General features: G+C 71.6%; 51 protein-coding genes and 1 tRNA gene (2 of these 52 running past the window's edge). 31 read left to right on the forward strand and 21 right to left on the reverse strand.

Translation table 11 applies throughout. The features are described from left to right. A protein-coding gene (locus tag FFT10_RS10820) for a class I adenylate-forming enzyme family protein (RefSeq protein WP_137732832.1) crosses the window boundary here: on the reverse strand, positions 1 to 775 show its 5' portion. The gene continues 761 nt to the left of window position 1, outside the view; 775 of the gene's 1536 nt are visible here — the first part of the coding sequence; its start codon is at positions 773 to 775; the stop codon falls past the left edge of the window. Between the two features lie 138 nt (positions 776 to 913). Between FFT10_RS10820 and FFT10_RS10825 the strand changes: the two genes are divergently transcribed. Further along, on the forward strand, positions 914 to 1720 hold the full coding sequence (locus FFT10_RS10825) for an SDR family oxidoreductase (RefSeq protein ID WP_137732910.1): 807 nt from the start codon (positions 914 to 916) through the stop codon (positions 1718 to 1720). A 21-nt stretch (positions 1721 to 1741) separates the two neighbouring features. Here the strand turns inward: FFT10_RS10825 and FFT10_RS10830 are convergent, their stop codons facing one another. Continuing rightward, positions 1742 to 2584 carry a class I SAM-dependent methyltransferase gene (locus FFT10_RS10830; RefSeq protein ID WP_137732833.1) on the reverse strand — a complete coding sequence of 281 codons (843 nt, stop codon included), beginning with the start codon at positions 2582 to 2584 and terminating at the stop codon, positions 1742 to 1744. 60 nt (positions 2585 to 2644) lie between these two features. Further along, positions 2645 to 3694, reverse strand: coding sequence for an ornithine cyclodeaminase (ocd, locus tag FFT10_RS10835; protein WP_137732834.1), 1050 nt, complete (start codon positions 3692 to 3694; stop codon positions 2645 to 2647). Between the two features lie 128 nt (positions 3695 to 3822). Between ocd and FFT10_RS10840 the strand changes: the two genes are divergently transcribed. Continuing rightward, on the forward strand, positions 3823 to 4254 hold the full coding sequence (locus tag FFT10_RS10840; RefSeq protein ID WP_137732835.1) for an Lrp/AsnC family transcriptional regulator: 432 nt from the start codon (positions 3823 to 3825) through the stop codon (positions 4252 to 4254). Positions 4255 to 4267: 13 nt separating this feature from the next. Further along, complete coding sequence (locus FFT10_RS10845) at positions 4268 to 4627, forward strand: translation initiation factor Sui1 (RefSeq protein WP_137732911.1); 360 nt, start codon at positions 4268 to 4270, stop codon at positions 4625 to 4627. 13 nt (positions 4628 to 4640) lie between these two features. Here the strand turns inward: FFT10_RS10845 and FFT10_RS10850 are convergent, their stop codons facing one another. Together FFT10_RS10850 and FFT10_RS10855 are read right to left on the reverse strand one after the other, a co-directional pair. Further along, on the reverse strand, positions 4641 to 5480 hold the full coding sequence (locus tag FFT10_RS10850) for an SAM-dependent methyltransferase (RefSeq protein WP_137732836.1): 840 nt from the start codon (positions 5478 to 5480) through the stop codon (positions 4641 to 4643). Next, positions 5477 to 6556: a malate/lactate/ureidoglycolate dehydrogenase gene (locus FFT10_RS10855; protein ID WP_137732837.1), complete on the reverse strand. Its 1080-nt coding sequence runs from the start codon at positions 6554 to 6556 to the stop codon at positions 5477 to 5479. Before FFT10_RS10855 ends, FFT10_RS10850 begins: the two co-directional genes overlap by 4 nt. A 152-nt stretch (positions 6557 to 6708) precedes the next feature. Between FFT10_RS10855 and FFT10_RS10860 the strand changes: the two genes are divergently transcribed. Continuing rightward, the gene (locus FFT10_RS10860; RefSeq protein ID WP_137732838.1) at positions 6709 to 7104 is read left to right on the forward strand and encodes a GFA family protein; all 396 of its coding nucleotides are present in this window, start codon (positions 6709 to 6711) and stop codon (positions 7102 to 7104) included. An 8-nt stretch (positions 7105 to 7112) separates the two neighbouring features. Beyond that, on the forward strand, positions 7113 to 7331 hold the full coding sequence (locus tag FFT10_RS10865; RefSeq protein ID WP_228027054.1) for a cysteine-rich CWC family protein: 219 nt from the start codon (positions 7113 to 7115) through the stop codon (positions 7329 to 7331). A gap of 10 nt (positions 7332 to 7341) precedes the next feature. Here the strand turns inward: FFT10_RS10865 and FFT10_RS10870 are convergent, their stop codons facing one another. Further along, positions 7342 to 7566 carry a hypothetical protein gene (locus FFT10_RS10870; RefSeq protein WP_137732840.1) on the reverse strand — a complete coding sequence of 75 codons (225 nt, stop codon included), beginning with the start codon at positions 7564 to 7566 and terminating at the stop codon, positions 7342 to 7344. A gap of 229 nt (positions 7567 to 7795) precedes the next feature. Between FFT10_RS10870 and FFT10_RS10875 the strand changes: the two genes are divergently transcribed. Continuing rightward, the gene (locus FFT10_RS10875; RefSeq protein ID WP_137732841.1) at positions 7796 to 8041 is read left to right on the forward strand and encodes a hypothetical protein; all 246 of its coding nucleotides are present in this window, start codon (positions 7796 to 7798) and stop codon (positions 8039 to 8041) included. 13 nt (positions 8042 to 8054) lie between these two features. Here FFT10_RS10875 and FFT10_RS10880 read toward each other — a convergent pair whose 3' ends face one another. Beyond that, entirely contained in the window at positions 8055 to 9074 is a 1020-nt protein-coding gene (locus FFT10_RS10880; RefSeq protein WP_137732842.1) for a methionine synthase, read from the reverse strand. A gap of 92 nt (positions 9075 to 9166) precedes the next feature. Between FFT10_RS10880 and FFT10_RS10885 the strand changes: the two genes are divergently transcribed. Next, a complete protein-coding gene (locus tag FFT10_RS10885; protein ID WP_137732843.1) occupies positions 9167 to 10084 on the forward strand; it encodes a DMT family transporter in 918 nt (305 codons plus the stop codon). On the opposite strand, the gene FFT10_RS10890 is transcribed toward FFT10_RS10885, so the two are convergent. The 3 genes from FFT10_RS10890 to selA all read right to left on the reverse strand — a co-directional run bounded on the left by FFT10_RS10890 (position 10081) and on the right by selA (position 13055). Continuing rightward, complete coding sequence (locus tag FFT10_RS10890) at positions 10081 to 11439, reverse strand: MFS transporter (protein ID WP_137732844.1); 1359 nt, start codon at positions 11437 to 11439, stop codon at positions 10081 to 10083. The genes FFT10_RS10885 and FFT10_RS10890 overlap by 4 nt on opposite strands. A gap of 37 nt (positions 11440 to 11476) precedes the next feature. Continuing rightward, positions 11477 to 11572, reverse strand: a tRNA-Sec gene (locus FFT10_RS10895). 37 nt (positions 11573 to 11609) lie between these two features. Then, positions 11610 to 13055 (reverse strand): L-seryl-tRNA(Sec) selenium transferase, encoded by a 1446-nt coding sequence (gene selA / locus FFT10_RS10900; RefSeq protein ID WP_137732912.1) that lies wholly within the window; start codon positions 13053 to 13055, stop codon positions 11610 to 11612. A gap of 144 nt (positions 13056 to 13199) precedes the next feature. On the opposite strand from selA, the gene FFT10_RS10905 reads away from it, so the two are divergent. From FFT10_RS10905 to FFT10_RS10940, 9 genes are all read left to right on the forward strand, one after another. Then, positions 13200 to 14642, forward strand: a complete 1443-nt coding sequence (locus tag FFT10_RS10905; protein ID WP_137732845.1) for an aldehyde dehydrogenase family protein — start codon at positions 13200 to 13202, stop codon at positions 14640 to 14642. A 146-nt stretch (positions 14643 to 14788) separates the two neighbouring features. Beyond that, on the forward strand, positions 14789 to 19273 hold the full coding sequence (locus FFT10_RS10910) for a DUF4062 domain-containing protein (protein ID WP_137732846.1): 4485 nt from the start codon (positions 14789 to 14791) through the stop codon (positions 19271 to 19273). 112 nt (positions 19274 to 19385) lie between these two features. Continuing rightward, on the forward strand, positions 19386 to 20786 hold the full coding sequence (locus tag FFT10_RS10915) for an aminotransferase (protein WP_137732847.1): 1401 nt from the start codon (positions 19386 to 19388) through the stop codon (positions 20784 to 20786). 7 nt (positions 20787 to 20793) lie between these two features. Continuing rightward, complete coding sequence (locus FFT10_RS10920; protein WP_137732848.1) at positions 20794 to 21435, forward strand: HAD family hydrolase; 642 nt, start codon at positions 20794 to 20796, stop codon at positions 21433 to 21435. A 113-nt stretch (positions 21436 to 21548) separates the two neighbouring features. Next, complete coding sequence (locus FFT10_RS10925) at positions 21549 to 23132, forward strand: caspase family protein (RefSeq protein WP_162520767.1); 1584 nt, start codon at positions 21549 to 21551, stop codon at positions 23130 to 23132. Beyond that, entirely contained in the window at positions 23129 to 23653 is a 525-nt protein-coding gene (locus tag FFT10_RS10930; protein WP_228027055.1) for an OmpA family protein, read from the forward strand. The genes FFT10_RS10925 and FFT10_RS10930 overlap by 4 nt, the downstream gene beginning before the upstream one ends. Next, positions 23650 to 24093: a hypothetical protein gene (locus tag FFT10_RS27780; protein WP_162520768.1), complete on the forward strand. Its 444-nt coding sequence runs from the start codon at positions 23650 to 23652 to the stop codon at positions 24091 to 24093. The genes FFT10_RS10930 and FFT10_RS27780 overlap by 4 nt, the downstream gene beginning before the upstream one ends. Before the next feature lie 47 nt (positions 24094 to 24140). Beyond that, on the forward strand, positions 24141 to 25925 hold the full coding sequence (locus tag FFT10_RS10935; RefSeq protein WP_162520769.1) for a caspase family protein: 1785 nt from the start codon (positions 24141 to 24143) through the stop codon (positions 25923 to 25925). A gap of 96 nt (positions 25926 to 26021) precedes the next feature. Beyond that, positions 26022 to 27017 carry a tripartite tricarboxylate transporter substrate-binding protein gene (locus FFT10_RS10940; protein ID WP_137732851.1) on the forward strand — a complete coding sequence of 332 codons (996 nt, stop codon included), beginning with the start codon at positions 26022 to 26024 and terminating at the stop codon, positions 27015 to 27017. Between the two features lie 21 nt (positions 27018 to 27038). Here FFT10_RS10940 and FFT10_RS10945 read toward each other — a convergent pair whose 3' ends face one another. Beyond that, positions 27039 to 28034 carry a Bug family tripartite tricarboxylate transporter substrate binding protein gene (locus FFT10_RS10945; protein ID WP_137732852.1) on the reverse strand — a complete coding sequence of 332 codons (996 nt, stop codon included), beginning with the start codon at positions 28032 to 28034 and terminating at the stop codon, positions 27039 to 27041. A gap of 200 nt (positions 28035 to 28234) precedes the next feature. Here FFT10_RS10945 and FFT10_RS10950 point away from each other — a divergent pair, with 200 nt between their 5' ends. Then, entirely contained in the window at positions 28235 to 29584 is a 1350-nt protein-coding gene (locus tag FFT10_RS10950) for a serine hydrolase domain-containing protein (RefSeq protein WP_228027057.1), read from the forward strand. An 18-nt stretch (positions 29585 to 29602) separates the two neighbouring features. Here FFT10_RS10950 and FFT10_RS10955 read toward each other — a convergent pair whose 3' ends face one another. Genes FFT10_RS10955 through FFT10_RS10965 form a run of 3 tightly spaced genes read right to left on the reverse strand, consistent with a single transcriptional unit; the run spans position 29603 to position 31865 of the window. Further along, a complete protein-coding gene (locus FFT10_RS10955) occupies positions 29603 to 30238 on the reverse strand; it encodes a glutathione S-transferase family protein (RefSeq protein ID WP_137732854.1) in 636 nt (211 codons plus the stop codon). A gap of 2 nt (positions 30239 to 30240) precedes the next feature. Beyond that, on the reverse strand, positions 30241 to 31038 hold the full coding sequence (locus tag FFT10_RS10960; protein ID WP_137732855.1) for an SDR family oxidoreductase: 798 nt from the start codon (positions 31036 to 31038) through the stop codon (positions 30241 to 30243). A gap of 26 nt (positions 31039 to 31064) precedes the next feature. After that, positions 31065 to 31865, reverse strand: a complete 801-nt coding sequence (locus FFT10_RS10965) for an enoyl-CoA hydratase (protein ID WP_137732856.1) — start codon at positions 31863 to 31865, stop codon at positions 31065 to 31067. Between the two features lie 197 nt (positions 31866 to 32062). On the opposite strand from FFT10_RS10965, the gene FFT10_RS10970 reads away from it, so the two are divergent. Then, positions 32063 to 32791 (forward strand): gamma-glutamylcyclotransferase, encoded by a 729-nt coding sequence (locus FFT10_RS10970; RefSeq protein ID WP_137732857.1) that lies wholly within the window; start codon positions 32063 to 32065, stop codon positions 32789 to 32791. Positions 32792 to 32836: 45 nt separating this feature from the next. Next, positions 32837 to 34270 carry a tetratricopeptide repeat protein gene (locus FFT10_RS10975; protein WP_137732858.1) on the forward strand — a complete coding sequence of 478 codons (1434 nt, stop codon included), beginning with the start codon at positions 32837 to 32839 and terminating at the stop codon, positions 34268 to 34270. A gap of 251 nt (positions 34271 to 34521) precedes the next feature. Here the strand turns inward: FFT10_RS10975 and FFT10_RS10980 are convergent, their stop codons facing one another. The 3 genes from FFT10_RS10980 to FFT10_RS10990 all read right to left on the reverse strand — a co-directional run bounded on the left by FFT10_RS10980 (position 34522) and on the right by FFT10_RS10990 (position 37029). Further along, positions 34522 to 35094 (reverse strand): PEP-CTERM sorting domain-containing protein, encoded by a 573-nt coding sequence (locus tag FFT10_RS10980; RefSeq protein WP_137732859.1) that lies wholly within the window; start codon positions 35092 to 35094, stop codon positions 34522 to 34524. Next, the gene (locus tag FFT10_RS10985; RefSeq protein ID WP_162520770.1) at positions 35091 to 35945 is read right to left on the reverse strand and encodes an alpha/beta fold hydrolase; all 855 of its coding nucleotides are present in this window, start codon (positions 35943 to 35945) and stop codon (positions 35091 to 35093) included. The genes FFT10_RS10980 and FFT10_RS10985 overlap by 4 nt, the downstream gene beginning before the upstream one ends. Positions 35946 to 36081: 136 nt before the next feature. Continuing rightward, positions 36082 to 37029 (reverse strand): alpha/beta fold hydrolase, encoded by a 948-nt coding sequence (locus FFT10_RS10990; RefSeq protein ID WP_162520771.1) that lies wholly within the window; start codon positions 37027 to 37029, stop codon positions 36082 to 36084. A gap of 382 nt (positions 37030 to 37411) precedes the next feature. Here FFT10_RS10990 and FFT10_RS10995 point away from each other — a divergent pair, with 382 nt between their 5' ends. From FFT10_RS10995 to FFT10_RS11010, 4 genes are all read left to right on the forward strand, one after another. Further along, positions 37412 to 39118, forward strand: coding sequence for an AMP-binding protein (locus FFT10_RS10995; RefSeq protein ID WP_137732862.1), 1707 nt, complete (start codon positions 37412 to 37414; stop codon positions 39116 to 39118). Positions 39119 to 39216: 98 nt separating this feature from the next. Next, on the forward strand, positions 39217 to 39900 hold the full coding sequence (locus tag FFT10_RS11000; protein ID WP_137732863.1) for a TetR/AcrR family transcriptional regulator: 684 nt from the start codon (positions 39217 to 39219) through the stop codon (positions 39898 to 39900). A 2-nt stretch (positions 39901 to 39902) separates the two neighbouring features. Continuing rightward, positions 39903 to 40901 carry a Bug family tripartite tricarboxylate transporter substrate binding protein gene (locus FFT10_RS11005; RefSeq protein ID WP_137732864.1) on the forward strand — a complete coding sequence of 333 codons (999 nt, stop codon included), beginning with the start codon at positions 39903 to 39905 and terminating at the stop codon, positions 40899 to 40901. An 83-nt stretch (positions 40902 to 40984) separates the two neighbouring features. Next, positions 40985 to 42508, forward strand: coding sequence for an amidase (locus FFT10_RS11010; protein WP_137732865.1), 1524 nt, complete (start codon positions 40985 to 40987; stop codon positions 42506 to 42508). A 19-nt stretch (positions 42509 to 42527) separates the two neighbouring features. Here FFT10_RS11010 and FFT10_RS11015 read toward each other — a convergent pair whose 3' ends face one another. Both FFT10_RS11015 and FFT10_RS11020 read right to left on the reverse strand, forming a co-directional pair. Then, on the reverse strand, positions 42528 to 43364 hold the full coding sequence (locus tag FFT10_RS11015) for an enoyl-CoA hydratase-related protein (RefSeq protein WP_137732866.1): 837 nt from the start codon (positions 43362 to 43364) through the stop codon (positions 42528 to 42530). Positions 43365 to 43380: 16 nt separating this feature from the next. Beyond that, the gene (locus FFT10_RS11020) at positions 43381 to 45024 is read right to left on the reverse strand and encodes an acyl-CoA synthetase (protein WP_228027058.1); all 1644 of its coding nucleotides are present in this window, start codon (positions 45022 to 45024) and stop codon (positions 43381 to 43383) included. 179 nt (positions 45025 to 45203) lie between these two features. Between FFT10_RS11020 and FFT10_RS11025 the strand changes: the two genes are divergently transcribed. The 8 genes from FFT10_RS11025 to FFT10_RS11060 all read left to right on the forward strand — a co-directional run bounded on the left by FFT10_RS11025 (position 45204) and on the right by FFT10_RS11060 (position 53181). Continuing rightward, positions 45204 to 46163: a hypothetical protein gene (locus FFT10_RS11025; protein WP_137732867.1), complete on the forward strand. Its 960-nt coding sequence runs from the start codon at positions 45204 to 45206 to the stop codon at positions 46161 to 46163. Beyond that, positions 46160 to 47194, forward strand: a complete 1035-nt coding sequence (locus FFT10_RS11030; protein ID WP_137732868.1) for an amidohydrolase family protein — start codon at positions 46160 to 46162, stop codon at positions 47192 to 47194. The genes FFT10_RS11025 and FFT10_RS11030 overlap by 4 nt, the downstream gene beginning before the upstream one ends. 13 nt (positions 47195 to 47207) lie before the next feature. After that, positions 47208 to 48005, forward strand: coding sequence for an enoyl-CoA hydratase/isomerase family protein (locus FFT10_RS11035; protein WP_137732869.1), 798 nt, complete (start codon positions 47208 to 47210; stop codon positions 48003 to 48005). Positions 48006 to 48007: 2 nt separating this feature from the next. Then, entirely contained in the window at positions 48008 to 49891 is a 1884-nt protein-coding gene (locus FFT10_RS11040; RefSeq protein ID WP_228027059.1) for an AMP-binding protein, read from the forward strand. 5 nt (positions 49892 to 49896) lie between these two features. Beyond that, positions 49897 to 50574, forward strand: coding sequence for a nitroreductase (locus FFT10_RS11045; RefSeq protein ID WP_137732871.1), 678 nt, complete (start codon positions 49897 to 49899; stop codon positions 50572 to 50574). 8 nt (positions 50575 to 50582) lie between these two features. After that, on the forward strand, positions 50583 to 50972 hold the full coding sequence (locus FFT10_RS11050; protein ID WP_228027060.1) for a cupin domain-containing protein: 390 nt from the start codon (positions 50583 to 50585) through the stop codon (positions 50970 to 50972). A 95-nt stretch (positions 50973 to 51067) separates the two neighbouring features. After that, positions 51068 to 52222, forward strand: a complete 1155-nt coding sequence (locus FFT10_RS11055; RefSeq protein ID WP_137732872.1) for a serine hydrolase domain-containing protein — start codon at positions 51068 to 51070, stop codon at positions 52220 to 52222. Further along, on the forward strand, positions 52219 to 53181 hold the full coding sequence (locus FFT10_RS11060; protein WP_137732873.1) for a hypothetical protein: 963 nt from the start codon (positions 52219 to 52221) through the stop codon (positions 53179 to 53181). Before FFT10_RS11055 ends, FFT10_RS11060 begins: the two co-directional genes overlap by 4 nt. A gap of 23 nt (positions 53182 to 53204) precedes the next feature. Here FFT10_RS11060 and FFT10_RS11065 read toward each other — a convergent pair whose 3' ends face one another. After that, positions 53205 to 53405, reverse strand: coding sequence for a hypothetical protein (locus FFT10_RS11065; RefSeq protein WP_137732874.1), 201 nt, complete (start codon positions 53403 to 53405; stop codon positions 53205 to 53207). 87 nt (positions 53406 to 53492) lie between these two features. Next, positions 53493 to 55918: the 3' portion of a tetratricopeptide repeat protein gene (locus FFT10_RS11070; RefSeq protein WP_137732875.1), read on the reverse strand. Its footprint extends 1702 nt past the window's final position; the window shows 2426 of its 4128 coding nt (coding positions 1703-4128); its start codon lies off the right edge, out of view; its stop codon occupies positions 53493 to 53495.

The following is a 55918-nucleotide window of genomic DNA, read 5'->3' on the forward strand; positions in this document are numbered from 1 at the left end:
CCGGCACCAGCATGGTGTGGGTGACGCGCTCGCGCTCGGCGGTCTGCAGGTAGGCCAGCGCATCGAACTTCGGCATCAGGATCACGCAGCCGCCCCAGGCCAGCGTGGGGATCACGCTGACCAGGGTGGTGTTGCTGTACAGCGGCGTGGCGATCAGCGTGACGCAGTCGGGCGCATAGCCCGACATCGCCGCCCGCAGGATGTGGCCCCAGCGCATGCCGTGGCTCTGCACGATGCCCTTGGGCGTGCCGGTGGTGCCCGATGAATAGATCAGGTTGAACGGCCAGGCCGGGTCGATGGCCACCGGCGTGGGTTGCGTGCCTTCCGGCGGCAGCCAGGTGTCCAGCGCCTCCAGCCGCGTCACCGGCAGGTCGGCCGGCACCGCCACGCCGGCCGCCGCCAGCGCCTCGGCCACGCCGGCATCCAGGAAGAAGCGGCGTGCATCGGCATCCACCGCCATGCCCACCAGCTGGTCGGCCGTGCTGCTGGGCGCCAGCGGCGCCACCGCGCCACCGGCGCGCAGCGTGCCGAGGAACACCGCCACATAGGCCGGGCTGCTGGTGGCGCAGACGGCCACCCGCTCGCCGGGCTGCAGGCCGTCGCGCTGCAGGCCGGCGGCCACGCGGTCGGCCAGGGCGTCCAGCGCGGCATAGCTCAGCCGCTGCGCACCCACCACCAGGGCGGTGGCCTGCGGGCGCTGGCGGGCATGTTCGGCCACCAGGGACGGCAGGTCGCGGAACGGGGCGGGTGCGGTGGCGGAGGCGGGGAGGGACATGGGCGCGGCTCGGGCTGGCGTCGGGGCGCCAGACCATAGCAGCGCCGCGCACCGGCATCCTGTCGCCCAGGTGCTTGTCCACCGGGCACCGCGGCGCGGCCAATCGACGCTTTCAACCGCAGCAGAAGGCGCATGGCGATGGACTTCCAGGGCAAGGTGGTGGTGGTGACGGGCGGCGCCTCGGGCATCGGCAAGGCGCTGTGCCAGGCCTTTGCCGCGGCCGGGGCGCGCGGCGTGGTGGTGTCCGACCTGGACGGCGCCGGCGCGCAGGCGGTGGCCGCGGAGATCGGCGCCCGGACACCGGCGGTCGGCGTCCTCGCGGTGCGCACCGACGTGGCCCAGGCCGACCAGGTGCAGGCCCTGGTGGACCAGGCCACCGCCCATTACGGCCAGGTCGACATCTTCTGCAGCAACGCCGGCATCCTGAGCCGCACCGACGCCGACGCCCCCGCCGCCACCTGGCAGCGCCACTGGGATGTCAACGTGATGGCCCATGTGCATGCCGCCAACGCGGTGCTGCCGCAGATGCTGGCCCGCGGCCAGGGCTGGCTGCTGCAGACGGCCAGCGCCGCCGGCCTGCTGAGCCAGGTGAACGCGGCGCCCTACTCCGTCACCAAGCATGCGGCGGTGGGCTTTGCCGAGTGGCTGAGCATCGCCCATGGCGATGCGGGCATCCACGTCAGCTGCCTGTGCCCGCAGGGCGTGCGCACGCCGATGATGCTGAGCGCCGACAGCGACAGCGGCCGCCCCAGCTTCCTGGGCGATGGCGCGCTCGATGCCGACGTGGTGGCGCAATGCGCGCTGGACGGCCTGCGCGACGGCCGCTTCCTGATCCTGCCGCACGCGGAGGTGCTGACCTTCTGGCAGCGCAAGACCGCCGATGTCGACCGCTGGCTGCGCGGCATGCGCCGGCTGCGGGCCAAGGTGATGGGCGCCGCCGGCTGAGCGCCCGGGCAAGGGGCCCGTTCAGGGCTTCACATAGCGGTGGGTGAAGCGGTCGGATTCGCCGATGGCGACAAAGCGCGCGCGGTCGGCCTCGCCGCCGCGCAGCGTGGGCGGCAGTGACCACACGCCGTGCGGGTGGTTCTTGGTGTCCAGCGGATTGGCATTGACCTCGCTGCGTGCAGCCAGCCGGAAGCCCGCTGCCTCGGCCCGCTCGACCATCAGCGCCTCGGGCACGTAGCCGTTCTTCACCACCCAGTCGGCGGACACGCCTGGCGGCGCGCGGTGCTCCTCCACGCCCAGCATGCCGCCGGGCTTGAGCACCGCGAACGCCGCCTGCAGCGTGGCATCCAGGTGGCTGGCCTCCATCCAGTTGTGCACATTGCGGAAGGTCAGCACCGCATCGGCGCCGCCGGGCGGGGCGATGTCGGCAAAGCGCGGCGTGCGCGGCATCAGGCCCACCCGCACCTGGTCGTAAAGCGCCGGCTCGCGGGCCAGCTTGGCGTCGAAGTTCTGGCGGCTGCGGCGGCGGTAGTCGCTCGGGTCGGCGGCCGATTCATGGGCGGCATACAGCACACCCTGGCCGCGCAGGTAGGGCGCCAGGATCTCGGTGAACCAGCCGCCACCGGGTGACAGCTCGATGACCTGGTGCGTCGGCGCCAGGCCGAAGAACTGCAGCGTCTCGAACGGATGGCGGGCCCCGTCGCGGGCGCGGTTGGCGGCGCTGCGGTGGCCGCCGGCGACGGCGGCACGCAGGCGGTTGTCGTCCACCGCGGGCGCCGGCGCCAGCACGGCGCAGCCCGGCAGGCTGGCGGCCAGCAACGCGCCGCCGAAGGCGCGGCGTTGCAGATTCAGGGAAAGGGGCATGGACCGTCCTCGGGGTGGAGCCCCGATGCTGCCATGCCGGACGACGCGGCGCGCGGCGGCTCAGGCCACCCGGCGCAGCGCCGTGCGGCCCGTGTCGCCCACGGCGAAGCGGAACAGGTCCTTGGGATCGTCGCCCGACGGCACCAGGTCCACCTCCCGGCCGATGCCATGGGCCAGGGCCAGCCGGTGCACCAGGCGCAGCGCGGCAAAGTCCTCCAGCGCGAAGCCGACCGAGTCGAACACCGTCACCTGGGCCGCGTGTTGCCGGCCGGTGGCGTTGCCGGCCAGCACCCGCCACAGGTCGACCACCGGGAAGTCGGCCTCCAGCTGCTGGATGTCGCCTTCCACCCGGGTCTGCGGCGGGTACTCCACCACCACCCGGGCAGCGCGCAGCACATCGGGGTGCAGCTCGGTCTTGCCCGGGCAGTCACCGCCCACCGCATTGATGTGCATGCCGGGGGCGATCATCTCCGGCGTCAGGATGGTGGCGCGGGTCTTGTCGGCGGTGACGGTGGTGACGATGTCGGCGCCGGCCACCGCCTCGGCGGTGCTGCCGGCGCGCTGCACCCGCAGGCCGGGCCAGGCGGCCAGGTGGCGCACCAGCTTGTCGGTGGCGGCGGGGTCGACGTCGTACACCGCCAGTTCGCTGATGCCCATCAGCGCATGGAAGGCCAGCGCCTGGAACTCGCTCTGCGCGCCGTTGCCGATCAGCGCCATGCGGCGGGCCCCCGGCCGGGCCAATGCCCGCGCGGCCACCACCGAGGTGGCGGCGGTGCGCAGCGCCGTGGTCAGCGTCAGCTCCGACAGCAGCAGCGGGCGGCCGGTCGCCACGTCGGCCAGCACGCCGAAGGCCATCACCGTGGGCAGGCCGCGGGCCGGGTTGCCGGGGTGGCCGTTGACGTACTTGAAGGCATAGCGCTGCGCGTCGGCCACCGGCATCAGCTCGATCACGCCGGTGGGCGAGTGGCTGGCCACGCGGGCGGTCTTGTCGAAATCCTCCCAGCGCAGGAAATCGGCGTGGATGGTGTCGGCCAGCTCGGCCAGGAAGGCGGCAGGGCCCAGCATCTGCACCAGCTGGGACAGCGCGGGAACGTCGATGAAGCGGGTCATGGTCGGGCTTGGTTGCGGGCAGAAGGCGCCGTGGCGGCCAGTCTCGGCCAGGGCAGCGCCAGGCGGAAGCCGCAGCCTTGATCAAAAAGTTGGGTAAGCTGATCATTTCGCCAACGCCATTGATCAACATGACGCCGCTCGACGACACCGACCGCGAACTGATCGCGCTGCTGCGCGACGACGGCCGCGCCACCGTGGCGGCGCTGGCCGCGCGGCTGAAGGTGGCCCGCGGCACGGTGCAGAACCGCATGGCGCGGCTGCAGCGGGAGGGCGTGATCGTCGGCTACACCGTGCGGCTGAAGCCGCAGATCGAGGCCCACCGCATCCGCGCGCTGATGAACATCGCCGTCGACGGCAACGGCGGCGACGCGGTGCTGAAGGCCCTGCGCGGCCATCCGCATGTGACGGCGCTGTACACCACCAACGGCCGCTGGGACATCGTGGCCGAGCTGCAGGCCGAATCGCTGGAGGCCTTCGACCGGGTGCTCAGCGCCATCCGGCTGATCAGCGGCATCGCCAGCAGCGAAACCAGCCTCCTGCTGTCCATCCACAAGCTGTAGCGCCATGCCCTCGATGCGCAAGAACCCCGCCGGCGGCCTGGTCTACAGCACCGAGGGCGGCCGCATGTGCCCGGCCTGCCGCCAGCCGCTGGCCGACTGCCGCTGCGCCAGCGCCGCCGCCGTACCCGCCGGTGACGGCGTGGCCCGGGTGCGGCGCGAGACCAGCGGCCGCGGCGGCAAGGCGGTGACGGTGGTGCGTGGCCTGCCGCTGGATGCGGTGGCGCTGGCCGCGCTGGGCAAGCGCCTGCGCACCGCCTGCGGCACCGGCGGCACCTGCAAGGACGGCGTGATCGAGGTGCAGGGCGATCATGTCGATCGGGTGCTGGCGCTGCTGCAGGCCGAGGGGCACCGAGCCAAGCGCGCAGGAGGCTGACTCGCAACCAGCCTCAGCTGGCGGGGCAGCTTCGGCCTGCCGCGCGTCGCAACCGCTGGCCCGCCTGCGGCCCTGCGCCAGATGGCACCGCCTGCAGCTGCAACGCACCATCGGACCCGGCCAGCGCCTGCCAGGCCTGGTCGCTGCCGGCGGCCAGCCAGTGCAGCCGGGCGCCGTCGATGCGGCCCGTCACCGCCCGCTGCTCATCGCCCAGCTGCAGCGTGCCGCTCACCCGCTGGAACTGCTGGGCCAGTTGCAGCGACACACCGCCCGGCCCGCACCACAGGCCCTGCAGCGGCGCCGGCACCACCCACAGGTGCACGCGGCTGCGCTTCTCGTGGCCGATGGCCTTCTCGGGCACGTCCACCGTCAGCGTGCGGTCGGCAGCCCAGTCGCCCATGTCCCAGTCATGCGACACCACCCGGGTGCCGGGCGGCAGGGCCAGCAGCCGGGGGCGCAGCTTCAGGTTGACCTCGGGCAGCAGGTACATGGTGACGACGCTGAAGCCGGCCAGGTCGGTCTCGAACAGGTCCTGCACGCGGAAGCGGGTTCGGTCGGCCACGCCGGCCTGGCGGGCGCTGGCCTCGCTGCGGGCCACCAGGTCGGGCACCAGGTCCACACCCAGGCCGCGGGCGCCGAAACGCTTCGCCGCGGTGATGACGATGCGGCCATCGCCCGAGCCCAGGTCGATCAGGTTATCGGCCGGGCCGACGCCGGCCAGCTGCAGCATGGCCAGCGTCACCCGGTCGGGCGTGGTGATGAAGGGCACCTCCTCGTCGCCGCCCGGCTGGGCCTGGGCCGCGCCGAAGCACAGCGCCAGCGCCAGCACGGCGGCGCGTTGCAGCGCCCTCACCCGCCCAGCGCGGTGGCCTGCACCGCGGCGGCGTCCACGCCCAGCTTGGTGGCGGCGTCCAGGATCTCCTGCCAGGTGGTGGCATCCACCGGCACGCCCTCGACGGTGCGGCGGGCGCGGTGGGCGCGCTCGGGTTCACCGGCGATCAACACACCGTCGAAGCCTTCGCGCGGCGGCGAGGCCCGCACCCAGTCGATGAAGGCCAGGGCCTCGCCCTCGAAGCCGGCGCGGTCGGCCAGCGCCGCCGGGTCGACCAGCACGCTGAACATGCCGTTGAGCACCCGGCGCTGGCTGGCATCGGCATCGCGCTGCGTCATGCCGGCGGCCAGGGCGCCACCCAGCAGCTCGCACATCATCGCCAGGCCGAAGCCCTTGTGGCCGCCGAAGGTCAGCAGCGCGCCGAACGGCGGCACCACGGTGAAGCGCGGCTCGCGGGTGGGGCGGCCGTGGTCATCGATCAGGCAGCCGTCGTCCACCAGCTCGCCCTTGTTCATCGCCACCCGGGTCTTGCCCTGGGCGATCATGCTGGTGGCGAAGTCCAGGATCACCGGCGGCCGGCCGGTCAGCGGCACGCCGGCGCAGAACGGGTTGGTGCCGAAGCGGGCATCCGCGCCGCCGAAGGGTGCGACGATGCCGCGCGAGATCACGTTGACGAAGTGCATCGACACCAGGCCGGCGGCGGCGGCCTGCTCGGCCCAGGCACCGATGCGGCCCAGGTGGTGGCTGTTGCCCAGCGCCACCACGCAGGTGCCCAGGGCCTTGGCGCGCTCGATGCCCAGCGCCATGGCCTGCGCGCCGATGACCTGGCCGAAGCCGCGGTTGCCGTTCAGCCGCAGCAGGGCGCCGGCATCCAGTTCGGTGCTGACGGCGGCGTTGGGTTGCAGGCCGCCCTGCAGGAACGCGTCGGCATAACGCGGCAGCATGCCGATGCCGTGGGAATCATGGCCGGTGAGGTTGGCCTCGATCAGGTTGCCGGCCACGGCGGCCACTTCGTCGGCGCTGCTGCCGAAGCCGCGCACCACCAGGTGCATGGCCGCCTGCAGGCGCGGCAGGGGAATCAGGTGGGTGTCGTTCATGGGCTGTTGGGGGTGCAAGGCCGGGTGGCCGGTCGCCGATGCTAGACGCTGGACACCCCCCGCCCGCACAGGGGCAGACCCGGGGGCGCCGCGACGAGGGTGGACAGTTGCGGGCGGCGGCCGATATCCTGCGTGGCACCGATCCGACCCGCATGCCCGACACCCCGCCCACACCCGCCCCGGACAGCCCGCTGCAAGGCAGCTGCCATTGCGGCGCAGTGCGCCTCACGCTGCCGGCCTGGCCCGAGAAGGCCACCCGCTGCAACTGCTCGATCTGCCGCCGCCTGGGCGGGCTGTGGGCCTACTTCGCCGTGGGCAGCGTCACCATCGACGGCCACCCCGGGCACACCGACAGCTACATCTGGGGCGACCGCACGCTGCGCACGGTGCGCTGCCGCACCTGCGGCGTGGCCACCCACTGGGAACCGCTGGCGCCCCAGCCCGGCGACAAGCACGGGGTCAACCTGAACAACTTCGACCCCGCCATGGTGCAGGCGGTGACCGTGCGGCACTTCGACGGCGCCGACACCTGGACCTTTCTCGAATGAGGCCCTCGATGGACGCCCCCGCGCAGGACGCACCCCGCCTGGACCACCTCTGCCCGGTCTGCGGCCAGCCCAATGCCTGTGCCATGGCGGCCCAGGGCGGCAGCGCGCCACCCTGCTGGTGCGTGAACGCGTCGTTCTCCAGCGATGTGATCGCGCTGGTGCCGGCGCAGGACCGCGGCCTGCGCTGCGTCTGCGCCGCCTGCGCGGCCCGGCCGCCGCAGCCCTAGCCAGCGGCCTTCAGTGCACCTGCTGCACCGTGGGGCAGGCGTATTCGCGGCCGACCATGGCCCGCGCGCCGAGGTAGGCATTGCGCAGCCGTTCCGACAAGGTGTCCAGGTCGACATGGCCGCTGGCATCACAGGGCACGGCCACGCCGCGGCCGGGGTGGAACAAGGAGTCGAAGCGCAGCACATGCGAGCTGGCGGGTGCGGCAGGATGGGCGGTGGGGTTGTGGGCGGTCATGGGGTCGCCTCGGCAGTTGGGGTGTGGGATCGGGCTGACGCACCGCCTTCAGACAACCCTGGTGCGACCAGCGCATGTTCAGCCGCCGCCCGGCGGCGCGATCGCACGAACAGCGCACGCTGGCGAGCGCATCTTGCCGGCCGGTGGGCGGCCGTTGACCGCACCAGCACGGGGCCCACGCCTGGTCTGCCACACTGCAGGCTGGATTCCTCACTGCCTGCAGACCACCATGCCCCCCCGCACCCCTGACGAGATCGAGCTCAACCGCATCCACCGCCTGATCGGCCTGTTCGCCATCTCGGTCATTTTCCTGGCGATCACCGTGATCGCCAGCCGCCAAGGCGGTCCGGCCGTGTCGGTCTGGCTGACCGGGGCCTTCGCGCTGCTGGGCATGGCCAGCCTGGGCGGCTGGATCTTCCTGGCGGCCCGGCGCGTCGAGCGCATGGAATCGCTGCGCCGCAAGCTGCTGCCCTGACCGGCCTGTCTTCTCAGGCGTAGCGCTGGCGCGCCAGCGCCGCGCCGTCGGCCAGGGCGCGCAACTTGGCCTCGGCCACGCCGCGCTGCATCGGCGCCAGGCCGCAGTTGGTGCAGGCGATCAGCCGGTGCTTGGGCACGAACTGCAGCGCGCGGCCGATGGTGTCGGCCACGTCCTCGGCCGTCTCCACCACATCGCTGGCCACGTCGATCACGCCCACCATCACCTCCTTGCCGGTGAGCAGGGCCATCAGCTCGGGCGGCACCTGGCTGTGGATGCACTCCAGGCTGACCTGGTCGATGCGGCTGGCGGCCAGCGCGGGGAACACCTTCTCGTACTGGCGCCACTCCTCGCCCAGGGTCTTCTTCCAGGCGATGTTGGCCTCGATGCCGTAGCCGTAGCAGATGTGCACTGCGGTCGTGCAGGTCAGGCCCTGGGCCGCCCGCTCCAGCGCCTGCACGCCCCAGGTGGCGGCCTCGTCCAGGTAGACATTGAAGGCCGGCTCATCGAACTGGATGATGTCCACGCCATCGGCCTGCAGCGCCAGCGCCTCCTGGTTCAGCAGCTCGGCGAAGGCCATGGCCATGGCCACGCGGTCGGCATAGTGGCGGTTGGCCACGGTGTCGACGATGGTCATCGGCCCGGGCAGGGTGAACTTGATCTTCTTGCTGGTGTGGGCACGCAGCAGGCGCGCCTCAGTCGCGTGCACACGGCCCTTGAGCCGCAGCGGCGCCACCACCTGCGGCACCATGGCCTTGTAGCGGTCGTTGCGGATGCCGATCTCGACCTTGTTGGCGAAGTCGATGCCCTCCACCTGCTCCAGGAAGCCGTGCACGAAGTGCTGGCGGCTCTGCTCGCCATCGCCGATCACGTCCAGCCCGGCGTCCTCCTGCAGCTTGATCCACAGCAGCGTGGCATCGGCCTTGGCGCGGGCCAGGGCCTCGCCCTGGGCCTGCCACTGGGGCCACAGCTTGCCGGTCTCGGACAGCCAGGCGGGCTTGGGCAGGCTGCCGGCGATGGCGGTGTCGAACATGGGAGGTCTCCTGTCGGTGTCGGGTGGGATCGGGTGGGGCCGCAAGGTAGCACGGCAGTGACAATCCTGCGCTGCGCCTCTCCGGACCCGCCTTGAACACGCCTGCCGACCTCGCCGCCCTGCGCCGCCAGCGCTTCGCCCGCATCCTGCTGTGGCTGGTGCCGCTGGCCTGGTCGAGCAACTACCTGATCGCCCGTGCCGCGTCAGGCGTGATCTCGCCGCATGTGCTGGCCCTGGGCCGCTGGAGCCTGGCCTTCGCGCTGATGCTGCCGCTGGCCTGGGCCGGGCTGCGCCGCGCCGGCCGGCCCTGGCTGGCGGCCGAATGGAAGCAGCTGCTGGTGCTGGGCGGCCTGGGCATGTGGATCTGCGGCGCCTTCGTCTACATCGGCGGGCAGACCACCTCGTCGGCCAACATCGCGCTGATCTACGCGGCCACGCCGGTGGCCATCGCGGTGGTGGGCGCGGTGCTGCTGGGCGAGCGCATGGCGTCCAGCCAGGTGGCGGGCGTGGCACTGGCGCTGGCCGGCGTGCTGTTCGTCATCGCCAAGGGCGATCTGCGCAACCTGCTGGCGGTGCGCTTCACCATCGGCGACGGCTGGGTGCTGGCCGCCGGCGTCAGCTGGGTGGCCTACTCGGTGCTGCTGCGGCTGTGGCCCAGCCGGCTGGGCACGGCCGAGCGGCTGGTGGCCATCACCGCCGGTGGCATCCTGGTGCTGCTGCCCTTCACCGCACTGGAGCTGGCCCTGGTCACGCCGCCGCCGTTCAGCTGGCCCGCACTGGGCCTGGTGGTGGCCGCCGCGGTGCTGCCGGGCATGCTGGCCTACCAGGCCTATTCCTTCATGCTGCGCGAGCTGGGCGCCGGGCCCACCGCGCTGGTGCTGTACCTCGGGCCGGTGTATGCCGCGTTCACTGCCTGGCTGCTGCTGGGCGAGCGGCCGGCCTGGTACCACGCGGCCGGCGCGGCGCTGATCCTGCCCAGCATCTGGCTGGCGACGCGGCGCCAGGCTTAGCGCACCCACAGCCGGGCCGCGCTGGACAGTGCGCCCAGCGCCGCAAAGCCGGCGCCCAGTGCCAAGGCCACCACCGGCCCCTGGCTGCCAGCGATGCCGAAGCACAGCGCCACCAGGGCCGCGCCCAGGGCCTGGCCGTTGAGCCGCGCCATCGCCACCATGCCGCTGGCACCACCGGCGCGCTGCGGCGGCGCCGCCGACATGATGGCCTTGAGGTTGGGCGACTGGAACAGGCCGAAGCCCAGGCCGCACACCGCCATGCCCAGCGTGATGCGCAGCACCGAGGCATCCCCTGGCAGCAGGGCCATGGCGGCCATGCCGGCGCTGAGGATGACCAGGCCGATGCCGCCCATCAGGCCCGGTGCCTGGCTGTCCGACAGACGGCCGGCGATCGGTGCCATCGCCGCCACCATGATGGCCCAGGGCGCCATCATGAAGCCGGTCTGCACCGGATCGCGGTGCAGCACCGTCTCGAAGAAGAACGGCAGGCTGACGAAGGCCAGGCCCTGGGCGCAGAACGACGCCACCGCGGTGCAGATCGACAGCGCGAACATCGGCCGGCGCAGCAGGTCCACCGGCAGCATGGGCGCCGGATGGCCGGCCTGGCGGCGCAGCAGCAGCGCGCCGGCACCCAGGGTCAGCGCCAGCAACGGCGCCACCACCACCAGCGGCTGGCGCTGGGTGGCGGCGCTCAGCGCACCGACCAGGCTGGCAAAGCACAGCGCGGTGAGCAGCGCGGTCAGCGGATCGGGCGGTGCGCCGGCGGTGTGGCTGCGCGGCAGCGCCGGCCAGGCCACCAGCAGCGCCAGCAGGGCCAGCGGCAGGTTGATGCCGAACAGCCACGGCCAGGGCGCCACCGCCAGCACCAGCGAGGCGATGGTGGGCCCGGCGGCGAAGGACACGCCCACCACCAGCGCGTTCAGCCCAACGCCACGGCCCAGCATCTGCGGCGGGTAGATGGCGCGGATCAGCGCGATGTTCACGCTCATCAGCGCCGCCGCGGCAATGCCCTGCAGCGCCCGGGCGATGGCCAGGACGGTCAGGCTGTCGGCCAGGGCGCAGCCCAGCGAGGCCAGCATGTAGGCCACCAGCCCGCCCAGGTGCACCCGGCGCGCGCCCAGGCGGTCGGCCAGCGCGGCGAACGGCAGCAGGCAGCCGGCCACCGCCAGCTGGTAGGCATTGACCACCCAGATGGCCTGGGCCGGCGGCGACTTCAGATCAGCCGCGATGGCGGGCAGCGCGGTGTTGACGATGGTGGAATCGAGCGTGGCCAGGGCCACGGCCAGCAGCACCGCGGCCAGCGCGAGCCGGTCGCGCGGGCCCAGGCCGGCGGCAGACGGGGGCGTGGCGGCCATCAACCGGGCCGGCGGCTGACCGGCCGCGCAGCGCGCCTGGCGGAGGGGAATGGGAGTCGAACCCACCCGGCAGCGCTGAGCGCCACCCACCGGGTTTGAAGCCCGGCCGGCCCACCGGGACCGTTTCCCCTCCTGAATCCTTCGATCATCGCCTGGGTGCCCGGCCGCCCTCAGGCCAGCGCGGCCTGCAGGGCCGGCAGCTGGGCAGTGAAGGCGGCGCTGTCGTCCAGGCAGCGCAGGTCCAGCAGCAGGCGGTCGTCATGGATGCGGCCGATCACCGGCAGCGGCAGGCCGCGCAGGGCGGTGGCCAGGCCGTCGAGCGCGCGGCCGGCGGCCTTCTTCTGCGCCGGCGCGATGGCCAGGCCGGCCGAGGGCAGCCGGTCCACCGGCAGCGAGCCGGAGCCGATCTGGCCCAGCAGATCGACCACCGCCACGCCGAAGCGCGGCGCCAGCGCTGCCGCCAGCAGCGGCTGCAGCGCCTGCGCCTGGGCGCGGATGGCCTCGGCCGGGCGGGTGAGCAGGCGCAGCGTGGGCAGGTCCTGCGCCAGCCGTTCGGGCCGCAGGTAGAGCATCAGCGTGGCCTCCAGCGCCGCCAGCGGGAGCTTGCCCATGCGCAGCGCGCGCTTGAGCGGGCAGCGGCGGATGCGCTCGATGGCCGCGCGGCGGCCCACCAGCAGGCCGGCCTGCGGGCCGCCCAGCAGCTTGTCGCCGCTGAAGGTGACGACATCGCAGCCGGCGGCGATCTTCTCCTGCGGCAGCGGCTCGCGCGGCAGGCCCCACTGCGCCAGATCGACCAGCGAGCCGGCGCCCAGGTCGGTGGCCAGCGGCAGGCCGTGGGCCTGGGCGATGCCGACCAGCTCGGCTTCATCGACGGCGGCGGTGAAGCCCTGCACCATGTAGTTGCTGGTGTGCACCTTCATCAGCAGCGCGGTCTGCGGCGTGATGGCCTGGGCATAGTCGCGCGCATGGGTGCGGTTGGTGGTGCCCACCTCCACCATGCGGGCGCCGGCGCTGGCCATCACGTCGGGCATGCGGAAGGCGCCGCCGATCTCCACCAGTTCGCCGCGCGAGACGATCACCTCACGCCCGCCGCCGGCCAGCGCGGCGATGGTCAGAAGCACCGCCGCGGCATTGTTGTTGACCACGGTGGCGGCCTCGGCGCCGGTCAGCGTGCACAGCAGTTCCTCGACCACGCTGTCGCGGTCGCCGCGGCCACCGCTGTGCAGGTCGTATTCCAGGTTGTTGGGGCCGGTCATCACCGCCAGCAGGTGGGCCAGGGCGCTGTCGGCCAGCAGGGCGCGGCCCAGGTTGGTGTGCACCACCGTGCCGGTGAGGTTGAGCACCGGCCGCAGCCGCGGCGCCAGCCGGGCGGCCACCCGGTCGGCCAGCGCCTGGGCGAGTGAATCAGGCTGCACCGCGGCGGGCGGCAGGCTGCCGTCCAGCGCCTGGCGGCGCAGGCCGTCGAGCAGGCCGCGCGCCTGGTCGGCCACCAGGCTGTGGCCGTGCTGCTGCACCAGGGCCGCCACCGGGGGCTGGCGCAGCAGGCGGTCAACGGCGGGCAGATCCTGCGGACGTGCAGCGGGCAGGGTCGGCGGAGACGGGGGCGGGCAGATCATGGACGGCGTGGCAGACTGGCCGATCATCGTCGATCCTCCGGCCCCCGGCCGTGTGTCGCCCAGGCAACAGACCCGGCCCGCCAAGGCTGGCACCGTGCCGGTCGGCCCGGCGACGCCGCCCCAACCCCTCTCTGGAAGACTGCCATGCGCGACTACCTCAAGTTCTACATCAACGGTGCCTGGATCGACCCCGTCACCCCGAAGACGCTGGACGTGACCAACCCCGCCACCGAAGCCGTGGCCGGCCGCATCAGCATGGGCAGCGCCGCCGACGTGGACGCCGCGGTGAAGGCCGCCCGCGCCGCCTTCGCCAGCTACAGCCAGACCAGCGTGGCCGAGCGCGTGGCCCTGCTGGAAGCCATCATCAACGAGTACAAGAAGCGCTACGCCGACATGGCCGCGGCCATCACCGAGGAAATGGGCGCGCCGGCGGTGCTGAGCCAGAAGGCCCAGGCCGCGATGGGCGTGGGCCACCTGACCACCGCGCTGAACGTGCTGAAGGACTACCGCTTTTCCGAGCAGCGCGGCACCACCCTGCTGGCCAAGGAGCCGATCGGCGTCTGCGGCCTGATCACGCCCTGGAACTGGCCGGTCAACCAGATCGCCTGCAAGGTGGCGCCGGCGCTGGCCGTGGGCTGCACCATGGTGCTCAAGCCCAGCGAGCTGAGCCCGTTCTCGGCCCAGATCTGGACCGAGATCCTGCATGCCGCCGGTGTGCCGGCCGGCGTGTTCAACCTGGTCAACGGCGACGGCCCGACCGTGGGCGCGGCGCTGTCCAGCCACCCCGAGGTGGACCTGGTCAGCTTCACCGGCAGCACGCGCGCCGGCATCGAGGTGGCGCGCAATGCGGCGCCCACCGTCAAGCGGGTGCACCAGGAGCTGGGCGGCAAGAGCCCCAACCTGATCCTGCCCGACCTGGATGCCGCCGGCTTCCAGAAGGCCGTGACCGCCGGCGTGCGCGGCGTGATGAACAACAGCGGCCAGAGCTGCAATGCCCCCACCCGCATGCTGGTGCCCAACAGCCGCATGGACGAGGCCCTGGCCGCCGCCAAGGCCGCCGCCGAGGCCACCACCGTGGGCGCGCCCGACAGCGGCGCCGCCCTGGGCCCGGTGATCAGCCGCAACCAGTGGGACAAGATCGAGGGCCTGATTGCCAAGGGCATCGAGGAAGGCGCCACCGTGGTGGCCGGCGGCGTCGGCAAGCCCGCGGGCCTGGACACCGGCTACTACGTGAAGCCCACGGTGCTGGCCGGCGTCAACAACCAGATGACGGTGGCCCGCGAGGAGATCTTCGGCCCGGTGCTGACCATCCTGGGCTACGACACGGTGGACGAGGCGGTGGCGATCGCCAACGACACGCCCTACGGCCTGGCCGCGTACGTGTCGGGCGCCGACGCCGAGGCCACCCGCAAGGTGGCCAGCCGCCTGCGCGCCGGCCAGGTCAACATCAACAGCGCCGCCCCCGACCTGATGGCGCCGTTCGGCGGCTTCAAGCAATCGGGCAACGGCCGCGAGTGGGGCGAGCACGCCTTCGGCGAGTTCCTGGAAGTCAAGGCGGTGCTGGGCTACGCGGCCAAGCAGGCGTGATGGCGCATCGGTCCGCGGGCCGGGCTTGCGGCCAGCGGACGTGACCGCGCAGGTGACGCCGGGGCGCCAACCTTGAAGACCGCGCCAGGGCAGCAGCGAACCAACGCACCGAACACCGGTCAGGTGCGTCACCACTCCACTCCCGCATGCAGCCCCTGCGCGTCTACCTGTCCTCGACGCTGGAAGACCTCAAGGAACACCGTGAGGCGGTGTTCCGCGCGCTGGAGAGGGCAGGTCTTCTCACCGTGCGCATGGAGGCCTACACCGCTTCGGACGAGCGCCCACTGGACCTGTGCCGGCGCGACGTGGCTGGATGCGACCTGCTCGTCGGTCTGTACGCGTGGCGCTATGGCTATGAGCCTCCGGCAGAGCACGGCAACCCGGACGGCCTCTCGATCACCCACCTCGAGTACCTGCAGGCCGAGGCATCGGGATTGCGCAAGTTGTTGTTCTTCGCGCATCCGGACACCTGCACAACCTGGCCTGCAGCCTTTCAGGATCACCTGACGGGCCGGGGGGACGGTGGCGCCAAGCTCAACCGCTTTCGCCAGCACCTCGGCACCGAGAAGACCGCGAGCTTCTTCCACACGCAAGACGAGCTGTGCACCTTGGTGCTGGCTGCCGTCCTGCGCAGCGGACTGAGCGGTCGCCTCTACAACGTCCCGCCCCTGCCGGCGGGTCTGGTGCCGCGCACGCATCTCGTCGAAGCCATCCGGGCCGGCCTGCTCGGCCAGGCAGGCAGCGCCGCCCTGCACACATGCGTGCAGGGCGCGGGCGGGTTCGGCAAGACCACGCTCGCGCTGCTGGCCTGCCACGACGCGCGTTCGGTCGACGCCTTCCCAGACGGCATGCTCTGGACCTCACTCGGCGAAGCGCCAGACCTGCTGCGGATCCTGGGCGACCTGCACGTGCAGGTGACCGGCGAACCGGCAGCTGTCTCCGGCGTGGCGTCGCTCGGCTCGGCGCTTGCCAAGGCGCTGAAGGGACGGCGGTGCCTGGTCGTCGTCGACGATGTGTGGCGCGCCGATGACCTCGAGCCCTTCCTCGCGTGGCAGGGCCCGCGGTTCCTGGTCACCACCCGCCACCGCGCATTGGTGCAGTCGCTGTCCACCGATGCATGGTGCGAGGTGGAGGTCGACGAGCTGTCCGTGCCGGAGGCCGCCGAGTTGCTCGGGCGCGGATTCGAGGTCGACACGCCGGCCCGCGACGCGCTGCGTGCGCTGGCGCAGGCGCTCGGGTGCTGGCCGCTGTTGCTGGAGCTCGCCGCGGCGCGGCTGCGGGAGGAACACCGTCGCGGACGCGGCACGCTGCGCCAGTGCATCGACTTCGCGTCCACACTGCTCGATCGCAAAGGCGTGCTGGGTTTCGACCGGCGCGACTCGCAGGCCCGCAATGCTGCAGTGGCGCGTTCCGTGGACGTGGGTCTGGACCTGGCCGAACGCATGCAGCCCGGCGGCGGGCTGTCGCGCCAGGCGGCGGAGCTGTCGATCTTCCCCGAGAACACCCCGATCGCCATGCGCCTGCTGGCGGACCTCTGGGGGCTGGACGACTTCGACCTCGAGGAGGACGTGCTCCGGCCGCTGGACACGCTCAGCCTCGTGCGCTGGGATCGACAGTCGGGCAGCGTGCAGCTGCACATGATGGTCCACCGCGCCCTGGGCGCACGGCTCGAGCGCGCGCCGGGAACGTCAACGGCGGTGCATCGACGCCTGCTGCAGGCCTGGGGCGACCCGCTCGCGTTGCCGCACCCGCTGGCCTGGAAGTGGTTCGGCTGGCACTGCGTGCAAGCCGGGGATGCGGCGCGCCTGCGCGCCCTGCTGGTGGACTTCGACTGGCTGCGTGCGCGCGTTGCCGCCACGGTCAGCCCGGCGGGCGATCACACCGCCACGCGCCTGGCCGATGTGCTGTCGGACTGCGCGCTGGTGGCCGACGACCCTGCGGTCGCGGAGTTGCGGCTGGCACTGATCCTGTCGATGTACGCACTGCAATTCCGGCCGGATGACCTGGCGGCGCAGCTGTACGGCCGGCTGGGCGGCCATGCACACCCGGCATTGGCCGGGCTGGCCGCGTCGGCTCACGTGGCGCTGCAGCGCACCGGCCGGCTTGTGCCGGCCATCGCCGCGCTGACGGCACCGGGCGCCGTGGTCGGCACACAGCGCCATGCACACGGCCATCCCCATGACGGCCCGCTGCTGGTGGCCGGTGAGCGACGCCTCGTGGTCTGGGCGGACACGGCCGTCGAACTGCTGGGTGTTCCGGAGAACCTGGCCAGGCTCGCCCGCGTCGATGTCGAGGCCGTGATCCAACAGGTCATCCCGCTGGCGGCGGATCGCGGAATCCTCGTGCGCACCGAGCATGCGGTCTGGCACCTGGCGGCCGGCGACGAGTTGCGGGTGCGCGGGCGGGTCGATGTGGCGGGCATGACCGAGCGCCTGACGCTCCTGCCGGGTGAGCAGGAGATCGTGTGCTGGTGCCGCGGCGACGATGCGTCGCTGCAGGCCTGGCAGGGCACGGTGGAGCCGCTCGGGGCCCTGGCGTGCGTGGGCTCGTGGACCGAGGGGCCGCCTGAACTGCACGATGTGCCGGGACATCGCAGGGCACTGGTTGCGGCGGAGGGATCGGCCCCAGTCCTGCTCGACCTGACGCGCCGTTGCCTTGCGCTGCCAGTCTCGGTGGCGGCCGCGCCGGGACCGCATCAACTTGTCGTCAGCCCCTCGGGCCGCGCCGCGGTGTGGCATGCCAACGACCTCACCGAGCCGATGACCTGGCTCGATCTCGAGAATGGGGCGCACCGACCGATGCTCGTGGCCGGTGAAAGCGGATTCGATGCCGACGACCCGTGCCAGGTCCTGGCGATCGACCCACAGGACGAACGCGTGCTCATCCGTGTGGGGCCCTACTCGGACCACCTGTACGCCTGTCTGCCCGGCGCAGGCCAGGTCGCCCGCATCGGACGCGTGCCGCGCGACCACACGCCGTGGGTCTTGTGGCTGCCGACGGGACTGCGCGCCCTGGCCTGGCAACACGGTGCGCCGATGGACCGCGCGACGGAGACTGTCGACGATGGCGGCCTGCGTCTGCTGTCCGAAGATCATCAGGAACGCCTGCTGCTGGCCATGCCGGAGAGCCGCCTCTTCCATGCCGACGAGGGCCAGTCCGTCACGTCGCCAGATGGCAACCGGTTCCTGTTGCTGACCCGTTCGCGCTTGGTGATGGTGACGCTGGCCGGGGATGCCGATCCGTTCTGCCAGGCGTTCCCCAATGCGGGCGCCATGGAGGCGACCTGGCTGCCAGATGGCCGGCACGCCCTCCTGTGGCACCCGGCGGAGCGGGGGCTGACACTCTGGAATGTGCAGTCCGCCTGTGTGGAAGCCACGCTGGACGGGCAAGCGCCAGCCATCATCCGGGTGCGACCACTCGCCGACGGCACCCGTGCCATCAGCTGTTCACTGGACGGAACGGTGCAGCTCTGGAACCTTGCACGCCGCGCGCCAGTCGCCCGGCAGAGCCGGCACGATGGCGACGTGGTCGGCGCGGTGGTGTCGCGTGACGGCCGCCGAGCGCTGACTGCGTCGCGTGACGGCACCTGTCGGATCTGGTCGCTGCCGGATGGCTGTTGCCTGCACGTCGTCCGCGTCGCGCACAGGCCTGCAGAGATCGAGCGCCTGCATCTGCTGGAAGATGGCCGGCGTGTCCTGGTGACGGGCAACAGCGGGGCGGGTGCCTGCCTGGTCGACCTCGTCACCGGCGACAGGTGCGTGCTGGCGCCGGTCAGCGGCTGGGACGGCGTGCATGTTGACTGGCTGGATGACAGCGCCGAAGGCGTGCTCTGGCAGCCCGACGGCGATGCCTGGATGCCGACGCCGGTTGTCGCGCTTCCGGCATGGCCGTGGATGAGGCCGGCCGATTGCAGCGACGCCTGGAATCGCGGTCTGTTGAGGATCGGCGATGACGGCGACCTGCACTGGCTCCAGGACAGCGCGGACGTGTGCGCCCACCTCGTGGTGCGCGGTGATGCGGTGCCGGTCGTGTTGCTGGAGTCCTGCGCCGGGCAGCATGGCGAAACCGTCGACATCGTGTACGAGCTGGATCAGCTTGACAGTGCCGACGGGAACGGCGCGCTCAGCGTCTTCCATGGACGCTTCGGCGGACCCTTGAACACCTACCTGGACTGTGGCGTGGCGGTGGCCGGCGGACCCTACGTGCTGGCGTGGACCCAGGGCGAGGCGCCGATCTGCTGGTCAACCGAGCCAGGCAGTGCGCCGCGCCGGCTTGACGGCCCGGGGGGCACCATCCTGGCCATCTGCGCGTTGCCTGGCGGGCAGGCCGTGCTGATCGGATACCACGACGGGTTCCTGCGGCGTTGGGACCTGGGCCTGGGGCACATGACGGCGCAATGGGCCTGCGGGGCATCCGTCACCCAGCTCGTGCTGCTGGCCGATGGGCTCCATGTCCTGGCTGCAGTGCATGATGAGGTGCAGCTGCATGACATCACCGCACAAGCGGCCATCGCCCGCCATGCCTGCGACGCGGCCGTCACGGCAGTGGCCGTTTCAGCGGATGGACGATGCGCTGTCGTCGGTGACCAGGCGGGCTTCGTGCAGGTGCTGAACTTGATCGAACCGCACTGAAGCGCGCCAGGCTGGCGCGACAACCAGGCCAGGCAACAGCCGCTTCGGACCCGAACCGGAAGCAGAAACCGCGGCATATCATCGACGGCATGCCGATCAACATCTCCGTGCAATGACCACCACTGCCGCACCTGACGTCACCGCCGCCGGCCGCAGCGACATCGCCCACCACCTGCACCCGTACACCCAGCTGCGCCAGCTGGAGCAGGACGGACCGCTGGTGATCGTGCAGGGCGATGGCGTGCATGTGGTCGACGAACACGGCAAGCGCTACCTGGAAGGCATGGCCGGGTTGTGGTGCGCCTCGCTGGGCTTCAGCGAGCGGCGCCTGGCCGACGCCGCCCACCGGCAGATGCTGCAGCTGCCGTACTACCACGCATTCAGCGGCAAGGTGCCCGGGCCGGTCACCGAGCTGGTGAAGACGCTGATGGCCTGGGCGCCCACGCCCGAGCTGCAGCGCGGCCGGGTGCTGTTCGCCAACTCCGGCTCGGAGAGCAACGACACCGCCTTCAAGCTGGTCCGCTACTACAACAACGCGCGCGGCCGGCCGGCCAAGAAGAAGATCATCGCGCGGCAGAAGGGTTACCACGGCGTCACCGCCGCCGCCGCGTCGCTGTCGGGCCTGCCGACGATGCACCAGCACTTCGACCTGCCGCTGCCCGGCGTGCTGCGCGTGAGCGCACCGCACTTCTACGGCAACGGCAAGCCGGGCGAGACCGAGGCCCAGTTCGTTGACCGCCTGGTGCAGGAACTGCAGGACCTGATCGCCGCCGAGGGCGCCGACACCATCGCCGCCTTCATCGCCGAGCCGGTGCAGGGCGCCGGCGGCGTGGTCATCCCGCCGGACGGCTACTTCCCGCGCATCCAGGCGGTGCTGAAGCAGCACGACATCCTGCTGATCGCCGATGAGGTCATCACCGGCTTCGGCCGCCTGGGCCAGCCCTTCGGCACCAATGTGTTCGGCCTGCAGCCCGACATGGTGACGGTGGCCAAGATGCTGACCTCGGCCTACGTGCCGATGTCGGCGCTGATGGTGAGCGATGCGGTCTACCAGGTGGTGGCCGATGCCAGCGCCAGCGTCGGCACCTTCGGCCATGGCTACACCTACAGCGGCCATCCGCTGGCCTGCGCGGTGGCGCTGGAAACCCTGCGCATCTACACCGACGACGACATCATCGGCCATGTGCAGCGGGTGGCGCCGCGGCTGCAGGCCGGGCTGCGGCAGTTTGCCGAACACCCGCTGGTGGGCGAGGCCCGCGGCCTGGGCCTGATCGGCGCGCTGGAGCTGGCCGCCGACCCGGCCAGCCGCAAACCCTTCGATCCCAAGCGCGGCGTCGGCGCCTACCTGGTCAAGCGCGCCCAGGCCCATGGCCTGATCCTGCGGGTGCTGGCCGGCGACATCATCGCCTTCTCGCCGCCGCTGGTCATCACCGAGGCGCAGATCGACGAGCTGCTGGCCAAGACGGCGCTGGCCCTGGACGACACGCTGGCCTGGGTGCGCGGCACGGCCTGACGCGCCGGTGGTCATCTTCGACTGCGATGGGGTGCTGGTCGACAGCGAGCGCCTCACCCACCAGGTGGTGGTCGACATGCTGGCCGAGCACGGCGTGGCGCTGCCGTTCGAGGAGGCGGTCGACCGCTTCATCGGCATGTCGATGGCCAACGGCCTGGTGCAGCTGAAAGCCCTGCTGGGCGGCGAACTGCCCGCCGACTTCCTGCCCGAGATGGGCCGCCGCACCCGCGCCGCCTTCCGTGCCGGGCTGACCAGCGTGCCCGGCGTCGAGGCCGTGCTCGACGGGCTGCATCGGCCGTACTGCGTCGCGTCCAACGGCAACCATGCCAAGGTGAACTTCACGCTTGGCCACACCGGGCTGCTGCCGCGGTTCGCCGGCCGCATCTTCACCGCCGACGATGTGCAGCACCCCAAGCCCGCGCCCGACCTGTTCCTGCTGGCCGCCCGCAGCCTGGGCGCTGCACCGGAGCGCACCACCGTCGTGGAAGACACACCCACCGGCGTGACCGCCGCCAAGGCCGCCGGCATGCGCGCCATCGGCTTTGCGGCGATGACGCCGGCCGGCCGGCTGCAGGCCGCCGGGGCCGACGCGATTGCGCACGACATGGCCAGCGTCGCCCGCCTGCTGGCTGCAGAGCGGACCGCCTGATCCGCCGCTGAACGGCGCCCAGGCGGCGCACGCGTCCGATGCGCTGCCGCCCAGGCGCGGCTCAAGTTCCGTGGCTGCATGCCGATCACCTCCGAATGCCGAAGAGGGACGACATGCGACGATCGCTGCTGGGGTGGTGGGCCGTGTGCTGGGCGCTGGCGCTCTGCACGGCGGTGCAGGCCATGCCCACGCGCAGCGCGCTGATCGTCGGCGTGTCGACCTATGCATCCCCCGACGTGCCGCCGCTGGCCGGTGTGGCGGCCGACCTGGTCAGCGCGCAGCGCATCGCCCAGGCCATGGGCATCCCGGCGGCCCAGACCACGGTGCTGCGGGACGAGCAGGCGACCAAGGCCAACATCCTGCGCGCGCTGGAGACGCTGGCCACCCAGGCCGCCGAAGGCAGCCGCGTCCTCATCTACTTCTCCGGCCACGGCACCCGGTGGTTCGAGCCACAGCGCCAGGGCTGCATGGAAGGCCTGCTGGCCCACGACCGCGGCACCATCACCAACGAAGAGATCGCCAGACACACCCGCCGCATCAGCGAGGTGGCCGACAAGGTGGTGGTGCTCTTCGATGCCTGCCACTCCGACGGGGTGTCGGGATCCCGGGCGGCCACCCGGTCCATCGCCAGCGGTGCGCTGACCGCGAAGTTCTTCCTCAAGGGCGGCGCCGACGCTGAAGCTTGCAGCCAGCCGCGCAACCTGAAGACGCGCAGCCTGCTGGCCGAAGCCACCCGCCTGGGTGCGCTGAGCGAGAACTTCGTGCAGATCACCTCGTCGCGCGCCGACGAAGTCAGCTTCGACGACGCCGTGCACGGCGGTCTGGCCACCCAGAGCGTGCGCGATTGCCTGCTGGGCCGGGCGGGCGACCTGGACGGCTCGGGCGCGGTGTCGATCCGCGAAGTCGAGCAGTGCGCACAGCGCCTGCTGGAGCAGAAGCTCCAGCCGTTCCGCGACCTGCTGCCACACCACATCACCGTGACCGGCAACCGCAACCTCGTGCCAGTGGCGGTGAGCCGCCCACCCACCCAAGCCGCGCCACCCGTGGCCACCGTCCCGGCACCATCCACGACGCCGACCCCGATCCCGGCACCCATCACCATGGCGGACACCCCCGCCACCCAGGCCGCCGCGGGCCCGGCCGCGCAGCCACACGCCGCACCCGCAGGCCCTGCCGCGGTGCCCGCCCCGTCCCCGGCGCTGGCGTCGCTGGCCACGCTGCAGGAGCTGTCCGCCCAGCGCAACCCCCGGCGCAAGGTGGAGGTGGCGCTGAGCCAGCCGTCGCTGCGCATCGGCCAGGACGCCCTGGAGATGACGGTGCGCGCCAGCCACGCCGGGCATGTCTACCTGGTGATGCTGGGCAGCGACCGCCGCAGCTTCTACCTGCTGTTTCCGAATGCGCTGGACACCGACAACCGCATCCGCGCCAACGCACCGCTCACACTGCCGCGGCCCGACTGGCGCCTGCTGGCCCAGGGCCCGGCGGGCACCGACCACCTGCTGGTGCTGGTGACCGACACACCGCGTGACCTGGCCGCACTGCGCACCGCGCCGGCCACCGCCGCCGCGCCCTTCACGTTCGCGCTGAATGATCTGGCCGGTCGCGGCGCCCTGATCGACTTCTTCACCGGCAGCGGCGTGCGCGGCCAATCCGAGGCGTTCGGCGCGCGACTGCTGTCCCTGGAGGAGCTGCCATGAGCCTGTTGCACACGCTGGCCCGGGCCGCCATGGCCCTGGCACTGGCCACACCGGCGGCCATGGCCGCGGACGGCACGGCGCCCCCTGCCGAGCGCACCGTGGACGAGATGGTCGAACAGCTGGCCACCCGCCCAGCCACCACCACCCGCGGGCTGCGCAACCTGGTCCCGGTGGTGCGGCAGATCGATCTGGTGGTCCCGTTCGACTTCGACTCGGCGCGGCTGCAGGCAGCGAGCCGGCCGCAGCTGCAACGCCTGGCCGAGGCGATGAACAGCCCACGGCTGGTGGCCACGCGCTTCAAGGTGCAGGGCCACACCGATGCCAAGGGCGCCGCAGCCTACAACGACGACCTGTCGGCCCGGCGTGCGCGTGCAGTGGCCGACTTCCTGCAAACCCAGGGGGTGACGGTCGACCGGCTGCAGGCCGAAGGCAAGGGGGCCAGCGAACTGCTCGACCCAGCCCGCCCCGAATCACCCGACAACCGTCGTGTGCGCATCGTCGCCATGGAGCCGACACCATGAAACGTCTGCCTTGGGTCGTCTGGGCGGGATGGGCCCTGAGTCCGGCCGTGCAGGCCCACTGGCTGGTCAGCGAGGCCGAGGCTGCGGCCGCGCAGGCGGCGCCGACAGCACCCGCCACGCGCGCGGTGCCGGCTGCGGATGCCCCGCGCATCAACCTGCTGGCGCCCAGCCTGACCAGCGCGGTGGCTTCGCCGACGCGCATCCACCTGCGCTTCGAGGCCGTGGCCCCGGCGGCCATCCGCCCCGACAGCCTGCGGGTGCGCTACGGCAGCTTCCGGCTGGACATCACCGGCCGCATCACCGCCGCATCGCGCGTGACGGCCGACGGCATCGATGTGGCCGAGGCCCAGCTGCCCAAGGGTGCGCACCGGCTGTTCGTCGAGATCCAGGACACGCTGGGCCGCACGGCCGAGCGGCAGCTGCAGTTCGTGGTGGAGTGATGCGCAGCGTTCTCCGGATCCTTGGGGCGCTGGTGTCGGCATGCTGCATGGCGGCCGCTGGACCGGCGGCGGCGCAACCCGTGGTGGGCCAGGTGCTGGAACAGGCCATGCCCACCGGGCGCGGCTACGACATTCCGCTGCCCGAGGCGCGCTGGCGGGTGACGGCAGTCGCCGACATGAACCACGGCGGGAACGACTTCCGCGTGGTCACCCTGCGCGACGTGGAGCCGCAGGCCCGCATGCCCTACCTGTTCATCCGCCATGCCATGCTGCCGGCGGAATGGACATCGCCCTGCGAGAAGCTGCATCCCGGTGCGTTCAATGTGAACCGGTACTTCACGCGGTCCAACGAGCTGTTCACCCGCTGCTCGCGCCTGTTCCCCAGCGAGCTGCCCAAGCCGGACGCCAGCGACTGGTGGGCCGGCATGCACCGGGGCATCGAGAGTGCCGATGCCTCCCGCATGTCGGGTCCGATGCTGTTGGCCGAAGTGACGGTGACGCAGCACCGCGGGGCCTTCGTGCGGGCGGAAGTCTTCATCCGCACCGATGGTGCCGACCTGTCGCCCTCCAAGATGCGCGATGCCTGGCGTGCAGGGCAGACACACCCCTGGATCGGCCGGCTGCAACAGTTCCTCGGCCCGTATGTGTATGCGCTGGAGGAAGGCGCGCTCAAGAAGAACAAGCCGGACCGCGTCGCCGCATTCGAGCCACCGCCCAAGGATGTGGAGGAGCAGATCCGCCGCATGGCGGGGTCGCAGCCGCGGGAAGCGCCCGCTGCCGCGCCGAACAGGCCGGCGGCGGCGCCTGCCCAAGTCAGCGACGCCGAAATCGCAGAGCGGATTCGCCAGATGGCCCAGGCGAGCGAGCGCAGCCGTGTGCCGGCTCCCACGCCTGCGCCTGCGCCTGCGCCCCCACCACAGGCTGCCGTGTCGGCAGGCGCCATGGCCACCCCACCACAGGCCGTGCAGGTCGCGGCCCAGCCCAGTGTCTCGGCTGCGGACCTGGCCCGGCTGTCCGCCGAAATCGCACGGCTGCGCGACGAGTTGAAATCGCGCCCTGCGGTGGCAGCCGCGGCGCCCGCTTCCGCACCGCCACCCAAGCCCACCGCGGCGGCAGCCCCGACCACGCAGGCCAGGCGGCTGGCGCTGGTGATCGGCAACGACGTCTACCAATCGGTGGCCAAGCTGCAGAACGCACGCACCGATGCACGCGCCATGGCCGATGCCTTGGGCCGTGCCGGCTACAAGGTGCGCCTGCGCACCGACCTGGGCGAGCGCGCCATGAAGGACGAGCTGCGCGCCTTCAAGGCCGAGATCCAGGGCGGGGATGAGGTGCTGTTCTACTTTGCCGGCCATGGCGTGCAGCTGTCCGGGGCCAACTACCTGCTGCCCACCGACATCCGCGGTGAGGCCGAAGACCAGGTGCGCGACGATGCGCTCCTGCTGCAGAAGGTGCTCGATGACCTGCAGGAACGCAAGGCCCGCTTTGCGCTGGCCATCGTCGACGCCTGCCGCGACAACCCGTTCCGCAGCGCCGGGCGCACGCTCGGCGGCCGGGGGCTGGCCCCCACCACCGCCGCCACCGGACAGATGGTCATGTTCTCCGCCGGTGCCGGCCAGCAGGCGCTGGACCGTCTGGGCGAGCGCGACAGCAACCCCAACGGCCTGTTCACGCGGGTGCTGCTCAAGGAGATGGACAAGCCCGATGTCAGCGTCGACCGGATGCTGCGGACCGTGCGCAACCAGGTCGTGGAGCTGGCCAAGTCGGTCGGCCATGAGCAGGTGCCCGCGCTGTACGACCAGACGGTCGGCGAGTTCTACCTGCGCCGCTGAGCAGCGGCCGTCCGGGCCGCCGGACCTGGGGATTGTTGGCATGCCGCGGACGCCCGAGCGCCGGCACACTGGCGGCCCCCAACGACCGAGTGAATGATGTCCACATCCGTGCGCTTCGCCCGCCGCCTCGCGCTGGTCGCCCTGACCAGCCTGGCCACCTTCACCGCGCCGCTGGCGCTGGCCCAGGGCTACCCCACCAAGGCCATCACCCTGGTCGTGCCGTTCGCTGCTGGCGGGCCCACCGACATCGTGGCCCGCACCCTGGCCGGCGTGATGACCAAGAGCCTGGGCCAGACCGTGGTGGTGGAAAACCGTGCCGGTGCCGGCGGCACGCTGGCCGCCGGCCATGTGATGCGGGCCGCGCCCGACGGCTACACCTACCTGATCCACCACAACGGCATGGCCACCGCGCCGGCGCTCTACCGCAAGCTGCCCTACAACCCGCAGACCGACTTCGAGCATGTCAGCCAGGTGATCGACGTGCCGATGACGCTGCTGGGCCGCAAGGACCTGCCGGCCAACAACTTCCCAGAGCTGCTGGCCTACATGAAGGCCCAGGGCGACAAGATCAACCTGGCCCATGCCGGCCTGGGCGCGGTGAGCCACCTGTGCGGCATGGTGCTGCGCCAGGCCGTGGGCGTGGACATGACCACCGTGCCCTACCAGGGCACCGGCCCGGCCTTCCAAGCGCTGCTGGGCGGACAGGTCGACATCCTGTGCGACCAGACCACCCAGACCACGCCACACATCAAGGCCGGCACGGTGAAGTTCTTCGGCGTCACCACCGCCAGCCGCATCAAGGTGCTGCCCGACGCGCCCACGCTGGCCGAGCAGGGCCTCAAGGGCTTCGAGGTGGTGGTGTGGCACGGCATCTACGCGCCGAAGAACACACCGAAGGACGCCACCGAGAAGTTCGCCGCCGCACTGCGTGCGGCGCTGAAGGACCCGACGGTGGTGCAGCGCATGACCGAGCTGGGCGCCGAGTTCGTGCCCGACGCCAAGCTCACGCCCGAGGGCCTGCGCAGCTGGCTGAAGCAGGAGACCGAGCGCTGGGGCCCGGTGATCAAGTCGGCCGGGGTGTACGCCGACTGACCCGAACGCTGGCTGACGCCGTCACTGCGGCTTGATGCCCGCCGCGGTGACGATGTTCTGCCACAGCTGCTTGTCGCGCTTGAGGGTGCGGGCGAACGAGGCGGCGTTGTCGCCCACCGGCATCAGCGTCTGCTCGTACAGGCGGGCGCGCACCTCGGGCAGCTTGACGATGCGCACGATCTCGTTCGAGTACTTGTCGACGATGGGCTTGGGCGTGCCCGCCGGCAGCAGGATGCCCACCCAGCCCAGCGGCTCGAAGCCCGGGAAGCCCAGTTCCAGCAGCGTGGGCACCTGGGCCAGCAGCGGCGCGCGGCGCTCGCCAGTCACGGCCAGCGGCTTGAGTTTGCCCGCGGCGATGTGCTGGGTGGCGGTGCTCACATCGGCCCAGGCGCAGGGGATCTGGCCGCCCAGCAGGTCGGTCAGCATCAGGGCCGAGCCCTTGTAGGGCACATGGGCCAGGTCCAGCCCGGCCTTGCGGGCGAAGGTCTCGCCGACGATGTGCGACGACGAGCCGGTGCCGAAGGAGCCGAAGCTGACCTTGCCCGGGTTGGCCTTCACATGGGCGATGAACTCCTTCAGGTTGTTGGCCGGGAAGTCGGGCTTGACCACCAGCACCAGGTACGACAGGCAGATCTGCGAGACCGGCTCGAAGTCCTTCAGCGGGTCGTACGGCACCTTGGCGAAGATGGCCGAGTTCTGGATGTGGGTGGTGATGGTGACCAGCGCGGTGTAGCCGTCGGGCGGCGCGCGCATCACCTGTTCGCTGCCGATCATGCCGCTGGCGCCGGCCTTGTTCTCGACCACCACGTTCTGGCCCCAGCTCTCCTGCAGCTTGCTGGCGATCAGCCGGCCGACCAGATCGGTGGCGCCGCCGGGTGGAAAGGCGACGACGAACTTGATCGGCTTGGACGGGAAGCCGGCCTGGGCCAGGGCGGCCGGCGCCGCGGCGGTGAGCGCGGCGGGCGCCGTGCCGGCCAGGGCGGCTTGCAGCAGGTGGCGGCGGTTCAGGCGGGGCATGGGCGGCTCCAGAGGTGGGTCGGGCGGCGCAGTGTGCCAGTGGCCGCCGTGCCGCGGGCTCCGCAGCATCCCGCAGCGGGCTCTGTCTTCGTGGAAGCGGGCCTGCAAGCGGCCGTGCAGCCAGCCGGTCGCCCAGGCGACTGCGGCCCTGCGGCTGACGCCAGACCATGGCCCGACAACAACCAAAGTCGGAGACTGCCTTGCCTGCCCTGCCCTTCACCGCGCCATTCCACGCCGCCGCCTCAACCGATTTCCAGCCCGGCCGCCGCCTCGCCCTGGCCGGCGGCGCCGCCCTGCTGGCCGGCAGCACGCTGGGCTGGAGCCCGGCTGCCCGCGCCCAGGGCATCCCCAGCGCCGCGCCGGCCGAACTGGGCCTGTCGCCGCAGCGGCTGTCGCGCATCGGCGACTGGCTGCGTGGCGAGGTGGCGGCCAAGAAGATCCCTGGCGCGGTGGTGATGCTGCTGCGCCGCGGCAAGGTGGCCTATGTGGAGAGCGTGGGCCAGCGCCGTGCGGACATGCCCGGCGCGATGCAGCACGACGACATCTTCCGCATCTACTCGATGACCAAGCCCATCGTCAGCGTGGCTGCGCTGATGCTGGCCGAGGAAGGCAAGCTGCTGCTGGATGCGCCGGTGGCCACCTACATCCCTGCCTTCGCCCAAGTGAAGGTGGGCGTGGAGAAGACCGATGCCGCCGGCGCCAAGACGCTGGAGCTGGTGGCGCCGCTGCGGCCGATGACGGTGCAGGACCTGCTGCGCCACACCTCGGGCCTGACCTACGGCTTCTTCGGCGCCGGGCTGGTCAAGAAGCTGTATGTGGACAACCGTGTCAGCACCCGCGGCGAACTCAGCAACGCCGAGTTCGCCGACCTGATCGCGACGATGCCGCTGGCCTTCCAGCCCGGCAGCACCTGGGACTACAGCAACTCCACCGACGTGCTGGGCCGGGTGGTCGAGGTGGCGAGCGGCCAGACCCTGGGCGCGCACCTGAAGCAGCGGTTGACCGATCCGCTGGGCATGCCCGACACCAGCTTCTACGTGCCCGAAGCGGCGCGCCAGGCCCGCATCGCGGAGCCGTTTGCCGACGACCGCACCATCGGCGTGGGCGCGGTGGTGGGTGACCCGCGGATGGTGCAGCGCATGGAGAGCGGCGGCGGTGGCATGGTCAGCACCGCGCCCGACTACGCCCGCTTTCTGTTGATGCTGCGCAACGGCGGCCAGCTCGATGGCAAGCGCTACCTCAGCCCGCGCACCGTCGACTACATGACCAGCAACCACCTGGGGCCGCAGGTGCAGCGCACGGCGCTGTACCTGCCCGGCGCGGGCTACGGCTTCGGCCTGGGGTTTGCCGTGCGCACCAGCGCCGGCGAGGCCGGCAGCATCGGCGCGGCAGGTGAGTACAACTGGGGCGGCGCCGGCGGCACCGCGATGTGGGTGGACCCGGCCAGCGATCTCGTCACCGTGTTCATGATGCAGAGCCCGAAGCAGCGGGTGCTGTACCGGCCGATCCTGCGCAACCTGGTCTACGGGGCGTTGACCGAGCCGAAGTGAGTGGCCGCGGCGCCGGGCCTACAGCTGGAAGGCCGGCCGCTGCGCCAGCGCCGCCCGCCATCGAAGCAGGTGCGGGTGCTGCTCGCCCGGCTTGACCTTGACGATGCGGGCGAAGTCCACCGCCACCGCGGCGGTGATGTCGACGATGCTCAGCGCGTCACCGACGAGGAAGTCGCGGCCGGCCAGGCGGGCGTCGAGCATGTCGATGAAGTGCTGCACCCGCAGCAGCCCGCGCTCGGCCAGCGCCGGGATCTGGGCGTAATCCTGCGGGCCGGGCAGCGCGCGGTTGACCATCGCCGGCGTGCTGTTGCGGAAGGCCTCGGCGATGGCGGTGTAGCCCTCGAACTCCACCCGCCAGTTCCAGCTGGCGATCTCGGCCTTCTCCACCGGCGTGCGGCCCAGCAGCGGCGGCTCGGGCCAGCGCGCTTCCACATAGGCGGTGATGGCGGCGTTGTCGGTCAGAACCGCACCGTCATCGGTGCGCAGGGCCGGCACGGTGCACTGCGGGTTGATGGCGCGGTAGGCGTCGCCCAGCTGCTCGCCGCTGCGCAGGTCGATCTGCACCGTGGCATGGGCCACGCCCTTCTCGGCCAGCAGGATGCGGGCGCGCCGCGGGCTGGGCGCGGTGCTGCAGTCGTACAGGGTGATGGCCATGGTCAGGCCTTGCCTTCGCCCAGCACGGCCTTGGCGTAGAGCTTCTGCATGCCGCCCAGCCACTTGTCGTAGTGCGCCGTCTTGCCGCGCAGGTAGTCCAGCACCTCGGGGTGGGGCAGGATCAGGAAGGTCTCGTCGCGCAGGGCCTGCACCACGCTCTCGGCCACCTGGGCCGGCTGCAGCATGCCGTCCACCTCGGCCGAGCCGGCGCCGCCGGCGGTCATGGCCGTGGCCACACCCTGCGGGCAGAGGCACGCCACCCGCACGCCACGCCGGCCGTAGCCGATGCGCAGCCACTCGGCGAACGCCACCGACGCATGCTTGGTGACGCCGTAGGGCGCGGTCTCGACGATGTTCAGCAGGCCGGCGGCCGACGCGGTGACGACGAAGCCGCCCTCGCCGCGTTCCACCATCTCGGGCACCACCGCGCGCGCGGCCCACACATGGGCCATGCCGTGGATCTTCCACATGCGCTCCCACACCTCGTCGGCCACCTCGAAGCCGCCGGTGCCGCCGCCGATGCCGGCGTTGGAGATGTAGAGGTCGACCTGGCCGAAGCGCGCCCGGGTGGCGGCCACCAGGGCCTGGATGTCGGCCTCCTGGCTGACGTCGCAGCGCACGGCCAGCGCGCGGTTGCTGCCGTCGGCGTTGATCTTCGCGGCCACCTGCTCGGCCAGCGCCAGCTGCAGGTCGGCGACGACGATGCCGCGTGCGCCGTCGGCGGCGAAGCGTTCAGCCAGCCCGGCGCCGATGCCGCTGGCGCCGCCGGTGATGATGGCGACCTTGCCTTGGATGTCCATGGTGTGCTTTCGGTGGGGAAGGTGGATCAGCGGCCGTTGAACTTGGGCGCGCGCTTGTCGACGAAGGCCGCGGCGGCGCCCTTGTGGTCGTCGGTCTCGAAGGTGCGGATCATGTGCACCGCCTCGGCATCCAGCACATCGCTGAGGCTGCCGCGCAGGCCGGTGTTGAGGTTGCGCTTCATGTAGCCCACGGCCACCGTGGGCAGCGCGGCCAGCTCGGCCGCCCAGGCCGCCGCAGCGGCGGGCAGCTCGGCCGCCGGCACCGCGCGGTTGACCAGGCCGATGCGCGCGGCCTCGGCGCCCAGCACCACCTGGCCGGTGAAGTACATCTCGCGCGCCTTGGCGGCGCCCACCAGGTGGTTGAGGAAGAAGCTGCCGCCAAAGTCGCCCGACAGGCCGATCTTCGAGAAGGCGGTGGTCAGCTTGGCATCGTCGGCGCAGATGCGCAGGTCGCAGGCCAGGGCCAGCGACAGGCCGGCGCCGGCCGCCGGGCCGGGGATGACGGCCAGCGTGGGCTTGGGCATCTCGTGCAGCCAGCGCACCGCCTCCATGCGCATGCGCAGGTCGGTCACCTTGGTGTCGAACGACACGGTGACTGGTGCGCCGGCCGCGTTGCGGGCGAAGCCCTTGACGTCGCCGCCCGAGCAGAAGGCCGCGCCGGTGCCGGTCAGCACCACCAGACGCACCGCCGGGTCGTTGGCCAGGCGCGGCAGCGCCTCGGCCAGGGCCAGCATCATGTCGCGGCTGAGGGCATTGCGCGCCTCGGGGCGGTTCATCGTCAGGGTGGCGATGCCGCCGTCGATGGTTTCCAGCAGGTCAGTGGTCATGGTGGTGGTGGCAGTGGGTGGCGGGACGGCTGCACGCCCGGCACCCGCCGCGCGCGTGCCTGCATGGTGGCAAGGGTCGCCCTGGCTGGTCTGTCACCCTGGTATCTGAAAGAACCGCGATAGACGGCGTGTGGCCGGCCCCGGCGATTTGGCACACTGCGTTGCGGGCGGTGTGTGCCGCCCGCGCATGGAGCGTCGTGACCCCCCAGGCTTTCATCCACCTGCCGGCCCTGCTGGGCCGGTTGACCCCGCCCGATGACTCGGCGCTGCGGGTCACGCCCGCCGTGCTGGCCGAATGGGATACGCGTGCCCACCAGCAGGGTCGCGGCCCCGATTGGCGCCTGGCCTGCGAGGTGCGCGAAGCCGCCCGCCAGGCGGTGCTGGCACCGCACCCGCCCGGGCAGGACCTGTGGGTCTATGCCTACGGCTCGCTGATGTGGGACCCGGGCATCCGCTTTGCCGAGGTGCGCCAGGCCGATCTGCACGGCTGGCAGCGCCGCTTCAGCTACCGCATCACCGGCGGGCGCGGCTCGCCGGAGTGCCCGGCGCTGATGCTGACCCTGGAGCAGCAGCCCGGCTGCTGCACCGGCCTGGTGTTCCGCATCCCGGCCGCCGATGTCGACGCCGAGACCACCCTGCTGTGGCGCCGCGAGATGCTGCGCGACGGCTATTGCCCGGCGCTGCTGCCGCTTTCCACACCGCAGGGTGATGTGACGGCGCTGGTGTTCACCGCCAACACCGCCCATCCCGAGTACGTGGGTGAATTGCCGCTGCACGAGACCGCCGCCACCGTGGCCACCGCCTGCGGCCCGCTGGGCAGCAACCGCCACTACCTGGAACAGTTGGCCAGCCAGCTGCAGGCGCTGCAGATCGACGATCCGTATGTGCAGACGCTGTGGCAGCGGGTGCAGGCGCTGGCGGGCTGACGCCACCGGGGGTGTCGACGGGCGCTGCCGGACCGCGCCACGGTCATGGGCAGCACGGGCCTGCGACGACACAGCTTGCGCGCCAAGGGGCCGAGTTTCGATAATCGCCGCTTCCGCACGGCACAGCCGGGCGAGGGGGAGCGCAGCATGCACAAGGATCGATACGGCCTGGCCTGCACCGGCAGCGCGGCGGCAGTGCAACGCCTCGCGCGAGCGCAGGAACACCTGCTGCGCTTCCGTCCCGAGGTGGTCGACGAGCTCGACAACGCGATCGCTGAGGACGCGGGCTGCGTGATGGCGCGCGCCGCGCGCGCTTGGATCGGACTCATGTCCAGTGAGTGGCCGGACACGCGCGCTGCTGCCGAGCTCGTCGCTGGCACACGCAGCAGCGATGCGCGCGAGCAGGCTCACCTGGAGGCGATCCGCGCCTGGTCTTCGGGCGACATGCACGCCTGCAGCCGGCTCCTCGACGCACTGCTGGACGCTCACCCGCGGGACGCGCTTGCACTGTACGTGGGGCATCAGATCGATTTCTTTTGCGGCGATGCGGTGAACCTGCGCGACCGGGTCGTGCGATCGCGCCGCGGCTGGGACACCCAGCACCCTGACTTTTCGGCGGTCGACGGCATGCTGGCCTTCGGACTCGAGGAGTGCGGCGACTACGCGCGTGCCGAGGACATCGGCCGCCGCGCCGTCGAGCGCCATGCCGACGACGTCTGGGCGATCCACGCGGTGGTGCACGTGCTCGAGATGCAGGCGCGCTTCGACGAGGGCATCGCCTTCCTCGAGGCCCGCCGCTGCCATTGGGCCGAAGGAAACTTCCTCAACGCCCACAATGGCTGGCACCTGGCGGTGTTCTTGCTCGAACGCGAAGACCACCCTGGTGCACTCGCCATCTACGACAGCTTGCTGCACCATGCCGCCTCGCCTGGCGTCGCGCTGGAAATGCTCGACGCGAGTGGGCTGCTGTGGCGCTTGTCACTCGACGGCGTCGACACCGGCGGTCGCTGGGCGGCGCTGGCCGACGCCTGGGCGGCGAAGGACCCGACGCCGTGGTACGTGTTCAACGACCTGCACGCGATCATGGCCTTCGTCGGTGCGGGTCGTCAGGCACTGGCCGAACAGCGCGTGGCACAGCTCGAGCGCTACTTGCGCGAAGGCGACCTGGGCCAGTCCAACCACCGCATGGTCGCTGGCGCCGGGCTGGCGGCGGCCCGTGCGCTGACCGCGTGGGGTCGCGGCGACGATGACGCCGCGGTTTCCGCGCTGGCGCCCGTGCGGCACCAGCTGTCGGTGTTCGGCGGCAGCCACGCACAACGCGACGCCTGCCAGCGCACGTTGCTCTGCGCAGCCATGCGCGGCGGGCATGGCACGCTCGCGCGCCAGTTGCTCGACGAGCGGCTCGCGGCCAAGCCGGGCAGCCTTTGGAACCGGATGCGCGACCGACAATCACGCGGGCTCGACGCGCCCGCGGCCTGAACATCGCGCACTTGCCGTGGACTGGCGGCGCTGGTGCTGTGACCATGTCCCGCTCCGGCATCGGGTTGATCTGGGCACTGAATGGGCGCTGTGGGCCACCGCGCCACGCGAACGGTCGGCCAAGTCGATGGCGAAAACCGCAGACCGCATCGCCGACGGATGCTTTCAGCCGGTCAGCGCAGCGGCCATGCGCCAGCCTCGAACGATCACCTTCGGCCGACGGCCTTCCGCCGTGTGAACGAGGTTCGACTTCAGCATGCTGGGGTTCTGCCGGCACGGCGGAAGAGGAGCGCGGCCATGCCGGCTGACAACAGCAGCCAACTGCCGGGTTCAGGCACCAGGGCGATCTCGCCGGCGTACGTGAGGTCTGCCATGGCCGATGTGGCACTGGTGAAGACGCCCGTGCCGCTGAACGATGCGCTGCCACTGGCGCCGCTGAAGGCGCCGGTGCCGCCAGCGAATGTCGCCTGGCCGACCAGCGCCACGACATTGGCCACGGCCGTGGGAATCACCTGCACGCTGAAGGTGCCGTGGAGTTCGTCGCCGTTGCCCGCGGTGAAGATGTTGGATCCGGATCCAGCGCCAGTGGACATGTCGATCACATCCGTGGAGCGGTAGCTTCCCAGGTCGAATGCGCCCATGCCACTGGCGAAGGTCTCGAAGCGCAGGACAGGGGTGGTGCTGTCGATGATCTCGACGACATTGGCGATGCCGCTGTAGCTGGCGGTGAAGGACAGCGTCGCAGCGGATGCGGGGACACCGACGGCAGCCGCCAGCGACATGGCGATCCGGGGAAGCAGGGCCTGACGCAGCGTGGTCTTCATGGTGTGGTCCTTTCGGGGTTGGAGGGAAGTGGGGGCGATGCCGATGACAGGGACGTCCGGACGCTTGCTGTTTCGCGGTCGACGGGGGCGCCACCAGCGAAACGCTGGCGGATCAGGCCGGCCAGTCGGGCCGCTGCAGTGAAGACGGGCACGTGACCGACGCCCGGCAGCAGATGCAGTTCGGCATCGGGCAGGGAAGCGGCCAGCAGCCGCGATGACGCAGGCGGCACGATGCAGTCGAGTTCACCGTGCACCACCAGCGCGGGCTGCTTGATGTCGCGCAGGCGGTCCTGGGCGGTGAGCTGGTCGCGGGAGCGAAGCAGCTCCACCGCGTGCTGCAACGGGGCGCGGCGCAGCATGTGCAGGCCCCAGCGGCGGTGGTCGTCGCTGTCCGGCTCGGGCAGGCAGTGGTCGACGAAGCTGCGCAACGCCGCCTCGTGGTCCGCTTCGAGCCGACCGATGAAGCTGTCTGTCGCGCCAGGCGCTGGGCGACTCCAACTGGCGCCGACCAGGACCAGCCCGTCGAAGCGATGCGGTGCACGCAGCACCGCTTCGAGCGCAATCCCCGCGCCAGACGACTCGGCACCCAGGATGCAGCGCTGGACCCGCTGCGCGTCCATCACGGCGATCAGGTCGTCCACCTGCGCGGCCACCGTGATCGGCGAGCCGCTGTGCGTGCTGGCCCCCGAGCCGCGGTGGTCGTAGGCCACACAACGCCAGTCAGGCAGATGGCCGAAGAGTTCGAACCAGACCTCGCCGCTGCCAACCCATCCGCCCAAGGCGAACAGCGTGGACGGCCCCTGGCCGAAGCTGAGCGAGAACAGGCGGGCGTCAGGGCGGTGGACGAACATCGAAGGCTCCAGGGTGGCGATGGAGCCATTCGATCGCACGGCGGTCCGCGAGGCCGCGGGACAGGTGTCCCGTGCGTCCAGAACCGCCGTGCTGGCGGTCCCGGTCGAGGCAGGACACCCAGGAAGGACGGACCGCTCAGGATCCGCCCAGGCCGAGCTCGCGTGTGCGCACCACAGCTTGTGGTCGTCCCTCGACCTGCAGCTTGGCATACAGCGTCGACAGCGCATTGCGCACGGTCTTGTCGGCCACACCCAGTCGGGCGGCGATCTGCAGGTTGTCCAGCCCTTGTGCGACCAGTTCGGCCAGTTCAAGCTCGCGCGCGGTCAGCGCAGGCTTGATGCCGTCGGGACGCACGAACGCGGTGACTGTGCGGCAGAACAACTCGAAGCCCGGGTCCGCTGCCAGAGGGATGTGGTTGCGGGTCGGCAGCGTCACAAAGCGTGCCCCGGGTATCGCCGCGGCCAGGTCCTGACCCAGCCCCACCGGCACGATCTGGTCTCCCTCGGCGTGCATCACCAGGGTCGGACAGCGCACGAGTGGGGCCAGCAGCCGCACGTCCAGCGCGGCGCGAGCACGCATGATCTGCACTGCCCTGGCCGCACCGCATGACAGGCGCTGTTGCTCGTTGAGTGCGCGCGCTTCGTCCAGGCTGGCATCGGGGATGAAGCGGGTGGTGAAGAACTGCTGCACCGCAGGATCGTTGCGGCCCCAGCCCAACTCGACCAGACGCAGGGATGCGTCGTGAAAGGCCAGTGCCTCGGGGCTGGGCGCGCGATGCAGCAAGCCGGCCAGATATCCGCCGAGCAGCACCAAGTGCGACACCCGCTCCGGGTGGCGCACGGCATAGGCGACGGCCGGTCCCGCCGCGCCCGATTGACCCAGCAGCGCGACCCGCGGCGCGCCGGTGGCCGCCACCACAGCGGCCAATTCCTCGACGGCGGTATCCAGTTCGAGCGGCACGTCGTCGCTGCCGGACAGGCCACAACCACGCTCGTCGTAACGCACCACTTCCAACTCGCGCCCCAGGCGATCCAGCCAGGGGCGCCAAACCGGGGATCGAAGGTCGTGCTCCACATGCGTCATCCAGTGCGCCACACGCACCAGCACAGGGCCTCGGCCGTGGCGTGCCCAGGCGATTCGCGCGCCCGATCGGAGCTGCGCAAAGCGAATCTCGGCAGCCGAACCAGCAGAGTGGGAACCGGAGGCAGGCATGACGCCACTTTAAGCGCCATGCCGTCCATTCCGGCAACCGCGGCTGCACGGCAAGCCAGGCGGGGCTCCGTGGCATGGCATCGCATCAGGTGCTGGATGCCACACCGGCCCGCACTGCGGGTCCGTGCGAAGCCGCGCTGCCCGTCGCCACAACCCGCACGACCGACATCACTGGTGGAAACGACTGTTGCCGGGCCTGCGCCAGCCACCGACAGTGCAGGCCCATCCCCATTGCCCGAGGCCCGCAGCCCCCATGTCGAACGACCATGCCCCCGACCTGATCCTGGACCACGTCTACCAGCACGAAGCCGCGCAGCCGGACCGCATCTTCCTCACCCAGCCGGTCGGCGGCGGCGAGGTCGTCGACTACACCTGGGCGCAGACGCTCGACCAGGCCCGCCGCATGGCGGCGCACCTGCAATCGCTGGGCTTGCCGCCCGGCGCCAGGATCGCGATGCTGGCCAAGAACAGCGCGCACTTCTTCATGGCCGAGCTGGCCATCTGGATGGCCGGCGGCACCACGGTGGCCATCTTCCCCACCGAGACGGCCGACAACGTGGGCTATGTGCTGGGCCACTGCGAGGCCAGCCTGCTGTTCATCGGCAAGCTCGACACCTGGGATCTGCAACAGGGCGGCATCCCCGCCGGGCTGCCCTGCATTGCCCTGCCGCTGGCACCGGCGGCGCTGGCCGATCGCCCGGGCTGCACCCGCTGGGATGCCATCACCGCCCGCACACCGCCCCTGCCCGGCCGGCCCCAGCGCGCGGCCGGTGACCTGGCCATGCTGCTCTACACCTCGGGCTCCACCGGCCAGCCCAAGGGCGTGATGCAGACCTTCGGCAGCATCACCGCCGCCGCGCGGGGCATGGTCGCCCGGGGCGTGGCGATGAACGGCGGCGTGCAGGCGCCATCGCGTGTCATCTCCTACCTGCCGCTGGCCCACACCTTCGAGCGCGCCTGGGTCGAGTGCACCGCCTTCATCACCGGCGACACCCATGTGTTCTTCAGCGACTCGCTGGCCACCTTCATGGCCGATGTGAAGCGGGCCCAACCCACCAGCTTCATCTCGGTGCCCCGGCTGTGGACCAAGTTCCAGCAGGCGGTGCTGGCGCAGATGCCTGCCGCCCAGCTGGATGCCGCGCTGGCCAACCCCGCCATGGCGGCCGTGGTGGGCAAGAAGGTGCTGGCCGGCCTGGGGCTGGACCAGGTGCGCAATGCCGGCAGCGGCTCGGCCCCGCTGCCGGCCGAGCTGCTGCGCTGGTACCGCAAGCTGGGCCTGGAATTGACCGAGGGCTATGCCATGACCGAGGACTTCGCCTACTCGCACACCGGCGACGCGGGCGAGCAGGCGGTGGGCACGGTGGGCCGGCCCTTCCCCGACGTGCAGGCCCGCCTGGCCGACGACGGCGAGGTGCTGGTCAAGTCGCCCGGCCAGATGGCTGGGTACTACAAGCAGCCCGAGTTGAACGCCGAGTGCTTCACCGACGACGGCTTCTTCCGCACCGGCGACCTGGGCCGCTACGACGAACTGGGCCAGCTGGTGCTGACCGGCCGCAAGAAGGAGCTGTTCAAGACCGCCAAGGGCAAGTACGTGGCGCCGGCACCGATCGAGAACCGCCTGAACGCCCACCCGATGGTCGAGCTGTCGATGGTCTCGGGCATGGGCCAGCCGGCGGCCTATGCGGTGGTGGTGCTCGACGAACACCTGCGCCCGAAGCTGGCCGACGACACGGTGCGTGCCCAGGTGGACACCGCACTGCGGCAGTTGCTGGCCGCCGTGAACGCCGACCTGGCCAGCCATGAGCATCTGCAGATGCTGGTGGTCGCCCGCGAGCCCTGGAGCATGGAGGCCGGCACGCTGACACCCACGATGAAGATCAAGCGCAGCCGCATCGAGGCCAGCGTGGCCGCAGCGGTGGACCAGTGGTATGCCACCGGCGCGCCGGTGGTCTGGGCCTGAACCGGGCCATCCAGCCGTCTCGGCAGAGCGCCGGCTGGATGGCTGGCAGATCGGCAGCCAGGATTTGACATTTCACCTGTAATGTGTAACGTCGCAACATGCGACCACCGCCCTGCAGCACCCCGCGCCCGACACGCAGCCAAGGGCCGCGCGCCGAGCAGGCCGATGCCACCCGCGCGCACCTGATCGGCACCGCCATCGACCTGCTGGGCGCGGGCAGCTACCAGGGCGCCACGGTGTTCGAGGTGGCCAAGGCCGCCGGCCTCACCCCGGGCGCGGTGCAGCACCACTTCGGCTCCAAGGCGGTGCTGATGGTGGAGGTGATCGACGCCATCCTGCGCGACAGCGGGCCCGACGGCGTGGCCTGGCCGGCGGCCGACCTGCCGCTGGCCGCCCGCTGCGACGGCCTGGTGCAGGCCCTGTGGCAGCGCGCCTATGCGCCGCCGCGCTTCCTGGCAGCCTGGGCGGTGTACTTCGGCAGCGCGGCCGAACCCGAGCTGCGCCTGCAGGTGGCGCAGAAGCGCCAGGCCGTGACCCGGACGCTGATCGACCGCTTCCTGGCGGTGCTGCCGGAACTGCAGGCCACCACCGAAGCGCCGGCCCTGGTGCAGCTGGTGCTGTCGGGCCTGCGCGGGCTGGGCATGGTTCGCCTGTTCGGCGACCCGGGCCCGGCCGAGGCCGCCCAGCTGCAGCTGCTGGGCCGGCTGCTGCTGTCGCATTGCCAGTGCGCGGCGCCGCCGGCCACGCCCGCTCCTGTCCCACGACCCCACCGAAAGCCCTGACCATGCACCCATCCACTGCATCTGCGCGCCGCCGCCTGGCCGGCCTGGCCACCCTGGGCGTGCTCGCGCTGTTCGGCGCGCCGCAGGCCGCGCTGGCCGCCTTCCCCGAGCGGCCGATCACCATCGTCGTCCCCTACCCGCCCGGCGGCGCGGCCGATGTGCTGGGCCGCCTGGTGGCCCGCCACATGCAGCTGCAGCTGCCCGGCAGCAGCATCGTGGTGGAGAACAAGGCCGGCGCCGGCACCGCCGTGGGCGCACAGGCGGTGGCCCAGGCCGCGCCCGACGGCTACACCCTGCTGAGCAGCAGCAACACCACCTGGACGATGAACCCGGCGCTCAAGCCCAGGCTGCCCTACGACACGCTCAAGAGCTTCGAGGCCATCGGCACCATCGGCAGCATCCCGCTGATGCTGGTGGCCCATCCGTCGGCGCCGTTCAGCAGCGTGAAGGACCTGGTGGCCCAGGCCAAGGCGCAGCCGGGCAAGCTGAACTACGCCTCCTTCGGCGCCGGCACCAGCTCGCACTTCGCCGGCGAGATGTTCAACGCCGCGGCCGGGGTGGACATCGCCCATGTGCCCTACAAGGGCAGCGCCCCGGCCATGCAGGACCTGATCGGCGGCCAGGTGCCGATGTCCTTCGACACCAACATCGCCTCGCTGCCGCAGATCAAGGCCGGCAAGATCAAGCCGCTGGCCGTCACCACCGCCCGCCGGCTGTCCACCGCGCCCGACGTGCCCACGCTGGCCGAATCCGGCCTGCCGGGCTTCGAGCTGTCGGCCTGGGTGTCGTTCGTGGCGCCGCGCGGCCTGCCCGAGCCGGTGCGCGCCACCCTGGTCAAGGCCCTGGCCGATGCCATGGCCACCCCGGCCCTGCAGGCCGACCTGGCCAAGGCCGGTCTGGAGGTGGCCTACGAGCCGCCGGCCACCTTCGAGGCCCGGGTGCAGAAGGAACTGCCGCAGATGCGCGAGCTGGTGCGCAAGGCCAACATCACCGTGGACTGAAATGAAAAGGCCCCCTGACTCGCTGCGCTCGTTTCCCCCCGTGGGGGAGGTCAGTTCCTTCGGAACGGCCGTGCGGAACTGACATGGCCCGCGACGACGCCCTGGTGGCCCTGTCCGCGGTCGAGCAGCGCCGCCTGATCGGCCGCAAGGCCGTCTCGCCGGTGGAGCTGCTGCAGGCCTGCATCGCCCGCATCGAGGCGCTGAACCCCGGCGTCAATGCGCTGGCCGCCACCGACTTCGACCGCGCCCTGGCCCAGGCCCGTGTGGCCGAGGACCAGGTGCTGCGCGGCGCGCCGCTGGGCCTGCTGCACGGCCTGCCACTGGGCGTGAAGGACCTGCAGGACACCGCCGGCCTGCTGACCACCTACGGCAACATCGGGCTGCGCGGCCATGTGCCCGCGGCCGACATCGGCCTGGTGGCACGGCTGAAGGCGGCGGGCGCCATCGTCACCGCCAAGACCAACGTGCCCGACATGGGCGCCGGCGCCAACACCCGCAACCCGGTGTGGGGCGCCACCGGCAACCCGTTCAACCCGCTGCTGAACGCCGGCGGCTCGTCGGGCGGCTCGGCCGCGGCCCTGGCCTGCGACATGCTGCCGCTGTGCACCGGCTCGGACACCGGCGGCTCGCTGCGCATCCCGGCGGCGCTGTGCGGCGTGGTTGGCCTGCGGCCGTCGCCCTCGATGGTGGCCAACACCGCCCGGCCGCTGGGCTGGTCGGCGCTGTCGGTGCTGGGCCCGATGGGCCGCGACGTGGCCGACACCGCGCTGCTGATGGCCGCCAGCGTGGGCTTCGATGGCCGCGATCCGCTGTCGGCCGACATCCCGGCATCCCGCTTCACCACGCTGCCCGAGGTGGATCTCTCACGGCTGCGGGTCGGCTACACCGAAGACTTCGGCCTGTGCGCGGTGGATGCCGGCGTGCGCGCGACCTTCCGCCAGCGCATCGATGCGCTGCGGCCACTGGTGGCCAGCTGCGAGCCCTGGCCGCTGCAGCCGACCGACGCCGACCGCACGTTCGATGTGCTGCGCGCCGAGGCCTTCCTGGCCGCCTTCGGCGACACCCACCGTCGCGCGCCCGAGACGCTGGGCCCCAACGTGCGCGCCAACGTGGAGCTGGCCGCGCGCATCAGCCTGGCCGACCGGGCCGAGGCCCACCTGGCGCAGACCCGGCTGGCACGCGATGTCCACGCCGCCTTCGGCCGCTTCGACCTGCTGCTGAGCCCGGTGACGCCGCTGTCGCCCTTCCCCTGGACCACGCTGTTCGCCACCCATGTGGACGGCCAGGCCATGGCCACCTACTACCAGTGGCTGGCCCTGACCTATGTGGTGACGCTGGCCACCAACCCGGCCCTGTCGCTGCCCTGCGGCGTGGACGCAGCCGGCATGCCGTTCGGCCTGCAGCTGATCGGCCCGCTGAACGGTGATGCCGCACTGCTGGGCGCGGCCCGCGCCATCGAGCAGGCCTGGGCCGGCAATGCGCTGCTGGCGCGGCCGCGGCCGGATGTGCAGCGCCTGCGCCAGCCCTGCCCCGAACTGCGGTCCATCGTCACCCACCCGCCCGAGCCGGGGCTGGCCGGCAGCGTGCCGGCGCAGAGCCCGGTCTGATCAGCCCGGCGGCGGAGCCTCAGCCCAGCGGCGGCGCGATCGCCGGCAGGTCGGCAAACGCCGCCGGCTGGCCGGCCTTCTGCGCCGCCACCGCGCGGGCGATGTCCTCGGGGTCGAACACCCCGGGCTGCAGCGCGTTCATGTAGGTGAAGCTCTCCGCCACCGAGTGGTCGCGGGTGTAGTTGATCATCTCCTTGCTGGCGGCCACGGCCACCGGGGCGCGGGCAGCGATCTTCTGCGCCACCGCCAGCGCGCCGGCCACGGTGGCGGCGGCATCGTCGAACAGGCCGTTGACGAAGCCCAGCCGCTCAGCCCGCTCGGCGCCCAGGCGGTCGCCGGTGTAGGCCAGCTCGCGCATCACCGCTTCGGGGATCTGCTTGGGCATGCGGTTCATCGTGCCCACGTCGGCCATCATGCCGATGTTGATCTCCTGGATGCAGAACCAGGCCTCACGGCTGCAGTAGCGCAGGCAGCAGGCGGTGGCCAGATCCACCGCGCCGCCGATGCAGCCGCCCTGGATGGCGGCGATGACCGGGAAGCGCGCCTCGGCGATCGCATGGAAGCTGCCCTGCAGTTGCCTGAGCTGGTGGCGGAAGCGCTCGCGCGCGGCCACGTCCACCGTGCCCAGCGTGCCGGCGTTGGCGAACACGCTCAGGTCCATGCCGGCGCTGAAGTGCTTGCCCACCGACGACAGCACCGCGGCGCGCACGCCGCCGGCGGCATCCAGCTGGCGGAACAGCTGCGGAATCTCGGCCCAGAAGGCCGGCGTCATCGCGTTGTGGCGCTGCGGCTGGTTCATGCGGACATGCGCCACGGCGCCGTCCATCGTCACATCGAAACAGGTCCAGGTGGTCATGGGGTGCAGGGGTTGATCAGGTGATGGCCGGGGCGTTGCTGCCGACGAACTGCTTGCGCAGCTCGCGCTTGAGCACCTTGCCGGTTGCATTGCGCGGCAGCGCCGGCACGATGGCGATGTCGGTGGGAATCTTGAAGCGCGCCAGCTTGCCCTGGCAGTGGGCCAGCACGGTGTCGCGGTCCAGCGTCTGCCCGGGCTTCAGCGCCAGCACCGCCAGGCCCACCTCGCCCCACTTGTCGCTGGGCACGCCGATGATCGCGGCCTCGGCCACCTGGGGCAGCTGGTACAGCACGTTCTCCACCTCGGCGGGGTAGACGTTCTCGCCGCCGGAGATGTACATGTCCTTCCAGCGGTCGACGATGTAGAAGAAGCCCTCGCTGTCCATGCGGGCGGCATCGCCGGTCTTCAGCCAGCGGCCTTCGAACGCGCCGGCGGTGGCATCGGGCCGGTTCCAGTAGCCCGGGGTGATGTTGGGGCCGGCCACCCACAGCTCGCCGATCTCGTCGGGCCCGCAGTCGGCGCCGGCGTCGTTGACGATGCGGGCCTCGGTGTGCAGCAGCGGCTTGCCGGTGGAGCCCAGCTTGCGCTGTGCATCGGCCGGATCCAGGAAGATGCAGGCCGGGCTGGTCTCGGTCATGCCGAAGCCCTGCATCAGGTGCACGCCGCGCGACCCCCAGCCCTGCAGGATGGGCAGGGCGCAGGGCGCACCGCCCACGCCGGCGCTCTGCAGCCGGCTCAGGTCGGTGGTGGCGAACTCGGGGTGCTGCAGCATGAACTGGTAGGGCGCCGGCACGCCGAAGAAATGGGTGATGCCCTCAGCCACGTCGCCGATCACCCGCAGCGCGGCGCCGGGGTCGAAGGTGCGCATCACCACCACCGTGCCGCCGGCATGCAGCACCGGGTTGGAGTAGCAGTTCAGCCCGCCGGTGTGGAACAGCGGCAGCACCGACAGGTGCACCGTCTTCATGCCCACCCCGGCCGGCGTGCCGAGGTTGGTGCAGTTCCAGAAGTTCATGCCGTGGGTGATCATCGCCCCTTTGGGGTGGCCGGTGGTGCCCGAGGTGTACATGATGGTCACCACGTCGTCGTGGGTCAGCACCTCGCGCCGGGCCACCTGGCCGGCCTGGGCGGCCAGTGCCGCCTCGTAGGCGCTGGCCGCGCCCCGGCCCTTGTCGATGCACAGCAGGTGGCGGATGCCGCAGCGCTGCTGCAGGTCCTGCGCGGTGGCGGTGAACTCCACATCGTGGATCAGCAGCAGCGGTGCGCTGTCGTTGAGGATGTACTCGAGCTCGGTGGCGGTCAGCCGCCAGTTCAGCAGCACCGCGATGCCGCCGGTGCGGCCGCAGGCGAACTGCAGGTCGAAATACTCGACGCCGTTGTGCGCCAGCAGCGCCACCCGGGCGCCGCGGCCGATGCCTTGCGACTGCAAATGCACGGCCAGGGCCTCGGCACGCCGGTCCAGGTCGGCATAACTGTGGTGCTTGCGCGGGCTCAGCTCGCGCACCGCCTCCTTGCCTGGCCGGTTGGCGGCATGGTGGCCGATCCAGTCGTAGGCGCGCACCGGGCCGTGGCCGGCCGGGCGGGAACTGCGCATCGCCGCCTGGGCGGCGGTATCGATCGCGAAGGCGGTGCTGTCGGTGGATGGGGCGGGATTGGTCATGCGGGCGGGCGCTCAGGCGGTGGTCCGGAGGGGCCATTCTGGGCGGCGATGGCGCCGAATCAACCCGTGAAGCCCCTGCCCGCCCGGCGGGTGCCTGCCGCACCCGGCTGTCACCCAGGTGTTAGCCATGGCCGGCGGCGGCCCTCCACACTGGCCGGCCCACCCCTGCCGCACCCGCCATGGCCCACCCCTTTGCCGAGCGCCCGTTCCTGTGCGGCCGCCTGCGCCAGCCACGCCAGATGCTGGCCGACCAGACCTACGACGGCCACAAGTCCATCCACGACGACGCCATGGCCGCCGACCTGGGCCTGCGTGCCGGGCCGATCGAGGGCCCGACGCACTTCAGCCAGTTCGACCCGCTGCTGGTGCAGCTGTGGGGCGCCGACTGGTACGCCACCGGCTGCATCAGCGCCCACTACCAGACCATGGTGGTCGAGGGCGAGCAGGTGCGGGCCTTTGTCCAACTGCCAGACGCCGGTGGTACGTTCACCCGCCTCTGGGCCGAGAAGGCCGATGGCACGCCGGTGCTGACCGGCACGGCCAGCGTCGGCGCCGGGCCGCATCCACCGAGTGAGATCACGCAGCGCATCGCCAAGCTGCGGCCGGCGCAGCAACTGGTGATCAACCGCGATCTGCGCGTCGGCCAGCAGGGTGCCGGCAACCCGGAATCGGTGCGCATGGCCTTCGGCCAGCACATGGGGCCGCACTATCCGTTCACGCTGAACGACAAGCTGCAGGTGATCACCGAGCCGTGCAGCTGGTACACCGGTGCCGATTCACCCTGGGGCCGGCCGATCATCCCCACCGAGATGATCAGCGTGCTGCTGGGCAGCACCATGGACCAGGCGCAGTTCCGCGGCAAGGGTCCAGCGGTGGGGCTGTTCGCCGGGCAGGAAATCAAGCGCATCGCAGGCCCGCTGTTCGTCGACCACCCGTACCTGCTGGAGCGCGAGATCGTCGCGCTCAGCGAGAGCGCCCGCACCGAGTCGGTCTGGGTGAAGACCCGCATCCTCGACGGCGTGACGAAGCAGCTGGTGGCGGAGATGATCCTGAACAGCGCCACGCTGAAGGCGTCGTATGCCGCGTACGACGAAGAAGCCCGCATGCTGGGCAAGCCGCTGGAAGGAACCCAGGCATGAGCGCACCCGTCCCCGGCAGCGAGGCCTGGCTGCGCCTCGGGCGCGAGGAGGCGATCGACCCCGACCGGCCGATCATCGACCCGCACCACCACCTGTGGCTGGCCGGCACGCCCGGCGCGCCCTGGCCGGCGGGCCGGCCCGCCTACCTGCTGGGTGACCTGTGGGGCGACACCAACAGCGGCCACAACCTGGTGAAGACGGTCTTCATCGAATGCCGCGCTGCGGCCCGGCCCGATGGTCCCGACCACCTGAAACCGGTGGGCGAAACCGAGTTCGTCGCGCGCATCGCGCTTGCCAGCCGCGATGGCGGCGGCGGCGCGGTGATCGCCGGCATCGTGGCCCATGCCGACCTGCGCGGCGGGCCGACGCTGGATGAAGCGCTGGATGCCCACGCCGAGGCTGGCGGCGGCCTGTTCAAGGGCATCCGCCACTCCGGCGCCCGCGATCCGCACCCCGAGCACCTCAGCATCCCCGGCCGCGGCGCCGAGGGCCTGTATGCCGACCCGGCCTTTCGCGCCGGCGTCGCCCGCCTGGGCGAGCGTGGCCTGAGCTACGACACCTGGCACTACCACCACCAGAACCCGGCCTTCGCCGCCCTGGCGCGCGCCGTGCCGGGCACCACCATGGTGATCGACCACTTCGGCACGCCGCTGGGCGTGGGGCCGTATGCCGGCCAGCGCGATGCCATCTTCCTGCAATGGCAGCGCGACGTGGCCGCCATCGCCCAGTGCCCCAACGTCGTCGCCAAGCTCGGCGGCATGGCCATGCCCGACAACGGCTTCGGCTGGGACAAGCGCGACCGCCCGGCCAGCAGCGATGAACTGGTGGACGCCCAGGCCGCCTGGTACCACCACATGATCGACTGCTTCGGCCCCGAGCGCTGCATGTTCGAGAGCAACTTCCCGGTCGACCGCCGATCGCTGGCCTACGGCACCTACTGGAACGCGATGAAGAAGATCGCCGCGCGCTACAGCCCTGCCGCGCAGCAGGCGATGTTCCACGACACCGCCGCCCGCGTGTACCGCCTCTGACGAAGGAAGCCCGATGTCCACCAACGAAGTGCTCTACGCCGTCAGCGACCACATCGCGACGATCACGCTGAATGCGCCCGAGCGCATGAACACCATCAGCCGGGTGATGCTCAACGACCTGAGCGCCGCGCTCCTGCGTGCCAACGAGGACACCGACGTGCGCTGCGTCATCCTCACCGGCGCCGGCCGGGCCTTCTGCGCCGGGCTGGACCTGCGCGAGGCCAAGCCCGGCAGCACCAGCGGCATCGCCAACGACAACAGCACCCGCACCACGCTGGACCTGCGCAACACCCCGCCCACGGTGCTGCAGGCGATGGACAAGCCCACCATCTGCGCCGTCAACGGCGGCGCCGCCGGCTACGGCATGGACACCGCGCTGGGCTGCGACATCCGCATCATGGGCCAGTCGGCCAAGCTGGCCGCGGCCTTCGTGAAGCGCGGCGTGGTGCCCGAATCCGGCGGCACCTGGTTCCTGCCGCGCATGATCGGCTGGGCCAAGGCGGCCGAGCTGATCTTCACCGGCCGCACGCTGTCGGCGCAGGAGAGCGTGGACTGGGGCCTGGCAAACCTGGTGGTGCCCGATGCCGAGCTGCAGGCCACCGCCCGCGCCATGGCCGCCGAGATCGCCGCCAACGCGCCGCTGGCGGTGCAGGCCAGCAAACGCATGATGCGCATGGGCCTGAACGAGACCTTCCCCGACCATGTGCACCACGTCTACCTGCAGCTGCTGCCGCTGTTCAAGACGCAGGACATGGCCGAGGGCATGCGTGCCTTTCTCGAAAAACGCCAACCCGACTTCAAGGGCCAATGACCATGAGCCAAGCCGCCGGGGCGACCAAGCCCCCGTTCCGCAAGATGAACTGGCTGCCGCGCGACATCGACGTCGAGCGGCGGCCCGATGGCACGCTGGTGCTGCAGTCGCGCATCCCGCTGCAGCCCTATGCGCCGCACATCCCGGCCCTGGTGGCCAAGTGGGCCGCCGCCGCGCCCGACCGCACCTGGATCGCCCAGCGCAAGGGGGCTGACCGGCAGTGGCGGCGCATCAGCTATGCCGAAGGCAAGGCCCTGATCGACAGCCTGACCCAGGCGCTGCTGGACCTGGGCGTGCCGGCCGGGCGGCCGCTGGCCATCCTGTCGGGCAACTCGCTGGAACATGCGCTGATGACCCAGGCGGCCATGCAGGCCCGGCTGCCGGTGGCGCCGTTCTCGCCCAGCTACTCGCTGCTCAGCCAGGACCACGCCAAGCTGAAGTACCTGTTCAACCTGGTCAAGCCCGCCGCCGTGCTGGTGCAGGACGGCGTGCAGTTCCAGAAGGCGCTGGCCGCGCTGCAGGCCAACGGCCAGCTCGACGGGCTGCCGGTGGTCCATGTCGACCGTGCGCCGGAGGGGATCGCCAGCCATGGCTTCGACACCCTGTCGCGCACGCCAGTGACGCCGGCGGTGCAGGCCTCCATCGACGCGATCACGCCCGACACCGTGGGCAAGCTGCTGTTCACCAGCGGCTCCACCGGCATGCCGAAGGCGGTCATCAACACCCAGCGCATGATGTGCGCGAACGTGGCACAGGGCAACCAGGTGCGCAGCCAGCCCGGCCCGGGCCCGACGGTGGTGCTCGACTGGATGCCCTGGAACCACACCATGGGCGGCAATTCCACCTTCCACGGCATCCTGGGCGAAGGCGGCACGCTCTACATCGACGACGGCCGGCCGGTGCCGGGCCAGTACGAGGAGACGCTGAACAACCTGCGCGAGATCGCCCCCTCGCTCTACAGCAGTGCACCCTCGGGCTATGCCATGCTGGCCGCCGCGCTGGAGAAGGACGACGCGCTGGCGCGCAACTTCTTCAAGAACCTGAACCTGCTGGCCTATGGCGGCGCCCGCCTGCCCGATGACTTGTATGCCCGCATGCAGGCCCTGGCGGTGCAGTACACCGGCCACCGCCTGGTCTTCTACACCGGCTGGGGCTCGACCGAGACCGCGCCCACCTCCACCGGCACCTACTGGGAAACCGAGCGTGTCGGCCTGATCGGCCTGCCCTTCCCCGGCGTGCAGCTGAAGATGCTGCCCACCGCCACGCCGAACATGTACGAGCTGCGCCTCAAGGGCATCAACGTGTTCCCGGGCTACCACGCCCAGCCCGAGCTGACGGCCGCCGCCTTCGACGAGGAAGGCTTCTACAAGATCGGCGATGCCGGCGTGCTGTCCGACCCGGCCGATCCGGCCGCCGGCCTGATCTTCGCCGGCCGGGTGACCGAGGAGTTCAAGCTGACCACCGGCACCTTCGTGCATGTGGGCGAGCTGCGCACCGACTGCATCGCCGCCTGCTCGCCGGTGTTGCTGGACGCCCTGGTCACCGGCCAGGACCGGCCCTACATCGGCCTGCTGGCCTGGCCGAACCTGGCGGCCTGCCGGGCGCTGATCGGCCAGCCCGATGCGGGCTTCGATGCCATCGTGGCCCACCCCGCCGTGCGCGAGGCCGTGCAGCGCGGCCTGGAGGCCCACAACGCCACCACCCAGGGCGCCAGCAGCCGGCGCATCGGCCGCGTGGTGCTGCTGACCGAGCCGCCGTCGATCGACGGCAACGAGCTGACCGACAAGGGCTACATCAACCAGAAGGCCGGGCTGACGCGCCGCGCCGCACTGGTCGAGCGGCTGTATGCCGAGCAACCCACCGACGACGTGATCGTCCTGAAGTGACCACGATGAATTTCGACGACGTGATCCTGGGCCGCCGCAGCATCCGCGGCTACCTGAAGAAGCCGGTGCCCAAGGCCCTGGTGCGCGAGGTGCTGGAAATCGCGATGCGCGCGCCGACCTCGCTGAACACCCAGCCCTGGAACTTCTACGTGGTGGCCGGCGACGTGCTCGACCGCATCCGCAAGGGCAATGTCGAGCGCAACCTGGCCGGCGTGCCGCACAGCCGCGAGTTCCGCATGGGCCCCGGCTACGAGGGCGCGCACCGCGAGCGGCAGATCGGCATCGCCAAGCAGCTGTTCGCGGCCATGGGCATCGCCCGCGAGGACAAGGTGGCGCGCGACGACTGGGTGCTGCGCGGCTTCCGCCAGTTCGACGCACCGGTGTCCATCGTCATCACCTACGACAAGTCCATCCAGGGCAGCGACATCGCGCCGTTCGACTGCGGCGGCGTGGTCAACTGCATCGTCAACACCGCCTGGTCACGCGGCCTGGGCTGCGTGATCAACAGCCAGGGCATCATGCAGAGCCCGGTGGTGCGGGCCGAGGCCGGCATCCCCGACGACCAGGTGATCCAGACCTGCATCGCCATGGGCTGGCCCGACGACAGCTTCCCGGCCAATGCGGTGGTGTCCACCCGCAAAAGCGTGGACGAGGCGGCGGTGTTCCGCGGCTTCCCCGATTGAGCCGCGCCATGGCCGACTTGCTGCCCCTGCTGAAGCTGCAGGCCGTGATGCCCGGCGCGCCCGAGGTCGACCACCCGCGCCCGGAGCGGCTGATCACCGGCAACCCGCGCCGCGAGACCTGGAACACGGTGGATGGACCGGTCGGCGGCGGCCGGCTCTACTGCGGTGTCTGGCGCTGCGAACCGGGCCACTGGCGCATCGCCATGGGGCCGGGCGAGCAGGAGCTGTTCACCGTGCTGTCGGGCCGCTGCCGGGTGCATGGCGCCGACGGCGCGGTGCAGACCGCCGGCCCGGGCGAGGCGGTCTTCATCCCGCCGGGCTTCCAGGGGTCGTTCGAGGTGCTGGAGACGGTGACCAAGACCTACGCCATCGTCGACGCCGGCGCGCCCGCGGCTTAGAACCCCGCGCTCCGGGCCGGGTTTGCCGGGCTGCCGGCGGCCGCCCGCGGCCCGCAGAATCCGTGGATCTCAGTTTCAGACACACGGAGACAGCCATGGCATTCGACGGATCGGCAATCCAGGCGCTGCTGGACGGCGCGGTGGCCAGGGGCGCGGTGCACGGCATCGCCGGCCTGGTGGTCAACCGCGACGGCGCGGTGTTCCACCATGTGGCCGGCGAGGCGCGCGCCGACACCCTGTTCCGCAATGCGTCGATGACCAAGGCGGTGGCCACCACCGGGGCGCTGCAGCTGGTGGAACAGGGCCGGCTCAGCCTGGACGCGACGGTGGCCTCCATCCTGCCGGAGTTCGGCCAGCTGCAGGTGCTGGACGGCTTCGACGCCGACGGCCAGCCCCGCCTGCGGCCGCCCGCCAGCGCCGCCACGGTGCGCCAGCTGATGACCCACACCGCCGGCCTGGGCTACTTCTTCACCAGCGACAAGCTGCTGCGCCACCTGGCGCAGACCGGTGCGCCCAGCCCGCTGTCGGGCGAGAAGCGCAGCCTGTCGGTGCCGCTGGTCAACGACCCCGGCACCGCCTGGGCCTACGGCGTCAACACCGACTGGCTGGGGCTGGTGGTCGAGAAGATCAGCGGGCAGACGCTGGGCAGCTACCTGCAGCAGCATGTGTACGGCCCGCTGGGCATGGCCGAGTCCAGCTTCGCGCCCAGCGCGGCGCAGCGCGCGCGGCTGCTGCGGGTGATGCAGCGCCAGGCCGATGGCACGCTGGCGCCGTCGGTGCACGACCTGCCCGCCACCTCGGAATGGGACGCCGCAGGCCATGGCTCCTACGGCACGATCCAGGACTACGGCCGCTTCGTGCAGGCCTGGCTGAACGACGGCGCCGGGGTGCTGCAACCCGCCACCGCCCAGATGGCGATGCAGCCGCAGATCGGTAGCATCCAGCTGCCGGCGCTGATGAAGTCGGCCCTGCCCGAGCTGTCGAACGATGTGCCGTCGATGCCGGTGCCGCAGAGCTGGGGCCTGGGCTTCCACCTGACGATGACCGACCTGCCCGGCATGCGCAGCAGCGGCACCGGCGACTGGGCCGGCGTGTTCAATTCCTACTACTGGATCGACCGCCGCAAGGGCATCGGCGGCGTGCTGATGACGCAGCTGCTGCCCTTCTTCGACATGCCGGTGATCGAGACGCTGATGGGCTTCGAGATGGCGGTCTACCAGCAGGTGGGCGCGGCCCTGCCGGCGGCGTGAGCGCAGCGCGCAAGACGGCCATGGGCATCGTGAGCGACCCCCTGCTCGGCAAGTTCTCGGTGCTCAATGACGAGTGGCAGGTCGACCTGCCCACCGGCACCTTCATCTCGCCCGAGCTGCAGCCCGAACGGCCGGAGCAGATGCTGATGTTCGCGCCGCGGCTGCGCAACGGCAGCATCTCGGCCGACGTGACGCCGCTCAAGGGCGGCAAGTCACCGCGCGAGGCGGTGAGCCTGGAGGCGGCCATCGTCTTCCGCCATGGCAGCCCGGAGGGCTACTACTACGCCGGCACCAGCGCCTTCGACACCAAGTTCTTCATGGCCAAGGTGCTGCAGGGGCCGTACTTCCAGGCCCGCGGCTATGTGGGCCGCCGCTCGTCGGTGCTGGCCGGGCGCACCTACCGGCTCCGGGTGGAATTCAGCGGCAGCCAGATCACGCTCTACGAGAACGACGTGCAGCAGTTCTCGGTGTTCGACGATGCCTATGCCGGCGGCCAGGTGGGCCTGCGCACCTTCCGCACGCAGGCGCGGTTCGCCAATGTGCGCATCCGCCCGGCCACGCCGCGCTGCTTCGTCATCATGCCGTTCACGTCGGAGCTGAGCTTCGTCTATCGGGTGATGAAGGAGGTGGTCGAGTCCTACGGCATCAGCTGCGAGCGGGCCGACGAGGTGTACCTGTCACGCCCGGTGATGGACGATGTGAAGACCCGCATCGCCGAGGCCGACCTCGTGATCGTCGACTTCACCGGCCGCAACCCGAATGTCTATTACGAGGCCGGGCTGGCCGATGCCTACAAGAAGGACTGGATCGTGCTAGCGCAGTCGTCGGAGGACATGACCTTCGATGTGCGGCATGTGCGCTCGGTGCGCTACAGCAACACCATGGGCGCCGACCTGAAGCTGCGCGCCGACCTGGACCAGGCCCTGCGTGGCCTGGGCTACGGCCAGGCCGCGCGCTGAGCCGGGCGGGCGGGGCGCGCCCGTCAGCGCACGATGTCGACGCCGCCCTTGCCGGTGCGGCTGGTGCTGGCCATGGTGGCGTTGAGGGCATCGGTGCCACCGAGGGCCGTCTCGATGCTGGTGCCGTCGGTGGTGTTGATGCCCAGTGCAGCGGCTGCATCGTCGGCCGGCGTGGGCAGGTTGTCGGACTCGGGGTTGATCTCGTCGCTCGGGCTGTTGGCCATGGGGTTCTCCTGGGCGCGGCGCGCCGGTCTCACATCAGGTTACGTGAACGACTGCCGGGGCGCAATCATCGATGAACGGATGCCCGGTCAGGCCGGGCCATCGGCGATGGCCCGGTGGTCGGCCAGCTGCAGGTAGCCGCGGCGCAGCGCGGCATCGGGAATGCGGGCGCTGCGGGCCTGCAGCTCGTCGCGTGCACGGGCAACCAGCGTGGCGGTGCGCGGGTCACCGCAGGCATGCAGCACCTGGCAGCCCACCCGGTACAACAGCATCGGCAGCAGCGCACCATCGACCAGCGGCGCCGGCGACAGCAGCAGCGGCAGCAGCCCCTGCAGGTGGTCCAGCGCGGTGGCCGCGGCCTGCGGTCCGCCGCGGGCCAGGGCCAGCTCGGCCTGGGCCGCCTGCACCTCCAGCGCCGCCAGGCCGCCGCCCAGCTCCTGCAGCAGGGCAGCGGCCTGGTCCAGCGCCGGTGCAGCCGCGTCAAAGCGCCCGGCGCTGGTGTGCAGCACGCCCAGGTGGTGCAGGGTGCTGGCCTGGGTGGCGCGGGCGCCGATCTCCTGGGCCAGGGCCAGGGCGGCATGGATGGACTGCAGCGCACCGTCGTGGTGGCCCAGCGCCTGCTCGACCAGGCCCAGGTTCTCCAGCACGATGGCCTCGCCGCGGCGGAAGCCGCTGGAGCGCAGCAGCCCCAGGGCCTGGTGGCCCAGGGCCTGGGCCTGTGCGAACTGGCCCAGCTCGCGGTGGGCCTCGGCGCGGTTGACCAGGGCCAGGCCATGCTGGGTGGGCTCGTTCAGCGCGGCGAAGATGCGGGCCGCCTGCTCGGCATGCAGGCCGGCCTGGTAGAAATCGCCGGCGGCCAGGCAGGCGCTGCCCATGTTGTTGAACAGCATGGCCTCGCCCGAGCGGTCGCCGATGCGGCGCGCCAGCGGCTGCGCCTGCTCGTAGCGGCCCACCGCATCGGCATGGCGCGAGCGAGACTTGGCCACCACGCCCAGGTTGTTCAGGATGTCGATCTGCGCCCGTGCCTGGCCGGTGGCCCGGGCCAGGGCCATGGCCTGGGTCAGTGCGGCCTCGGCGGCGTCGTAATCGCCCAGATGCCAGTGCAGCAGGCCGGTCTGCGACAGCGTGGCCGATTCGGCACGCGCATCCCCGGCGGCCCGCGCCAGTGCCAGCGCACGGGCCAGCAGCGGCGGGGCGCCTGCGGCCTCGCCGGCGAAGAACAGCGCCCGGGTGTCCAGCAGCAGCGCATCGACCAGCAGGCCTGTGGAACGCGCCGCGGCGCGGGCATCGGCCTCGATGGCGCCGATGGCGGCCTGGGCGCTGAGCCGGGCGGCCGCCCAGTCGCCGCTGTCCAGCGCCAGCTTGGCGCGGCGGGTGGCCACCTGGGCCGCGGCCACCACCGGATCGGCCTGCACCGGCACCAGGGCCTGCAGCGCGTCCAGGTCGGCGCGGCGGCGGTCGTGCCGGCCCTGCAGGTCGTGGATGGCCTCGCGGCGCAGCAGCACGTCGAAGCGGCCGGCCGTGTCGCCGGCGGGCAGCCAGTCCAGCGCGCGGCCGAAGTGCGACAGCGCCTCGTCATTGGCGAAGGCCGCCGCCGCCTGCTCGCCGGCGCGGCGCAGGTAGTGGCAGGCCTTGTCGCGCTCCTCGGCGCGGGCGTAGTGGTGGGCCAGCTGCGGCACCAGCGGCGCCAGGCGGTCGGGCGGCGTCTCCTCCAGGTAGCGGGCATAGCGGCCGTGCAGCGCCACCCGGGTGGCATGGGCCAGGCTCTCGTAGCTGACCTCCAGCGTCACCAGGTGCTTGAACAGGTGACTGGGGTCGGGCTCGGGCAGTTCCTGCGGCGTCAGGCCCAGGCGGTCCAGCGCCATCAGGTCGGCCTTCAGCGCGTCCAGGCTGCCCAGCTGCGGGTAGTAGCCATGCAGGTCGGCGACTCGGAACACCCGGCCGATGATGCTGGCCACCTTCAGCGCCAGCTGCTGCGCCACGGTGAGCCGGTCGATGCGGCTGAGCACCAGGCTGTGCAGGCTGGCCGGCAGGTCCAGCGCGTCGGGCGCCACCGGGTCGCGCGGATCGATGCCGCGGTCGTGCAGGTAGTTCAGCAGCTCCTCGATGTAGAACGGGTTGCCCTGGGCGCGCTGGGTGATGCGCTCGACCAGCGCCGGCCGCACCGCCGCCGGCCGCTCGGGGAACAGCGCCGCCACCTTGGCGCGGATGACCTGCTCGGTGTGCAGCGCGGTCAGGCCGCCCAGCACCAGCTCCTCCATGTGCGGCAGGCCGGCCAGGCGGGCGCCGACGGCCTGCGTCTCGCCGGCCTCGGGCGGGCGCCAGGTCAGCAGCAGCAGCACCGGCAGCGTGGCGATGGCCTGGGCCACCAGCACCAGCAGGTCCAGCGACAGCGGGTCGGCATCGTGCAGGTCTTCCAGCACCAGCAGCAGGCCGCTGCCGTCGTCGGCCGCCTCGCGCGCGGCCGAGGCCAGGCAGCGCAGCAGCAGCGTCTCCAGCAGGGCCTTGCGGTCCT

The sequence above is a fragment of the Pseudaquabacterium pictum genome (assembly GCF_005403045.1).
In the GTDB taxonomy this organism is placed as follows: Bacteria; Pseudomonadota; Gammaproteobacteria; order Burkholderiales; family Burkholderiaceae_C; genus Pseudaquabacterium; species Pseudaquabacterium pictum.

Excerpts from the sequence above, each read along its gene's own strand:
- FFT10_RS10965 (WP_137732856.1), bottom strand. The coding sequence starts at position 31,865 with ATGACCACTGACCTGCTGGAAACCATCGACGGCGGCATCGCCACCCTG.
- FFT10_RS10865 (WP_228027054.1), top strand. The coding sequence starts at position 7,113 with ATGGACGCCCCCGCGCAGGACGCACCCCGCCTGGACCACCTCTGCCCG.
- FFT10_RS10955 (WP_137732854.1), bottom strand. The coding sequence starts at position 30,238 with ATGGCCATCACCCTGTACGACTGCAGCACCGCGCCCAGCCCGCGGCGC.
- FFT10_RS10905 (WP_137732845.1), top strand. The coding sequence starts at position 13,200 with ATGCGCGACTACCTCAAGTTCTACATCAACGGTGCCTGGATCGACCCC.
- FFT10_RS11015 (WP_137732866.1), bottom strand. The coding sequence starts at position 43,364 with ATGACCACCTGGACCTGTTTCGATGTGACGATGGACGGCGCCGTGGCG.
- FFT10_RS10860 (WP_137732838.1), top strand. The coding sequence starts at position 6,709 with ATGCCCGACACCCCGCCCACACCCGCCCCGGACAGCCCGCTGCAAGGC.
- FFT10_RS10830 (WP_137732833.1), bottom strand. The coding sequence starts at position 2,584 with ATGCCCCTTTCCCTGAATCTGCAACGCCGCGCCTTCGGCGGCGCGTTG.
- FFT10_RS10995 (WP_137732862.1), top strand. The coding sequence starts at position 37,412 with ATGTCGAACGACCATGCCCCCGACCTGATCCTGGACCACGTCTACCAG.
- FFT10_RS10940 (WP_137732851.1), top strand. The coding sequence starts at position 26,022 with ATGTCCACATCCGTGCGCTTCGCCCGCCGCCTCGCGCTGGTCGCCCTG.
- FFT10_RS11000 (WP_137732863.1), top strand. The coding sequence starts at position 39,217 with ATGCGACCACCGCCCTGCAGCACCCCGCGCCCGACACGCAGCCAAGGG.
- FFT10_RS10890 (WP_137732844.1), bottom strand. The coding sequence starts at position 11,439 with ATGGCCGCCACGCCCCCGTCTGCCGCCGGCCTGGGCCCGCGCGACCGG.
- FFT10_RS10980 (WP_137732859.1), bottom strand. The coding sequence starts at position 35,094 with ATGAAGACCACGCTGCGTCAGGCCCTGCTTCCCCGGATCGCCATGTCG.
- FFT10_RS11030 (WP_137732868.1), top strand. The coding sequence starts at position 46,160 with ATGAGCGCACCCGTCCCCGGCAGCGAGGCCTGGCTGCGCCTCGGGCGC.
- FFT10_RS10880 (WP_137732842.1), bottom strand. The coding sequence starts at position 9,074 with ATGTTCGACACCGCCATCGCCGGCAGCCTGCCCAAGCCCGCCTGGCTG.
- FFT10_RS10925 (WP_162520767.1), top strand. The coding sequence starts at position 21,549 with ATGCGACGATCGCTGCTGGGGTGGTGGGCCGTGTGCTGGGCGCTGGCG.
- FFT10_RS11010 (WP_137732865.1), top strand. The coding sequence starts at position 40,985 with ATGGCCCGCGACGACGCCCTGGTGGCCCTGTCCGCGGTCGAGCAGCGC.
- FFT10_RS10825 (WP_137732910.1), top strand. The coding sequence starts at position 914 with ATGGACTTCCAGGGCAAGGTGGTGGTGGTGACGGGCGGCGCCTCGGGC.
- FFT10_RS10870 (WP_137732840.1), bottom strand. The coding sequence starts at position 7,566 with ATGACCGCCCACAACCCCACCGCCCATCCTGCCGCACCCGCCAGCTCG.
- FFT10_RS11045 (WP_137732871.1), top strand. The coding sequence starts at position 49,897 with ATGAATTTCGACGACGTGATCCTGGGCCGCCGCAGCATCCGCGGCTAC.
- FFT10_RS10855 (WP_137732837.1), bottom strand. The coding sequence starts at position 6,556 with ATGAACGACACCCACCTGATTCCCCTGCCGCGCCTGCAGGCGGCCATG.
- FFT10_RS10845 (WP_137732911.1), top strand. The coding sequence starts at position 4,268 with ATGCGCAAGAACCCCGCCGGCGGCCTGGTCTACAGCACCGAGGGCGGC.
- FFT10_RS10960 (WP_137732855.1), bottom strand. The coding sequence starts at position 31,038 with ATGGACATCCAAGGCAAGGTCGCCATCATCACCGGCGGCGCCAGCGGC.
- FFT10_RS10935 (WP_162520769.1), top strand. The coding sequence starts at position 24,141 with ATGGCGGCCGCTGGACCGGCGGCGGCGCAACCCGTGGTGGGCCAGGTG.
- FFT10_RS11035 (WP_137732869.1), top strand. The coding sequence starts at position 47,208 with ATGTCCACCAACGAAGTGCTCTACGCCGTCAGCGACCACATCGCGACG.
- ocd (WP_137732834.1), bottom strand. The coding sequence starts at position 3,694 with ATGACCCGCTTCATCGACGTTCCCGCGCTGTCCCAGCTGGTGCAGATG.
- FFT10_RS27780 (WP_162520768.1), top strand. The coding sequence starts at position 23,650 with ATGAAACGTCTGCCTTGGGTCGTCTGGGCGGGATGGGCCCTGAGTCCG.
- selA (WP_137732912.1), bottom strand. The coding sequence starts at position 13,055 with ATGATCTGCCCGCCCCCGTCTCCGCCGACCCTGCCCGCTGCACGTCCG.
- FFT10_RS11050 (WP_228027060.1), top strand. The coding sequence starts at position 50,583 with ATGGCCGACTTGCTGCCCCTGCTGAAGCTGCAGGCCGTGATGCCCGGC.
- FFT10_RS10910 (WP_137732846.1), top strand. The coding sequence starts at position 14,789 with ATGCAGCCCCTGCGCGTCTACCTGTCCTCGACGCTGGAAGACCTCAAG.
- FFT10_RS11025 (WP_137732867.1), top strand. The coding sequence starts at position 45,204 with ATGGCCCACCCCTTTGCCGAGCGCCCGTTCCTGTGCGGCCGCCTGCGC.
- FFT10_RS11055 (WP_137732872.1), top strand. The coding sequence starts at position 51,068 with ATGGCATTCGACGGATCGGCAATCCAGGCGCTGCTGGACGGCGCGGTG.
- FFT10_RS11020 (WP_228027058.1), bottom strand. The coding sequence starts at position 45,024 with ATGACCAATCCCGCCCCATCCACCGACAGCACCGCCTTCGCGATCGAT.
- FFT10_RS10945 (WP_137732852.1), bottom strand. The coding sequence starts at position 28,034 with ATGCCCCGCCTGAACCGCCGCCACCTGCTGCAAGCCGCCCTGGCCGGC.
- FFT10_RS11040 (WP_228027059.1), top strand. The coding sequence starts at position 48,008 with ATGAGCCAAGCCGCCGGGGCGACCAAGCCCCCGTTCCGCAAGATGAAC.
- FFT10_RS11005 (WP_137732864.1), top strand. The coding sequence starts at position 39,903 with ATGCACCCATCCACTGCATCTGCGCGCCGCCGCCTGGCCGGCCTGGCC.
- FFT10_RS10975 (WP_137732858.1), top strand. The coding sequence starts at position 32,837 with ATGGGCAGCACGGGCCTGCGACGACACAGCTTGCGCGCCAAGGGGCCG.
- FFT10_RS10985 (WP_162520770.1), bottom strand. The coding sequence starts at position 35,945 with ATGTTCGTCCACCGCCCTGACGCCCGCCTGTTCTCGCTCAGCTTCGGC.
- FFT10_RS10875 (WP_137732841.1), top strand. The coding sequence starts at position 7,796 with ATGCCCCCCCGCACCCCTGACGAGATCGAGCTCAACCGCATCCACCGC.
- FFT10_RS10990 (WP_162520771.1), bottom strand. The coding sequence starts at position 37,029 with ATGACGCATGTGGAGCACGACCTTCGATCCCCGGTTTGGCGCCCCTGG.
- FFT10_RS10915 (WP_137732847.1), top strand. The coding sequence starts at position 19,386 with ATGACCACCACTGCCGCACCTGACGTCACCGCCGCCGGCCGCAGCGAC.
- FFT10_RS10840 (WP_137732835.1), top strand. The coding sequence starts at position 3,823 with ATGACGCCGCTCGACGACACCGACCGCGAACTGATCGCGCTGCTGCGC.
- FFT10_RS11065 (WP_137732874.1), bottom strand. The coding sequence starts at position 53,405 with ATGGCCAACAGCCCGAGCGACGAGATCAACCCCGAGTCCGACAACCTG.
- FFT10_RS10930 (WP_228027055.1), top strand. The coding sequence starts at position 23,129 with ATGAGCCTGTTGCACACGCTGGCCCGGGCCGCCATGGCCCTGGCACTG.